Genomic DNA, 57,089 nt, shown 5'->3' with positions numbered 1-57,089 from the left:
TGTATTACCATCAAGGCGATATTGCCCAACCGGAATGCTATAGCAGTTTGGCGGACACGCTGAATGGCAGCGGCAACTTCCCAAAAAACATGGCTTTTTACCTGTCCATCAGCCCGTCTGATTTTGGCGCGGTGATGGGTTTTTTAAGCGCCAACCAATTGTTCGCCGAAGAATACGGCTGGCGGCGGGTGATTATTGAAAAACCGTTCGGCTACGATTTGGACAGCGCAAAAGCTTTGCAGAAACGCATCAGCCAATATTTGTCTGAAGAGCAGATTTACCGTATTGACCATTACCTAGGCAAAGGCATGGTGCAAAACGTGCTGGTGTTCCGGTTTGCCAATGTCATGCTCGAACCGATTTGGAACCGCAACTACATCGACCACATCCAGATCACCCATTCGGAAAGCATCGGCATCGACAGCCGTGGCGATTATTACAACAGCGCCGGTGCGTTGCGCGATATGTTGCAAAGCCATTTGCTGCAATTGTTGACGCTGGTGGCGATGGAGCCGCCGGTGTCGATGGAAGCCGAAGCCTTGCGCGATGAAAAGGTCAAAGTCTTAAAATCCATCCGCCCCATTCCTAAAGAAGCAGTCCACGCCCACGCTTTTCGTGGGCAATACAGCAAAGGCCATGTCAATGGCGAAAAAGTACCCGGCTATTTGGACGAGGCCAACATCCCCCCGAACAGCACCACCGAAACCTATGCCTCGATGAAGCTGTATTTGGACAATTGGCGTTGGCGCGGTGTACCGTTTTATATGCGTACCGGCAAACGCATGGCGAAAGCACAATCGACCATTTCCATCTGCTTCCGCCACCCGCCGTTGCAATTCTTTCGTGATACTAACGTGCAATGCATGAATCCCAACTGGGTGCTGATGGGCATCCAACCGGAAGAATGCATCCGCATTGAAATGACGGTGAAAGAACCGGGCTTGGAAATGAAGACGCGCACGTGCAGCCTGGATGCCAGTTTCCGCAACCAAGACGAAAAAGCCATTGATGCCTACGAAGACTTATTGCTCGACGTACTCAAAGGCGACCGCTCGCTATTCCTGCGTTTTGACGAAGTGGAATATGCTTGGCGTATCGTTGACCCCATCTTACAAACTTGGGCGATAGAGCGCGATTTTATTGGCACCTATCCCGCTGGCTCTTGGGGGCCAGAAGACAGCCGCTTATTTGATAAAGAAAGCCAATTTTGGCGCAGTTCCTTAACTCCGGAGTGTAAATAAATGCAACAAACCGTAAACTGGCACGAATTTGCCAATGCTGATGATGTCGCCACCGCTGCCAGCCAGCAAATTTTGGCGGCAGCCGAACAAGCCATTGCCGATCATGGACAATTTAAACTGGTACTGGCAGGCGGCACCACGCCAGAAAAAGTCTACCGTTTGTTGGCAGCCGCCGAAGCCGATTGGGGCAATTGGATCATGTACTACGGTGACGAGCGTTGCTTGCCGCTGGACCATCCCGACCGCAACAGCTATCTTGCGGTTGATGCGCTGCTGGATAAGGTCGCCATTCCTGCCAGCCAAATTTACACCATCCCCGCCGAATTGGGCCCTGAACAAGGCGCGGCCTTGTATCGCCCTATTGTTGCCGAAGCCCTGCCGTTTGATATGGTGCTGCTCGGTTTGGGTGAAGACGGTCATACCGCCAGCTTGTTCCCTGGCCACGTCCATCCTGCCGACGAGCTTGCCCATCCGGTTTATAACTCGCCCAAACCACCACCAGAGCGCGTCAGCGTTAGCTCCAAAGCCCTTAGCACGACCAGCCAAGTGATTTTTCTGGTCACCGGCAAAAACAAACAGCTGATGGTCAAAGCTTGGCGCGCCGGTGAAGCCTTGCCGATGACGACGATTGCAATGGAAAAGCCAGTTGATGTTTATATCGATGCGGATGCTAACGCGGCGTAAGCCTTAACCATGCACATCTTTGCTGTTTTGGCGGCTGGCTTTTCAATAGGCGCAGCCGCTTTGCTAATGCTGGGCAATAGTTTACAGCCACAAGCCGCACCGCAATGCCTTCGCCAAAAAGCCGCCGGATTTTTATTGCTGTTTGGCTTGGCGGTTTTTTTGCAATAGCCATCGGTGTCGCCTTGCTGGGGTTTTTCGCCGTTGCTTTAACTTTGCTACTGCAAAATAACGCAATACGCCTTGTTACAATTTCAGCATGAGTGACTTCAAATCCACCAAAATTTTTTTCTGCGTTATCTGCCTATTATCAAACCAGTCATTGCTCCAAATACGAATAATCCGCCAACCTTTGTTTTCTAAAATCTTTTGCCGCCAAATGTCATTGAGCCTAGCCGTCCAGCTACTATGGTATTGCCTGCCATCACATTCGATACCACATATATATAAGCGATCATTAGCATTATTTTTAACACCTAAGTCGATTCGGAAACCGCTTTCACCAATTTGATAATCAACATGAAAACCATGCTCCCGTAAAAATTCGGCAACATCTTCCTCAAAATAAGAATCAGGCTCGCTATCCGTTGTCGATTGTTTAAACTTTGCGTTTAGACTTTGCAAAACCAATTCAGCCGCTTTTTTGTCACCCGAGCTGATTGCTCGTGCATAGCACATGTATTTCCAAAACCAATAATTTTCACTGACACCATCACGCTGACTTTCATTAGATATTGCATCAATGTTTAACGATGAATAAATAATCATGCCCAATTTTGCACGGGTAATGGCTACATTTAAACGTTTCCGACCTTTTTCTTTTTTAGTGATCGCGCCAAAATTCTTTCTTACCCCGTCATAAACGGTTGACAGGATGATAATGTCTCGTTCATCGCCTTGAACATGCTCAACACTACGCACAAAAAATCCAATATCGTCCCCATCTTTCGTTTTGTTGCGCTCTGCTTCTAAGCGATTGGCAAATTCCCGATTTAATTGGGTTTCTTCAAACAACAAATCATCTATGATGTCTTTTTGTTTGACATTGAGAGTGATGACTCCTAATGATAAGTTGTCTTGTTGTCGCCAAATTGATTTTATTCTCTCAACAACAGCTAAAGCTTCCGTGTAATTAGCGCCTGATTTGGCTTGTGCGTTTTCAACTGGGTTTAATTCAATAGCGGCTTTGATACTATCCGGCAACTTTTTATTGCTAGTTGCAGCGATTAACTTACCTTCATAAAAAGCATGATTGGAAAAGTCTATAAGTTCTTTAAATTCAGAACGATAATGCACCAATAACATGGCATGATTTGGATTACCCTTTTGTACTGAATACTCAGCTGCTTCCAATAAACAGTACTCACCTTCGGCGGCAATCAAACGGTTTTTATCAGTGACTGATTCATCTTCAGTTTCCTGTTCGCCATCATCAGTATTTATGTCATCGCCTAATGACATAAAAAAATCAGAGGGCGGCATTTGTTGCGTATCTCCAGAAATAAACACCGCTTTAGAGCGATATAAAAGCGGAAAGGCATCAGCCATAAACATTTGTGAGGCTTCATCAATAATCACTAAATCGTACAAATTCGCTTTTAAATCTAAAATCGAGCTGACCGTTTCAGGGTTAGTCAATAATACGGGATAGATTTCATGAAGCTCTTCAAAACCTGTTGTATACAATTTTCGTAAAGAAGTTTTTGTTGCTTTAGCTGATTTCCTAAGACGCAACAAGTCTCTGTTTTGCAATTGATTTCTTGAAGACACCCTATTACTGAACTTCGACAAAATATGTTGAATATCCTTGTTGCGCTTTTGCTCAACAACAGTCGCTAATTTGCTTTTTTGTTGCTCAAAAGAAATTTTTGAAACCGTATGCAGGGAAATTAAATCGTCAAACCACGCTTGCAGGGCAAAACACTCTATTATTTCAGCCCAAGCAATAACTTGATCGGCTGAATTCTTAAGCAGTAAATCGAATAGGCCAACTTGTTTCAGTTTTTCTTGAATATGTACGACTTGCTCAATATAAGCACTAAATTCTTGTAATTTTTGGTAATAATCTACGACATTACCAGCGCGGACAGAAGCTAGAACACTATCAACATAGTGGGGTGCTAACCAATTTGTTAGTTTTTGGGTATCCACTGAAAGTTGTTTGAAACTTTTGTAGGGTTGCTGGTAGCCACTTGATAAAAAACTGGGATAACAAGCATCTACCAAGCTATGCTCTGTAAGCCATGCCAAATTTGCAGAATAAAAATACCCGTTTTTGTTTTCTAAATTGCGTGACAGGGATACCAGACGATTCAGTAATATATTGATTTCGGCAATATTAGTGGGGGGATTTTGCAGATGTATCCAAGGGTTTTCATGATAATGACAGGCTTGATAGTTTTCGATAAATTGCGTTGCTTCGTTAATTAATTCCCTAAGACCATTTTTGTTGCCTGGCAATAGGTTATTTTCTCGGCAATCTTGATAAAGCGATTGCAACTCTTCATAAGCGTTGATACCTTTTTGGTTTAGCTGGTGCAATTTGGCTTTTAAATTGCCATATGCCAAACGCTGGCCTTGCTGTGTTTCTGTCAGAAATTGATTGGAAATATCTAAAAAATCTTCGCAGTTTTTTAAAATCTCACCTGTTGTGCGACGCTCCACATCAATCTGCGAAAAGCCTTTGTTAGCCAAAGAATTAATTTCTATATCGCGTATAGATTTAATAATCCGCATCCGATCTTTATGTGCATCATCAATAAGTTGCAAAAGCTCACCTAAGCCATTAGCAGTTAGGCGTTTTTTCAAAACCTCCAACGCTGCTTTTTTTTGGCAAACTACCAAGACCTTCTTTTGTTTGGCAAGTGCGTCAGCAATTAAGTTAACAATTACTTGCGATTTGCCTGTGCCTGGCGGACCTTGTAAAACCATTAAATCAAACTTGCGGGTATTCCATAACACCGATTCTTGGCTGTGGTCAGAATCGGTGATTAGCCATTTATCATTTTCGGATGGATGAGGGGATGGGCGTTTTTTACTTAATTGGCGTGGGCTTAGAAAATAGTCCAAAACATGGCTATCATTTGAATTAGCGTTAAATAATTCCTCTAATTTATCCAAATCATCTAATAAGGCTTGGCCTTTTATCGGAATATAGCCAATCATGGCACTCGATATAACCTTAGGCTTTATAAGTACCTTCAACTCATCTTTGTAGGGAATAGGATTGATTTCGCTGTGATCTAAGCCGCTAACACATTTTGTCCAAGCCGCTAATGCCGATTGAGTTTCAGCTGAAACAGTCGCCCAAGTTAATTCCTCTGCATTTTCCCAATGCAAATGAATGTTTTTTTCGTGCGCTAACCAAACTTGTAAAATCCGGTTTAATTGCGGCTCTAAAACCTGATTTTCTTCATCCCTGACCCGATCAAAAATAATCGAACTGGCAGTAACTTTACACGATACTGCCCACAAAAATAATGGTGCTAAATAATATCTGTTTGATTCTAAAGGAATAGCAATAAATGGATAACCTAAATAAAAACTAAGCTGCCCAGTGGTATGAAAATAATCATCTGCTTCGTTTTTTATCTTAGTGCATTTCGCCAAATTCTTTTTATGTGCATTGAAGATTTCAACTTTTTTAGGAACTGTCGCCAGCAAATTCTGCAAAACCTCCAGCGGTGAGGTAGTTTTTATATCCTTATCAAATTCCAAACCTATTTTGACCAATTCCGTTAAATCTTCCCGATACGAATTTTGGGTACATTTTAATAATGGATTGCGGGTAAGTAAGCGTTTGATAAAGTGCTGGCGATGATCTTTTAAAATATCGACTGCCGTCATAAGGGTCTCATCACGATAAAAGCCAAGGCAGATAGCGTTACCAGCTGAAAAATTGCAAAGACGACAAATCCCGTAAATATTTTCTTTTCTGTTTTCAACTGGATAGTTTTTATTTCTTCAATTTTTTGGTTAATCATCGAAATTTTATTTTCAATCAGTTCATCGGTTTTTTCTTGTGCGGTTTTGCTATTTACCTGTATTGACTCAGTAATTTTTTTAAATTCTTCGTGATAAATTTGTTCAAATTTTGTAGCAGATTCTTGGTTTTTGCTTACTATGAAATTAGCTGCCTTACCAAGCTGCTCCCCATATATTTTTCTAATTTCTTGATTATTTTCAATAATTCTGTTGGTTGCCGCTTCAAGTTCTTCAGTATGCTTAACGGCAAGTTCTTTTAATAGCTTTTCTGATCCTTTGCTTTTTTCCAATAACATCCACAATAAGGCGGGGAAAAAATCATGCTCGGTCGCTTGTTGTTTTTCCAAGTTTTGCACAGAAGGCAATAATTTATCTTCAAGTTCTTGCAAGATTTTCTCTTTTTCCATTTGAACGCCTAAATAATTAATCGAACGGGATAGGCGTTAGATGTTACACAAACTTGGCTGTTCTGTTAATGATACTTAATACATTAAGTTTGGTAGGGTACGCAGTGCGTACCTTTTCAAAACTTGCGAATACGACGACTACCCAAAAGGTACGCACTGCGTACCCTACAAAAATAGCTAACCGCCTAAAGGGAAAAACAAAAAGCCAAAAATGGCAAAGGTTATTGGTATTAGTCCTTGGCGAGACGGAATCCAATAAATTCGCTATGGACTGTTGGCTTGTTTTTGCCTCGCACACGCGGGTCACGGCAGGATGTGTTTTTAGTTAATTTGGCTGAACCATTAATATCCTGATCCATCTTTATGGCTAAACACCCACCGTCCATCAACCAACAGGGCTTGAAGGTCTTCATCGGGGTAGCTGGCTTCATCGTTTGGGGTGCGGTCGCCGATTTCAAGATAGAGTACTTCTTCTTCGGTTTGGTTGATTAACCGGTGTCCGTTGCCTGTGCCGGCTTTAAACCCCGCACACATGCCGGGGCTGAGTTGGGTGTGGCCTTCGTCGGTGTGCAGTGTGGGATGGCCTTGCAGGATGTAGATGAATTCGTCTTGTTTACTGTGGGCGTGGCGCAATGCCGATACGGCGTTGGGGGCTAGGCGGGTCAGGTTAACGCCAAAGTTGCTAAGGCCGAACAGGTCGCCGAGTTGGCGTTTTTCGCGGCCTTGCATTTGGGTGGCGAAAGGCTCTGGGTAGACCGATGGTTTTTGGCGTGGCGGTACGTCGGCGGCCAGTAGGGCGACGGGGTAGGGTTGTTCCGGCATAAAAATCTCTTGGCAGATGAACAGCTTAATCGCTGTGGTGGCTTATTGTGGTGTTAGCCTGCCTTAAAAACAACTGCCATAATCCAGCATGGCTTCCGAGCAATCAAAAAACAGCCGGGCGTGGTTGAAGCGGATGTAGAACTTGAGCGCGTATTCAAAAAACACGCTCAGTGTGAGCAGGCGGTACAGGCCTGTCCAGATGCGGTTGGGGCTGAACGGTGAACAACGCCAGACGCTGCTGGTCCACCAGATAATGGGGAAGAGTAAGGTAAAGTGCGCTTCATCCCAGCTGGAAACGGTGAAGTTGCCGGTTTTTGCTAAGGTGTCGAAGCCGTAAAGCAGGACGTTTATCAGTAAAAAGCAAGGCCAAAACGCCCAGCTGAGCGATGCTTGCCCTAGCCAAGCCGAGAACAGGTAGTTGTTGATGTTGATTTTAGGGAAAGGTTTTTCAGTGGCGGGTGCGGTAAAAATCAGCACGCCAAACAATGCGCTAATAATTATCAGCAGTTCCAAAGGCGATGCGAATGTGGTCGCACCAAAAAATATCGGTAAAGTGTAGAAGAACATGGCGGTTATGTCGTTTAGGTGAACAGGTGCTTTTACAATACCCGAAAATGGGCGATTGGCTAAAAGTTACTTGCTTATTGTCCGGCGTCAATTAATGGCAATTATTTGACAACCACTACCGATTTTTTTTATGGTGGTATTGGACATGATTTTTTTGCCGACAATAACCTATGGATTCAAACTAACCGGAGCAAAGATTATGAAAGTAAAAACAGGCCTTAAGGCGGGTAAACGGGGGAGAGTTGTTAGGCGCAATGTTGTTCTTCGCAAATAACGTGCAACCAGACGCTTGGTTAAAATTGTCGAAGCCCGGTTTAATGCCGGGCTTTTTTTTGTCTGGGTGCGTGATGGCTTGCACGGACGTTGGCCTGCAACTTAGCCGAGCCATTTTATGATAAGCTGCAGGTTTTATTTACCCGCAACTCGCCATGTCCGAAGACTACACCTATGAGCGCGATTATGCGCTGGATTCGCTAAAAGTTCCGCCCAATTCCATCCAAGCCGAACAATCGGTATTAGGCGGGCTGATGCTCGACAACCAAACTTGGGATGCGGTGGCTGATATTGTGGCGGAAGTTGATTTTTACCGCCGTAGCCATCAGTTGATTTTCCGCACCATTGCCAATCTGGCCAGCAAGCAAACGCCGTTTGATGTCATCACCATTTCCGAACACCTCAAAGCCATCGGCGAATTGGAAAACGCCGGTGGTTTGGCGTATTTGGCGGTGATGGCAAAAGACACGCCCAGTGCCGCCAACATTGTCACTTATGCCACCATCGTCCGCGACCGTTCGGTGCTGCGCCAGCTGATCCACATCGGCACCGACATTTCCGACTCGGCCTTTAACCGCGAAGGCCGCGAAACTGCCGAGCTGATCGAAAACGCCGAGCGGCAAGTGTTCCAAATTGCCGAACAATTGCAGCGTGGTGAATCGGCAGGTTTTAAACCCATTAAAAGCTTGTTGGCGAAAGCAGTCGATAAAATCGAGCTGATGTTCGAGCAAGGCGACGCCATCACGGGTGCCAGCACCGGTTTTACCGATTTCGACAAACTGACTTCCGGTTTGCAACCCTCTGATCTGATTATCGTCGCCGGTAGGCCGTCAATGGGCAAAACCACGATTGCCATGAACATGGCGGAAAACGTCGCCATCAAAAGCGGCAAGCCGGTGGCGGTGTTCAGTATGGAGATGCCCGGCGATTCGCTGGCAATGCGGATGATGTCGTCGCTAGGGCGTATCGACCAACATAAAATCCGTACCGGTCGCTTGGACGATGACGATTGGCCTCGGTTGACTTCAGCAATGAGCTTGCTGGCGGAAACCAAAATGTTCATCGACGACACGCCGGCGCTAACGCCTACCGAAGTGCGCTCCAGGGCGCGGCGGCTGATGCGCGACCACGGGCAATTGGGTTTGATTGTGCTGGACTATTTGCAGCTGATGCAATCGCCTAGCAGCGGCGAAAACCGTGTGCAGCAGATTTCTGATATTTCCCGTGGCCTCAAGGCCTTGGCGAAAGAGCTGAATGTGCCGGTGGTAGCCTTGTCGCAGCTGAACCGGAATTTGGAACAACGCCCCAACAAACGTCCGGTGATGTCCGATTTGCGTGAATCGGGCGCGATTGAGCAGGACGCGGACTTAATCATTTTCGTTTACCGTGACGAGGTTTACAACGAAGACAGCCCCGACAAAGGCATCGCCGAAGTCATCATTGGCAAGCAACGGAACGGCCCTTTAGGTACGGTGCGTTTGTCGTTCTTGGGACAATACACCCGTTTTGAGAATTATGCGGGCAGCCCTTACGATAGCGGGGATTACGAATGATCCCGGCAGCTTACGCGGTGCTGGATGTGGCGGCGGCGGCGCATAATTTGGCACAAGTGCGGCGTTTTGCGCCCAACGCCAAAATTATGGCGGTGATTAAGGCCAACGGTTACGGGCATGGCATGTTGCGCATCGCCACGGCGTTGCAGGCAGCTGATGCTTTTGCGGTGGCGCGGGTTGATGAAGGTGTGCGTTTGCGCAAGGCTGGTTTTTTGCAGCGCATTGCCGTTTTGGAAGGTTTTACCTGCGCCGAAGAATTGGATGATATGTTGCAGCACCAGCTCGACGCGGTGGTGCATGACCCCAGCCAGCTGGACATTTTTGCCGCCCATACCGCCCAAGGTCAGATTGCCGTTTGGCTAAAGCAAGATACAGGCATGAACCGACTGGGTTTTAAGGCCGATGCCATTGCCGATGCTTACCAGCGTTTGGCCGCTTGCCCGATGATCCGCCAGCCGATCAATCTGATGACACATTTCGCCAATGCCGATGAACCCAGCGATGCCATGACCGCGCGGCAAATTGCTTGTTTCCAAGCAACAGTCGCAGGTTTGGCGGGTGAGCGGAGCATGGCGAATTCGGCGGGCATTTTGGCTTGGCCTGCGGCGCTGACCGATTGGGTTCGTCCAGGCGTGATGCTGTATGGCATTTCGCCCTTGCCGGACAGCACCGGCGAGTCGTTAGGCTTAAAGCCGGTGATGAGCTTGCGCTCGCGGCTGATTGCCGTTAAAACCGTGGCGGCAGGTGAAACGGTCGGTTATGGGGCTAGCTGGCAATGTCCTGCCGACACCCGCTTGGGTGTGGTGGCAATAGGCTACGGTGACGGTTATCCACGCTATGCCAAAGCCGGTACGCCGGTCTTGGTCAACGGCGAACGCGTGCCGCTGGTCGGAAGGGTGTCGATGGATATGGTTACCGTCGATTTAGGTGCAGACACTACCGCCAAACCCGGCGATGCGGTGACGCTGTGGGGTGACGGCCTGCCGGTTGAAGAAATCGCCCAATGGGCGCAGACCATTCCTTATACCTTGGTGTGCGGGATTACGCCACGGGTACAAATTAGGGAAGAGCGGTAAACGTTCCGCTTTGGTTTGTTATTAATTGATGTTGCGCAGACATTTTCTGAGAATTGGAAATAAATAATAATGTGTCGCTATTGCGACAAATAAATAATCGGGTTCTCGCACCCGAAGGCGAGCTACTTTCTTTTGCGCCGCAAGCCACAAGGATGTGGTGAATGCCGAAAATGCAGGAGCATTTTTCGGCCAAAAGAAAGTAGCCAAAGAAAAGGCGGCCCTGTTGCCGCTGATGTCTTGCGCTCCTCGCATTTGTCGGGGGGGGGGGCGGCAAAAGGGGCTTCCTGCCCCTTTGCCGCCGTGCGGCATCCCTGCCGCACCCTTTATGCCCTGGGGTACTTCGGGCTGTTCCCGACAAATACTCCGGTGCTCGACGCGGCAAACGGGAGAAAAATACATTACTGTGTAACAGCAGTTATCAAGTGCTTAATCCCACCATTAACGGCAGCTGAAAACTGCCGACATCAGGCTGGTCTGCTTGAATGCCAACGCCCATCACCAAGCGGTTGATGCAATTGACGGTTGCGCACAAGCACACCACATCCAAAAAAGCCGCCTCATCCCAACCGGCGGTAAATACCGCTTGGGCATCGGCGGCGGTGATTTTTTGCGGGGTTAAGGTCAGTTTTTTCACGTAAAACAACAGGGGTTTTAAGCGGGCATCAATGTCTGCCTTATTGAAATTGCGTTGCAATTGCTTAAAAACGCGGACATCCACCCCCAATGCCTCGGCGGTTTGTTGATAGTTGGCGGTGCAATAATCGCAGTGGTTTAACGTGGAAATAAACCCGCCCAGCACCGCCCGCGTCTGAGGGCTTAACGGAGACATGCCGTTTTTGACATCATCAAACAGCTTGAACATCAACAACCCTCGGCGTGGATATTTTGCCAATAAAGCGGTCATGTTGTTTAAGTCTGGATTTGACGGCAAATAAGACATGCTGGCTCCGTTAAAGGATGGTTAAAAGTCGAAGCTCTCCACTTCTGACAATAAAAATACCGGTGCGCCGCCGCTGGAAATTTCCACCGCATGGGCGGCGGTTTCTTGTCCGCCAGCGGAGTTCAAACAATCCAGCAATGCTTGCATGGAGGGGAAATACACTTCGGCAATGCGGTGGTAAGGCGATGCCGCCGGGCTGGCGCTAGCGGTAATCAACGATGCCACAAAGCGGGTTTTGCCAGCAAGCTTTTCAACCGCCATGGGTACATGCTCTTCAGCATAGCGTTTTTCAAAGACTTCAACATCGGTTGGGTTGGGGTACATTACAATCAATTTTGCTGTTTTCATAGTTTCCTCAAAGGGTTGTGTGGTAACGGGTGCTATCTTAGCGGGCGGGGGCGTTGCCTGTATAATACCGGCTTTCTATGGAATAATAGGTTTTTCCTATGCTTTACGAGGAGGTCGCTGATGGAAATGCAGCAAATACGCTATTTTTTGGCGGTGTGCGATCACGGCAATTTTACCCGCGCAGCGCAGTTTACTTATGTTTCACAGCCGTCATTAACGCAAGCCATCAAAAAACTGGAAGATGAATTGGGCGGCGAATTGTTCATCCGCGACCGCGCCGGTTGCCAGTTGACGCCACTTGGACGCATGGTCGAGCCGAATCTGCGCAAAATCTTTAAAGACACGCAAACCACCAAAGCCGAAGCCATCCGTTTCAACCGCCTGAACACCATTCCCCTGCAAATCGGTCTGATGACCACCATTGGCGCGCAGCGCTTGGGGCCGGTGTTAGCCACTTATCAGCAAGAATATCCGCACATTGAATTGGAATTGCAGGTGGATTGCGAAGCGGTGTTGCTCAACCGGCTGGAATCGGGTTTGCTGGATTTGGTGATTAGCGCGCCCATACAACTGCTGGGCGAGCCGTATCATGCCGTGCCGTTGTATCAGGAACGTTATGTGGTGGCCTTCCATCCGCAGCACCGGTTCAGCCGCTTCGATAACATCGCCTTGAAGGACATCCAGGCCGAACCGTATTTGGATAGGCTGAATTGCGAGCTGCGCGAAAGCTTAAAAGTGATTTGTCAGGACAGGGAAATCAATCTCTACGCGGCTTACCGCAGCAACAGCGAAGAGTGGATTGTCAATATGGTTAGGGCGGGGATTGGCGTGGCCTTAATGCCGGAGTTCACGTTACCCAAACAGGCGGCTGACATCCAATGCAGGTATTTGTCCGACCCTGAAATTAACCGCCAGCTGTATGCCATCCATAGCCAGCAATCCATTAAGAAAGCCGAAGTGAAAGCCTTGGTGGCAAGCTTGCGCTATGTTTAGGCTTGGTTGGATCGAATAAAACAGGCGTCCAAAAACGGTTTTTTGGACGCCTCAATCCATCACCAGTGGCTAAAGGATAACATCAGTGCTGGATAAGCTACTGATACCCGAAAGCTTGATGGCGAATTCAGCCGCAGCATCGCTATCGGTGTTGCCATAGAGGATGTGCGCTGTGCCATCAAAGTAAAGGTCGCCCGGATTGGCAAATACCCCGGAGAATGTGCCGCCGGACACGGGGCTCGAGAAGGTTTGCTTGCCTGTTGCTTGCTCATTGGCATCGATTTCTGAAAGGTCGATTTTATCCAAGCCGATTTCAAAGCCGATGATGGTGTCCGGTGACGCGGCGGGTGATGATGAACTGGTTTGAAAGACAAACTTGTCGCTGCCTGTTCCGCCGATGAGCGTATCCACCCCGGTGCCTCCCACTAACGTATCGTCACCCGCACCGCCGTTCAACCGGTCGTTTCCGTCGCCGCCAACCAGTCTGTTGTTGGCGGCATTACCGGTTAGGTTGTTGTTGAGTGCATTGCCGGTGCCGTTAATGGCATTGGTGCCGGTCAGGATCAGGTTTTCCACAAAAAGCCCCAACTTGAAACTGACGCTTGATTTGACCAAATCTATACCGCCTGCGTTAAGGTTGCTGGTTGTGGTGGTGGTTTCGTAGACTTTGTCACCTAGGTTGTCCACGATATAGGTGTCGCTGCCTGATCCGCCCAGCAAAATGTCCGCGCCTATGCCGCCATCTAACCTGTCGTTGCCGGCGAGGCCAGACAGGGTGTTGGCGTTGCTGTCGCCCACAAGGTTGTCTTTGCCGGGTGTGCCGATTGGCTGCGTGAGGGGCGTGAAGTTGGGTGATGTGGTATCGTTGCTGAACGCCGTGCCGGGGTTGATGTCGGCTAGCATGACGGTACCTGCTGCGGTGCCGTCGGTGATCCAGACTTCTCGGCCATGACTGCCATCGCCCGCACGGAATAGTGCCTTGCCATCGCCAATCGCGGTAAATGCACCGGGTAGTGATGCGCCGCCGACATAGATGTCTTTGACTAATAGAGTGCCTGCACTGGTGCCGTCGGTTATCCAAAGCTCTGTGCCATTGATGCCATCAGTGGCGGCGAACAAGGCCTTGCCGTTGCCGAGTGCGGTGATGTTGGTAATGTCTGCAGAGGATCTGCCAACGTAGATGTCTTTAACGCGGTTAGTGCCGGCGGTGGTGCCATCGGTAATCCAAAGCTCTTCACCGTATGTGGCATCATAGGCGCGGAATAATATCTTGCCATTACCGAGCGAGGTGATAACAGAGGGGCTGCTGCCAGAGCTGCCACTGACAATTTCTTTTAGCATGACCGTACCGGCTTCAGTGCCATCAGTGACCCAAAGCTCATAACCGGTGGTGGAAGACTGGGAGGCACGGAATACTGCTTTGCCGTTGCCTAGCGCAACCATTTCATAAGGATCAGAACCACTGCTGCCTGGTTCAATGTCTTTTACCCTAAACGTGCCAGCGGCGGTACCATCGGATACCCATAGTTCATCTCCGCTTATGCCCTCATTAGCACTGAAAACCGCTTTGCCATTGCCAAGTGCGGTGATGCCAAAAATGCTTGAGCCGCGCAGTCCAGGGTAAATATCTTTAACCAGGACGGTACCGGCTTCGGTGCCATCGCTTATCCAGAGTTCATGGCCTGTCAGCGAGTTTTGGTAGGCGGTAAACAACACTTTTCCGTCGCTTAATGCTCCCATGTTATAAGGATAGCTGCCTTTAGTGCCTGAGTTGATGTCTTTAACGCGAAACGTGCCTGCGTCAGTGCCATCGGTGGTCCAAAGTTCGTAATCGTTACTTGCGTTGCGGCTACTAAAAAGAGCCGTACCGTTGCCTAAAGCAATGAAGTCGCTAGGGTCAGAGCCGCTGTCATAAGTGGCGTAAATATCGAGTATCTCAGTACCGGCTGCGGTGCCATCAGTTACCCAAAGCTCCATTCCGTTAATACCGTCATCGGCACTAAAGACCACTTTGCCATTGCCAAGATCAGTCAGGTTTCTTGGGCCGCTACCCAATGCACCCACGCGAATATCTTTAAGAAGCGATGTGCCAGCGGCGGTGCCGTTGGTTATCCACAGTTCGTCACCATGAGTGTTATCACTGGCGGCAAACAGCCATTGTGTTGCGGGCATAGGTGTTCTCCATTGTTTAAGCGAAAGCAGTTGTTGGGTCAGGCAATAAAAAACCCACTAGAACAGAAGCATTCCGGTATGTTATTGCGCTTTTTAGCATGTCAAACAAAGTCTCCAAGGTCGTTGGCAAGACTTTGGGCAGGGCTTGGAAATTTACTGAGATTGGCTATTTTTGTCAATCAGTTCACTTGCTTGGCTTGGTTTCTGAGTGCGATGTTCAATAATCGTAAATAAGGTAATCAATAACTAATACTGATTAGCCTACCTTAAAATAAACGGATGAATCTTATCGGGTCATTATGAACCGTCGCTGCCTTCTGCAAACACTTGCCGCTTTGGGTTTTTCACCTTGGCTGATGTCGCCTGTCAAACCGCGCCATCAAGATTCATTTGGCAACGCGACCTTGCTGCATTTTACCGACAGTCACGCCCAACTGGAGCCAGTTTACTACCGAGAACAGGCGTTGAATTTAGGCACAGGTGCGGGCAAATATTTACCGCCGTATCTGACTGGAAAAGTGTTTTTAGATTTTTCGGCATTGCCGGTTTGCTGGTGCGTCACAGCGAAGAGTGGATTGTCAATAGAGTGAAGGCGGGGATTAAAGCCGGATTTACATTGCCCGAACAGGCGTCCAAAAACGGTTTTTTGGACGCCTCAACTCAACGCCAGGGGCTAAAGGATAACGTCGGTACTGGATAAGCTACTGATACCCGAAAGCTTGATGGCGAATTCAGCCGCAGCATCGCTATCGGTGTTGCCATAGAGGATGTGTGCTACGCCATCAAAGTAAAGGTCGCCCGGATTGGCAAATACCCCGGAGAATGTGCCACCTGACACGAGTGCCGAGAAGGTCTGCTTGCCTGTTGCTTGGTCATTGGCATCCATTTCTGAAAGGTCGATTTTATCCAAGCCGATTTCAAAGCCATTGATGATGTCCGGTGACGCAGCGGGTGATGATGAACTGGTTTGAAAGACAAATTTATCGTTACCTGTTCCGCCGATGAGCGTGTCTACCCCGATGCCTCCTACTAAAGTATCGTCACCCGCACCGCCGTTCAGCCGGTCGTTTCCGCCGCCACTGACCAGTCTGTTGGCGGAGGTATTGCCTATTATGGTGTTGTTGAGCGCATTGCCGGTGCCGTTAATCGCATTGGTACCGGTCAGCGTCAAGTTTTCTATAAAAAGGCCTAGCCTAAAACTCACGCTGGATTCTACTAGGTCTATGCCGCCCGCGTTAAGGTTGCTGGTTGTGGTGGTGGTTTCGAAGACTTTATCTCCTTTATTGTCGACGATATAGGTGTCGTTGCCTGAGCCGCCGAGCAGCAAAATATCTGCTCCTTCACCACCATCAAGGTTATCGGAGCCGCTACCACCAATCAGTGTGTCATTCCCGGTGCCACCAGTAAGAATATCGTTACCGGAGCCACCGTTTAACACGTCGATACCGCTGCCGCCATCCAATTGGTCATTACCGGTGCCGCCCGTTAATATATCGTTTCCTAAGCCACCGGAGAGAAAGCCGTCAACGCCATCGGGAGCAACCAAGTTGTCATCCAAGTTAGTGCCAAGGCCGGGGATGACTCCGCCGCGTACCCCGAATACCCAAACCCCGGGAGTCTCTTGAGTACCTACCGTTTGCTGTCCAACGGTTTGCTCCAGTGCCAGCACATCGTCTTGAATCCCTGAGCCTGGTAACTCAAAATAGTTTATACCGTCACCTTTGTTAAATCCTGCCCTGGCAATTATGCCGCCAAGACCATTGAAGCCGCCACTGAAACTACCCGTTGTCCAGTTGATGTCCTCATACCGGAACACGATGTCAAAGTCACCATTGCCGCGATTAATGAGTTGCAATTGGAAAGCGTTGAGTTTGTCGGTCTGCGCGGAGAAGTAGCCAACATCATCCCAAGTGATGGTCAGTACACCTTTGACAGTGTCGAGATCGTACCAAGTTAAATTGGAACCTGTTGAATTGCCGCCCGCAGTAGGTGTGGGTGCATTGTCTGTTGTGTCAACATCAGCCCAAAAAGGGGCAATGACTGGAATGGCCTGGTCTGCACCAATCGCTGTAGGCGTAAAAGCAGACAATTTACTGGTGAAGCTAATGTTGCCATTATTATTGATGAAAATGTTTGTGTAGGTGGTGCCAAAGAAATTGATGCCGTTCGCCCCAAAAATAGAGGTAATGTTGATTTTGGCGGAAGAGCCGTCATCGGTGCGGTCAATAAATGCTTCACCGAAGCCGGAGGTTCCGCCGAGATTGTTGACGAGGCTATTGCTTTGGGTAACAGGGGTATTGGTTGCAGGTGCTGGCATAATAGATTCCCTACGGTAATAGTTAAATAATCAATTAGTTTTTGAAAACAAAGGATTGTTAAATTGAATTACCCCGTAAGTTAAGTATAAGTACCATGAAAAGTAAAGTATTTTTAATCCCGTATGAGTGAACAAAAATACAGCCATTTTAGGTAGGCTACGTAAAATTCGCGCTTAAATTCCGATAGCCATTTTTAGCCTTGAAGGTTGGAGATGCCATAGGCTTTTGAGAAACAGAAAACACCGCTTGTATAGGCGAACTGCCAAGATTAAGCCCTCATGAACCGTCGCCGCCTTCTGCAAACACTTGCCGCTTTGGGCTTTTCGCCTTGGCTGCTGTCGCCTGTCAAACCGCGCCACCAATATCCATTTGGCAATGCGACGTTGCTGCATTTTACCGACAGCCACGCCCAACTGGAGCCGCTTTACTATCGCGAACCGGCGTTGAATTTAGGCACAGGTGCGGGCAAACATTTGCCGCCTTACTTAACCGGAAAAGCGTTTTTAGATTTTTTCGGCATTGCCGCGCATTCTAGGCTTGCCCATGCGTGTACCCCTTTGGATTTTTCCGAAGCGGCGCAGGTCTTCGGAAAAATGGGTGGCTTTGCGCATTTGGCGACCTTGGTAAAACAAATCCGCGCCCAGCGGGGTGCCGAAAACACCTTGCTGCTGGATGGCGGCGACACCTGGCAAGGTTCGGCAACCGCGTTGTGGACGCAAGGCCACGATATGATTGCCGCCAGTAATTTGTTGGGCGTGGATTTTATGACTGGTCATTGGGAATTCACCTACGGCAGCCAGCAGGTGCTGGATAATCTCAAACGGTTTAACGGCGAATTGCTGGCGCACAACATCAGCCTCAGCGAAGAAGCCCAGTTTGCCAGCGGCTCGGAAACTGCGGCGGTGTTTGCGCCGTACCGCATCAAAACCCTCAATAAAGTCCGCATCGCCATTATTGGACAAGCCTATCCGTACACGCCCATTGCCAATCCCAAACGCTTTACGCCCGATTGGCAATTTGGCATTCAAGAGCAAAACCTGCAAATACTCATCCGGCAAATCCGCCAGCAAAAAGCCGCCGATGTTATTGTTTTGCTGTCGCATAACGGCATGGCGGTGGATTTAAAACTGGCGTCGCGGGTGAGTGGTTTGGACATCATTTTGGGCGGTCATACCCACGATGCGATTCCGCGCCCCATGGTGGTTGACAATCCAGAAGGCAAGACGTGGGTGACGAATGCAGGCAGCCACGGCAAGTTTTTGGCGGTGGTGGATTTGTACGTGAACAACGGGCGTTTGCAGAATTTACGTTATCAGTTGCTGCCGGTATTTGCCCATTTGCTGCCTGCCGATCAGGCCATGCAGCAGCTGATAGACAGCATCCGCCAGCCGTATCTCGCGCAATTGCAACAGCCTTTGGCGGTCGCCGACCAATTGCTGTACCGGCGCGATACTTACAAGGGCAGTTTCGACCCGCTGATCTTAAACGCCTTGCGCCAAGTGAATGGTGCAGACGTTGCGCTCTCGCCCGGTTTCCGCTGGGGCGGTACGCTGCTGCCGGGGCAAACCATCAACTTTGAAGCGGTCATGAACCACACGGCCGTCACCTATCCACAAACCTACACGCGTGAAATGTCTGGCGCGCAGTTGAAAGCCATTTTGGAAGATGTTGCTGATAATTTGTTTAACCCCGACCCGTATTATCAACAAGGCGGCGATATGGTGAGGGTGGGCGGCATGACTTACCGCTGCGATCCTGAAGCGGCTTTTGGCAATCGCATCAGCGAGTTGCGCCTAGATAATGGCGAACTTTTGGCGGCAGGCAAGCGTTATCAAGTGGCTGGCTGGGCGGGGGTAGGGGAGGAACTTTCGGGTAAGCCCGTTTGGGAATTGTTGGTTGAATATCTTAAGGTCAACACTTAAAAAAACGCGCCAATCACAGAAGTTGTTATTCTGGACTGACGCGTTTTTAGCTAAGTTAAGTAGAAGTCTTAGCTGCGTTTTCTTCTGTACGATACCAAACGTACCAAACCAATGCCGAACAGGGCGGCAACACCCGGGATTGGCGTGGGTGTTGTTTTGGTTTCTTCAAGGCTTACCCCGTCAATCAACGCAAAAGGCGGTACACCACTTGGTGTGCCGATCGCTAAGAACGACAGCAATTGGCTTGAGCTGGAAGCTGTAAAGTTCATCGTGTTTAGCACCCAGCCTGAAAAACCATGGCTTGGCAAGTTTACCAACGTTGAGTATTGCGTATCACTGCCAAAGTCAACTTTCCATATATCGGTAGTATCGCCAGTATATCCTTGTTGTTGGGCGGCAGCCGACCAAAAGTTAAGGGTGTAAGCTTTGCCAACAGTCAGGCCATTGATGGTTTGTGAAATCGGTCCGCTTTGATAAGCTCCGTCATTAGCTACAAAGTTGCCGCCATCAGGACTAGAGGCTGTTAGACCATTATTCGAACCATTATTTGGACCCCAGAGTTCCAGATAACCGTGCTGTCCGGTTACCCCTGTGGTGTCTGCTGAACCAGAGGGGAATAGGAAGTTATAACCAGTAGCGTTCCAACCACTAGCATTCATGTTGTAGCCTAGCTGACCTTCATCTCCGGTTTTGCCGGTTAATTGCTCAAAGCCACCATTAACGACTAAGCTGGCTGAATTGGCAGAAAAGCTAATCATCAGCATAGCAAGGGTTTTGCACGCTACTTTAGTGATTTTATGATCCATATTTTTCTCGTCTGTGTTGATATTGGGCTGCTTTAGGGGTGACAGCCAATAGTGAGTGCTTATTAGGCGGTTTGAATAAATCGAGTTTTAAGATTAGCCATGTTTCTTAAAAATGCGAGAAAAGTGAGGTTGTTCACAAAAAATATGGGCTGCCAGAATTTAAAACTGGTTCGTTTGGCATAGATTAGGTTTCTGAAAATTTTCTTTAGTGATTGTTTTAAAATAAAAAATAATCCACTGTGTTTTTTTTGTGTAAACAGATTATCTTTTTTTGAGAAACAAAAAAGGTTGCAACAATTGTTTCAACAGATTGGCAGAAATGGCTTCATCAATGCCGTACTTAACAGGCCATTGTTTGCTGGGCAGGTAGAACGTGCCAAACAAATAATCGATCCACGGAAACATGGCGGCGTAGTTTTTGTTGATGACTTGGTGGTTGTCGTTGGTGTGGTGCCAATGATGAAAGGCGGGTGTACTAATTAGCCATTCTAACGAGCCAAAGCGCCAGCGTAGATTGGCGTGGATGAAAAAACCCCACACGGTACCGATCATAATGATGAATAGCGGCACCATATCGGTGGTGTTTCGTGATAATTGCGTAAATCCAAAAACATACATGGGGATAAAACCGCACAAGCGGGTGAAGATAATGTCCATCGGATGGGCGCGGGTGTTGACCAACCAATCCAATTGTTCCGCGCTGTGGTGGATGGCGTGGAAACGCCATAACCAAGGCCATTCGTGCATCCAGCGGTGTCCCCAGTAAGAACCGATTTCACCCACCACCATCGCCGCCAACAGGCGTTCACCTAACGGCAATCCTGCCGTCCATTGCTGCAGTTCGCTGGGTACAATGGCATGCAAGCCCCAAGCTAAAGCGGTCATGGGTACGATCAACACCCGTACCGGCAACAGCGAGCTAATAAAGTAGTAAACCAAATCGGTGAAAAAGCCTTTGCGGAAAACTTTTTTGGATTGCTGTTTAAACAGAAATTCCAGCGGCACAAAAATGATGATGAGCAATATGAGCCAAATAAACAGCCGGATGATGTCCACCGCGAAGGTCGGCAGGTTTTGTTGCAATTGTTGTAGGATTTCCATGGGAGACGTTTGGCGGATAGAAAGTTTTTGATGTGAAAAAATCAGGGGCTTTTTAGTGGTTTTACCGAAGCTTGTTTTGTAGATAGAAGTGGTATTTATAAAAAATTGTTCAATTACCCCGCAAAAACCACCGCAAAGCGCCCAATAAAAACGCCGACGTCCGCCCTAGGCACTAAGGTCGTCGGCAAAATTAAATCATCCGCTTGCAGGCCGCGCTCGTTGAGTGATTCGGCTTCTGCATAAATGTCTTGGACATCATACAGTTCCAGAGCTTTAAAAATGGCGGCGGTGTCTTTTAATCCGGCCTTTTCGGGGTTTTGTTGGGTTTTAAGTTGCCAAACGCCGTCATCTAACAAGAGCAGGCTGACTGCTTGGTCGAAGGCTGCGGCGGTTAAGATGATGTCTAGGGTTTCTTGGGCATAGGCACCGCTGTGTGCGGGGTTGCGGAGGATGAACAGGAAGTTTTTCATGCCGTTAACCAAAAATAATAAAGCGGTCGGCTTCTAGCGTGGCTTCCAGCAATTGCCCCAAACCGGAAATTCTAAAGCCGTCAGCCAAGTCGTTGTCTTGCTTGCCTTGGCGCTGGGCTTCGTCGCTGCATAATAGCCCGCGCCGTTGTGCGGCGGATATGCAGACGACCAAATCGATCTGGTATTGCGCCGCCAAGGCTTGCCAGTTGGCGGTCAGATGGGTTTCGTCGTCGGGTGGTGTGTTGTGGCGCAGGGCGTGGTAGATGCCGTCATGATAGAAAAATACCCGATAAATTTGGTGGCCTTGCGCCAAGGCGGCAACGGCAAATTGATAGGCGGCAAGCCCACTATTGTTATGGTAGGGGCTGCTGTTGATTTGGATGGCAAAATGCATGATGGCGGCTTGGTATTTTTGTTGTCCGGTCTGCTTTATAATCAAGGCCGCTATTCTATTATGAAGTGCAGGCGAATGTTTAAAGAAGCTTTGAACAAATAGCTCCGGCATTTGCTCCAACAATGCGTTTTGGGAGGTCAACGGTGGCGGTTTTAGCAACAGCCTTGGTTACGCCCATTAATATTTGTTGATGGCTTTGTCTATTTTGCCTGTCTTCATTCTGCTATTGAAAACTTACTTGCGCCATTATTATCCCGCCCGCTATGAATTGTAAATTTTCCGCTATTGCTTTGGCCTTAAGTCTTGCCTTGTTTGCGCCGCTGCCGCAAGCCGAGGATAACGCTAAAATTGATTTGCCCGATTTGGGCGATTCTTCCGGTACGCTGTTAACTCCCGCCGAAGAAAATGAGTTAGGCGAGGCTTTTTTCCGCAGTTTGCATTCGCAAATTCAAATCAACCAAGATGCCGAAATCCAGCAGTATATTCAAACGGTCGGCGAAAAGTTGGTCGCCAATAGCGATGCACCGAGCCAGCCGTTCCATTTTTTTGTGGTGATGGAGAATGACATCAACGCGTTTGCAGGGCCAGGCGGTTATATTGGTGTCAATTCGGGGCTGATTTTAATCACCGAAGAAGAGAGCGAGCTGGCTTCGGTCATGGGCCACGAGATTGCCCACGTCACCCAACGGCATTTGTACCGTGCGGCGGAAGCGGCGGGGCGCTTGTCGATCCCCACTATGGCGGGCATGTTGGCTGCCATTTTGTTGGGAACGCAATCGGCGGCAGCGGGGCAGGCGGCAATTATGGCGATCCAAGCCGGAAGTGTGCAGTTCCAGATTGACTTTACCCGCGAAAACGAAGAGGAAGCCGACCGTGTGGGTATGCAAACGTTGGCGGCTTCGCATTTTGATCCTCGCTGTATGCCAACGTTTTTTGAACGTTTGCAGCAATCCAGCCGTTATTACGGGCAGAACATCCCTGAGTTTTTACGTACCCACCCTGTAACTACATCGCGTATTTCTGACAGCCGTGGTCGCGCCGAAACCTATCCTTATAAGCAATACCCCGATTCGTTGGCGTACCAGCTGACAAAAGCGAAAATTCGGGTGTTGTCATCAACCAATATCGCGGAAACGGCGGGCTATTTCCAAAGCCGCCTAAACCAAGGGACCGACGAGCAGCGTACCGTCACCCGCTACGGCTTGGCCTTAACCGCTATCGCGCAACAAAAATACAAAGATGCGGAAAATATGTTGCAGGCTTTGGTCAAGCAGTTCCCCAACCAGCCGCATTATGCATCGGCTTTGGCGCGCAATGCCCAGGAAGCCAAAGATTTTCCTACCGCACTCAAGCGTTATCAGCAGTTAATGGTGCAATATCCTGAAAATCCAGCCATCAAATTGGAATATATCGTGGTGTTATTGAAGGTTGGGCAAGTTGAATCTGCCAAAGACCAGTTGTTGGCTTTAAGCGTGAAAACCAAGACCACGCCTGCATTCTGGTCGCTGTTGGCTGAGGTGTACGGCAAGCTGAATCAGCCCGCTGAGTCACACCGTTATTTGGCAGAATACTACTATGCCTCCGGACAAATGCGCGATGCCATTTTGCAGATCCGATTGGCGCAAAAATCGAAGGGTTTAACCTTTCATTTGGCTTCAATTTTGGAAGACAGGCTGCATTTTTTCTTGGCGCAGGAAGAGGAAGCGCGTCGCAACCGTTAAATTAATCGTTCGGTCAGTCACAATTAACCTGAACCTAAGCTTAACAAACAGCAGCGCTTGCCGAGATAATATTGTTGAGTCGAAATATTACAAGCTGTAACAATATATATTTGTTGACTTTTTTTTTAGGGTCTTTTTTTTTATCAAAAAATTTTTTTTATTGTTAGACAGATTTAAATTTTTGGATATAGAATACGCCACCTTTTAGAGAGTATGGTCAGTTTAACAACTGGTCAGTAAGGGGGAGGAAGGGCCTTAAGTGGCTCATATAACAATAATAAATAAGTAATTTTGCTTGAGTTGGGTAGTACACACCGTAGTACACTAATAACAATAATAATAAGACTCAACACGCCCGCTTTATGCGGGCTTTTTATTGCCCGCAAGAAAGTCATGGCGATTGCTAAGCCCAAAAAACGTTCTTAGATTAGCCTACCAAAGAAACATTAAGTTTCATCTTTGCACGGATGCCCCCATCCATATCGTTCGATAAAAGCCGTTGAGAGGGTTTTATGAATTTGAGAGATTTAAGCTACTTGGTTGCTGTCGCAGATTTGCGCAGTTTTATCCAAGCGTCCGAACAGTGCTTTATCAGCCAGCCCACCTTAAGCACGCAAATCAAACGCATGGAAGAAACATTGGGCGTACAAATTTTTGAGCGCACCAACAAAAAAGTCATTACCACGGAAACTGGCGAGCAAATTGTGGCGGTGGCGCGGCGGATTTTACTGGAGCTTGACCAAATCAAAAGCATTGCTGCCATCGCCCAAGACCCGTTGGCGGGCAACTTCCGCTTAGGCGCATTCCCTACCTTGTCACCGTATATTTTTCCTGCTTTAGTGCCGCTGGTCAGACCGACATTACCGCGTCTCAGGCTGATTTTGGTTGAAGAAAAAACCCAACAGCTCATCGATCAGCTGAAATTAGGCCAGCTGGATGCGGCTTTGTTGGCATTGCCCGTCAACGAAGATTTCTTGGATAGCCAGCCCTTATTTGATGATGAATTTAAACTGGCAGTTGCCAGCGACAATCCTTTAGCCGAAAAAACCTCCATCAGCCCCGCCGATTTGCAACAACAAGCCCTGCTGCTATTGGACGAAGGCCATTGTCTGCGCGGGCAAGCCCTGCAAGTCTGCCAACTAAACGACATTAACGAGCAGCAAGACCTGCGTGCCACCAGTTTGGAAACCTTAAGGCAAATGGTGCGTGCTGGTACAGGCATTACTTTTATGCCCACTATCGCTATCCACGAACCCGAACAAGGCATAAATTACCTGCCATTTACCGCGCCTGCACCGAAGCGCAGCATTGCTTTAGTGTGGCGCAAAACTTCCGCCCGTAGCTTGCTGATGGCAACAATCGCCGACTTGCTGGTTGCCGCACACCAACACATTGACCATCGCTAGACTTTGCACTTAACCGCTATTGAGGAGAACGCTTGTGACAACCCTTTATCACCAAAGCCATCGTGACTTACAAGACCAATTTGACTCGCGCCGTTTGGCAGATCGGGTCAGCGAATTAATCGTCCATCAAGACATCAGCCCTGAAGAACGCGCTTTCATTGAAGGCCGTGACATGTTCTTTATCAGCACCGTCGATAGCTTGGGGAGACCAACCGTTTCTTATAAAGGTGGGCCAGTCGGTTTTGTACGCGTGTTGGATGAAAAAACCATCGCCTTTCCGGGTTATGACGGCAATGGCATGTTTTTGACCGCCGGTAATATAGCCGCCAACCACGAAGTAGGTTTGCTATTTATTGATTTTGAAAATCCGCAGCGTTTGCGGGTACACGGCACTGCCAGCGTGACGGTGACTGATCCGCTGCTGGAAAGTTTTGTGGGGGCAACCTATATTGTCCGCATCAATGTCCGCGATGTGTTCATTAATTGCCCGCGCTATATCCACCCTTACAATAAAGCCGGGCAGTCCGAATATACGCCACAAGCTGGTTGTGAAGCCCCCGTGCCGGATTGGAAAAAGCTGGATGTGGTGCAGGATGTGTTGCCGAAGCAGCAATAACGCAAAAATAAGCAGGGGGAAAAAACGGAGCCATCAGGCTCCGTTTTTGTTTTCAGGGTGCTGCCGTTGATACACCGGAGACATTAACAATACGGCAATACGTACCAGAATTAACTTTCAGGATTGACGGTTATCCAGTAGTAAGCGCTTGCCAATAAAAGAGCTTTAATAGCGATGACGATACCGCTAAATCAAGTACAATCGTGGGCATCTATTTTGTGTTGTTAAGCCGTTTAATTCACAAAATTAACATGTATATTTTATACAGTAGCCCGTTTTACCAAGCTTGGCGCGTTGTGGTTCCCATAACGGATAACGCTAAGATTGACGACCAACGACATAGGGAATAGCAGATGAGCAAACCAAAATTATCATTACAAGAACAATTGCTGAAATCGGGATTGGTGAGTGCCGCCAAGGCTAAAAGTGTCAAAACCGAAAAAAGCAAACAGGCCAAGCAGCAGCGCCACAATAATTTGCAGGTGGTGGATGAGGCTAAAGAATTGGCATTAAAAGCACAGGCCGAAAAAGTTGAACGGGATAGGCTGTTAAACCAACAGCGTCAGCAAAAAGAAGAGCAAAAAACCAAAGCGGCACAAATCAAACAGCTCATCGAACAAAACCGTTTGCCACAAGATGCTGATGGCGTGGCTTACCGCTTTAACGATAACAACAAAATTAAGACCTTGTACGTATCAGAAGACATGCGTACGGCAATTATCGGCGGTAAATATGCCGTTGTCAGGTTCGCGCAGTTTTATGACGTGGTGGCGGCTGACGTGGCGGATAAAATTGCCTTGCGTGATGCAGGCTGGGTGGTGGTCGATAACCGTACGTCAGCGGCACAGACGGCGGTTGAAGATGACCCGTACGCGGCTTATCAGATTCCTGATGATTTGATTTGGTAAACGCGGGGTTGGCAGGGAGGCTGGCTAAATTGGAGTGAAAAACCTGCTTTTCACTCCAAATTTCAATGCGGTAGCTAAGCGTAAATGGAAATGCTTAGGCGCTATTTTTTCTCGCTTTCTTGCTTGATAAGCTGGTCGGCGATTTCCAACATTTTTTCATGTGAACCCGCTAACGGGCCGTTGGTGACATACTTGCCATTGATGATTAACGCCGGTACGCCGGTGATGCCATAACGGGCGGCAATGGCTGGTGCTTGGCGCATTTTTGAATCCACGGCGAAGGAGCTGTAGGCTTCTTTAAAGGCCGCTTCGGTTACGCCATGTTCAACAAAGAATTTTTGCTGTTCAGCTTCAGTATCCATTTTGCCGCTGGCATCATGGCTTTGTAAGGCTGCCTGCACTTGGTTAAAGAAATCGGTGTGGATTTTTTCAACGACACCTAAAGATTCTGCCGTGAAGTAAGCCCGGGCATGTTTGCCCCACAATTCGCTAAAGACCGCTGGTTGGCGGATAAACTCAACATTGGCGGGCAGGTTTTTTACCCATTTTTGCAGTAAAGGCTCCAAGTCGTAGCAGTGTGGGCAGCCGTACCAAAAAAATTCGATCACCTCGACTTTATTGGTATGTTGGGTGGGTTGTGCGGGCGATAAGGTCTGGTAACCCGAGCCTTCGGCTTGGGCGAATGACGTGAACGCAATGGAGAAGATCAGCAAGCTTGCTTGGGTCAGTTTTTTTAACATGTCGTTAAGGCTCCAATGGGGCGGGTCTGTTTAGGATAAAAATCATTTCATCATCGAGATGCGGTAAGCGACGGCTTTAATCTCTTCATCAGTCATTTTTTTGGCGATCATGCGCATAATGTTGTCGGGGTTGGTGGCACGCGCACCGGATTTATAATCGTTAAGTGTTTTTATCAGGTATTCGGGATGTTGTGACTTCAACATGGGGAATGCCGCCGGTTGGTTGCCGTCGCCAGCAGGGCCGTGGCAGGCGATACAAGCGGAAACTTCCCGAGCCAAATCACCGTTGCGGTACAGGTCAGCACCTTGTGCCATCAACTCCGGCATGGTTTTGGGCTTGGCGGCATCGGCAGCGGGTTGTTCGTCTTCGTCATCATCGTCGTCTTTGCTTAATACCGGTTCGGCATTGGCGGAGATTTTTTGTTCGGCGTAATATTCGGCAATATCCGCCATGTCATCATCGCTTAAGCCCATCGCCATGCCCGACATCATCGGGTCTTTACGGGTGCCGTTTTTAAAGGCAGCCAATTGTTTGACCAAGTAAGACGCGTGTTGTTGTGCAAGCTTTGGAAAAGTACCCATCATGCTATTGCCTGCCGGTCCGTGACAGCTGGCACAGGCGGCGGCTTTGGCTTCGCCTTGTTCAGCATCGGCCTCTGCATAGAGCACAGTAGAGGTGCTGGCTAATGCCAAGGTGAGTGAAACGGTTAGCAATAGTTTGTTCATTCAGGCTCTCCCTTCGGAATAGTTATTCATTTTATGCTAGTCTGTCACGCTGACAGGCTGCTTTGCGTGGTCGAATTCTACCTTAATTAGTAAGCTTTAGCGAGGCGACTATGAACCCAATCTACCACCGCGCGGCGTTTCTGAAAAGCGCGCCCAGCCTTGAAACGACACCGACAGACCAAGGTTTGGAGGTGGCTTTTGCAGGCCGCTCTAATGCCGGAAAATCCAGTGCCATCAACAGTTTAACGCGGCAAAACCAGCTGGCTAAAATCAGTAAGACGCCAGGCCGTACACAAATGCTCAACTTTTTTGAGTTTGGTACCGACCTGCGTTTTGTCGATTTGCCGGGCTATGGTTATGCCAAGGTGCCGGAAGACGTCAAGCTGCAATGGTATCGTTTAATGGAGTCCTATCTGAATAAACGCCAGTCTTTATGTGCGATTGTTTTGGTGATGGATGTCCGCCATCCCATGACCGATTTCGATTGGCAAATGGTGGAATGGTGCGAACACGCCCAGTTGCCCATGCATATTTTGCTGACCAAGTCCGACAAGCTGACCTATGGCGCGGGGAAAAACACATTGCTGAAAGTGCAGCGGGAATTGTCAAAATTTACCATTCCACTGAGCTTGCAGTTGTTTTCGTCGTTGAAAAAAACCGGCATTGATGAGGTGCATGCGGCATTGGACAGCTTATTTTCAATGGGCGGTCAACAAGCGGAAGACGAAGTTGGCGAAGATACCGCCAGCTAAAAGAAAAGCCCCAAAGCTTGACAAAACCTTGGGGCCTTAGAGGTAACCAGCCGAAAACAAGGGGGAATACGGCTGATTGCCGCCCCGTTGCAGATGCGGCAAAGATAAGACTTATTGCCGTTTAAAAAGTTTCCGCGTCGTTTTGATTTTTTAAGTTTAAGAAGCGGTTCAATTGCCACTTCTTCTTTTCAAGTCCGTAACGTTAAGCTTCAAGCTTACGCACACGGCAGTTCAGCAAAAGCGTTATTTTCTTCCACCGCTGCAGCAGTCCGGCGGATTAGCTCGCGATTGCTGTCCAAATCCATCATTCCCCCCACCGCTAAGGTCACCACCATCGCTTCAAACGCGTAGGCCAAATGGGCGCGGTAACGCTGCCTTAATATTTTTTCAGTGGCTGCGCCAATGCCTTGTTTGCCAAGCGATTGTGCATAGAGATCAAGCAAGTCAAACTCATGCGTTCGGCGGTTTTCTGGGCTGAGCGAGGTTGCCAAAAAATAGGCGACATCGCTGACACCTTCGCCCGTGCGCACCATTTGCCAATCCAAAAAACCAGGCTTGCCGTTTTGCCAATACAAATTGCCGGGATGGCAGTCGTGATGCACAAGGGTTTGCGTTTCTGTATTTAAATAAGCCATCACTTGCCGGCGATTCTTGGCATAACTCAGGGCCGCTTGCTGCAAGGGTTCGGATACTAATGGGCCGGCACGCCTTAGGCCGCTTTGCATAAGCGGAACCGCTAAAGCGGTGCCGAGCTGGTCTTCCAGGCGACGAATCGAGCCGTCTAGCCAATACAAATGCTGTTGCAACCGTTGTTTGCCCCAAAACTTGCTATGCAAGGCTGCCAGTTCTTCGATGACCAAAGCCGCTTGCTCAACCGTTAAGGCGTCGCCAGGGTGTCCGGCTTGGGCTTGAATTTCAGTGACATCCGCCAGCACCAAGGTTGATGACCGCCCTATCTGGCTTTCTGCCGCCAAACAAAAGGGGATGGCAAGCGGAATGTCGGGCGTTACTTCTTGGTAGAAACGCACTTCAGTGGTCAACAGGCGGGGCAGGGCGGTAATCAGGCGCGCCCGCCAAGACAGCGAAGGCAATTTGACAAACCAGCGGCTAGGCAAACTATCGGGGCCGTTATGGCTGATGCGCAGTTTGACGCGGGTGGTGGTGCCGGTATCGACGGACAGCACCTTAACGTGGCTGACTTCGGTATTGGCGTGGTGTCGGTTAACAATGCGCTGCGCCCAAGCGCGGTTTAGGTCACTGGGGCGGCGGCTCAAAATACGGGCTTTCATGATGGGATAGCTGGGGTTAACGCGTATTTCCAGAAAGGTTACAGACGATACAGTGGCTCCAAAGCGCTGTCTTCTTGTTCCGCTAACTTAGCACGGGCTTTGTTTTCGGAAAAGGTTTGGAACAGTTTCTTGCCTTGCCATTGACCGTTGTCTTTGCTGTATAAAGTTTGGTTGAGCAGCAAAATTTCATCGCGTAGACGGGCTTCACAGTGCGGTGCCAACGCGCCCAAACTGGAGCAGCCGAACAATTGTTGCCCCCAAGCCAATAACGCGGTTTTCGCGGCTTGGGCGTCGTTCGTTGCGCACGCTTGTTTTAAGGCTTTGACACTGTCTTGCAAGCGCAATTGTTTAGGGATGGGGGCTGTTTCGGGTTTGGGTGCTGCGCGTTTGCTGACGAAATAGACGATCGTCAACAACCAACCTGTCGCCAAAAAGCCGCAAAGCCAAGGCCAGTAAGTTGCTGTTGCGGGTGTGGCATTGACTGCTACGGGGGCGGCTTGATTGATGGGCGCGGGTGTTACGCCACTTGCCACAGGCGGGGCAATGTTGGCGGATTGCGGGGGCGTAACCGCTGCAACCGCGCCGCTGGCGGTTAGGGTAACTTCCGGTAATTTGGCGGTTTCCAGTTGTTGCGTGTCGGTGTTAAACCAAGCGATTTCTACAGCGGGTAGATGGTAATCGCCCGCTTTGGAAGGGATGAGGGCGATTTTTTCTTCCCTGACCGCCAACAAACCATCGGGCAGTTTTTGTTCGCTTAAAACCGGTTGGTCGGAATAGGCTTTTAAGTCGTTGTTGCTGACGATTGAATTTAGTTCCGGCAATTGCCCAACCGTTGTGCCTTTGGCAAGTAACGTCAACGTGCGGGTTAAAGGTTCGCCTGCTTTCATTTTGCTGACATCACCCGACCACTGTTGCTTTAATTCCAACTGTTGTGCCGATAGCCAATGCTTGCCGGTAAATGCGGCAGGTGCGGGTTTGACTTCCAAGTCGATGGCTTGCGATTGTACGCGCTTGGTTTGTGTCATTTGCGAGTTGAAAAAGCTGTTGATGCTGCGTTGGCTTTCGGCAAGCACTTCGGCGGTCAAGACAACAGGTTTAATGGATATTTTGCCGCTTTTTTGCGGAAAAATAGCGTAGCGGCGTTCAGTGACCGAATAATCGACACCATTGATTTGTTTGTTGTAATTCGCGTCTTCGCCCAATTTTTCTATCACGGCATCGGGCAATTCCGGTTCTTGCAATTGCGCCCTGGCAATCTCCACACGCGTCAGCACGCGCAAGGTATACAGCACTTGCGATTGCACATAGGGGGCGTGAGTGTTGGTTTCCACTTCTATGAACAAATCTTCGTTACTGCCGCCGGATGAATTGCTGCTGGTGACGGTCACCGAAATGGCGTTGCTGCGGTCGCGACCAAAAGCAATCGCCGGAATGTTAAGTTCGCCAGATTGTTTAGCTATCACATCCACTTGCCATTGCACGGTTTTGCTGGCTTTGCCATTGATCCACGAAGCGCTGCTGGTGTGGTTGCGGTGCAAAATGGTGAAATTTTCTTCCAGAGGGCTAAAGTCCGGCGCGCCATCGGGGTTGTCGTTGGCGGTAAAGACAATTTGGAAAGATTCATCCAAGGCAACGGGATTGCGGCTGAGCGATGCGGCAATTTCTGCACCATAAGCAGCGGGCAACAAGGCCTGCGCCGTCATCAACAAAACCAGCAAACAAAACTTAACGGCTATTTTTTTCATGCGGAATATTACGGAATCAATGGGGTTAAAGCTTAGGCCAGTTGCCAAGCATCAATAAAGGGCTGATAAAAATCGGCATCTTGAACGGTAGCGCCGCGCTTGCCGACCAAGGCCGAGGCAAAGTCTTGCGCACGCTGCAAAGTTAACGGCAATAGCCATTGCCGCTGTATGCCCAAAAGCAAAACAGCGGCAAAAGCATCGCCCGCACCCACGGTATCGACGACCAGTAAATTGGCTGCGGGGGCGATGTGTTGGCATTCGCCCGCTGCCGTCAATGCCCAAGCACCTTGGCTGCCACAGGTGACTACCAAGGTGTCCAGTTGGTAATCTGCCAGCAGCTGTTGCATGGCGGTTGGCAAATCCAGTTTTGGCGTACCCAACAAACGCAGCTCTTCTTCATTCAGTTTTGCCCAATTTGCCTGCCGCAAAGACTGTTGGATCAGCGCAGGGTTCCACCACGGCGACCTGAGGTTGACATCAACAAAGACAATGCCGTTGTGTTGCGCCAAAAGATTTTCCCAAGTCTGCCGAGAAACCGAATTACGCAACGCCAAACTACCATGATAAAGCACGGAGTAGTCGGTCGTGGCTGCATTCCATTCGATAAAGTCATACGCTTGTTGGTCGAGGATGGCGTAGCTCGGCTCGCCTTCGTTAAAACTGACCGCGACCGCACCGGTGGGGTGGTGTTCGTCGCATTGCAACTGATCCGTCGGCATTCCCCACGCCCGCATGGTTTGGCGGATGCGTTCGCCTTGGGCATCATCACCCACTTTGCTGATAAAACGGGGTTGTGCGCCAAAGGCTTGCAAGTGCCACGCGACATTAAACGGCGCGCCGCCCAAGACCTGTTCGCCATCAGGAAATTGGTCAAACAATACCTCCCCAAAGATGCCAATGCCTTGTCCGCTTTTGTAATTCATTTTTTCTGCAATCATGTTATAACAAGAAGTAAGCCTAATTTAGCCAGACCCGTATTGATGTCTATTTCCCATGTCTTTGACACGTATGCAAAAACTGCCAATGGCAGGATTATACACTTTAACGTTGTCGTCGATGAAGGCGACCCGCAGCAGGCTGTGTGCTGCGCCAAAGCGTGGTTGGATAGCATCGGTTTGGCAGATGCGACGGTGACACCGGAAAACTGTTATTTGTACCACAGTTTGGAAGCACCGGAAGCCATCAGGGCGCAAATAAACCGGCGCGGCTATGGCATTTATAAAATGGAAGGCTGTCTGAAGGAATGGCTTTAGGCTTTTATACCCCTTATTTCAAAGGTACGTTCTGCGTGGCTTGCCAGCAAAGGAAAAACGATGAATTTCACGGTTGAAAAAATCAATAACGACACCTTAATCATCCTTAATGAAGAGCGTGTCGATGCCCATAATTCTGCAAAGCTTAAAGAAGTTTTATTGCAGCAATTGGAGCAAGGCAATCACCTCTTGATTGTCCAGTTGGCGAATGTACGATTTATCGACAGCTCAGGCTTGGGTGCGTTGTTGTCAGGCCATAAAAATGCCACCATCAAGTCGGGCCGTCTGCTATTGGCGGGCCTGCAACCGCAAGTGCTGGCGATGTTTGAACTCACCCGACTTAACCGCGTATTTGAAATCTACGCCGATGTCGACGAAGCCCTCGCTGCGGAGCAATAGCCGTGTCCGCCGCGCTAATCCAAGTGGACGTGATAATCCCCACACAAACCAAATACTTGGATTTGATCGGCAGCATCGGCGAGCAATTGGCGAAAAAGCTCGAAGGCTACAATGGTGATAAAGACGCCTTGGCTTACCACCTTAATTTGGTGTTGACCGAAGCCACCGCCAACGCCATCAAACACAGCGCAGACCCCCATCATGGCAACGATACCGTCAGGATTTTAATCACCATCGACGATACCCTGCTTAACATCAAAGTTTTCGACCACGGACAAGGCTTTGATTTGGAAACGGTACCTTTGCCTGACTTCGAGCATCCTCAGGAAGGCGGTATGGGTTTGTTTTTAATAAAAAACTTAATGGATTCGGTTAGTTATACCAAAGGCGAAACACAAAACGTGTTGGAGATTGGTAAGTGCTTGACTCAGCCTTGATGGCTTCTCCGTTCCTTGCGGGCTAGCCGAGGCTCAAACGGTTTTATGTAGGATGGGTTGAACGAAGGGAAGCCCATCTTTTTCGTAGCTCATGATGGGCTTCCCTTTGCTCAGCCCATCCTACAAATTTAGAGGTCTTGGGTGAATAAAGAACGATCAACAAAAAAAACAGCCGTTTGGCAAACCCAGCTAGAAAATCTAGCCAACCGATATTTAGGCGCAAATTCCGCCCAGGCGTTGCTAGGCTATTACCAAGCTTTACTAAGCCCCGAATACCAAAGCTTGCTGACACCGCGCTATGCCTTGCAAGACTTGCTGCATCTTCAGCAAATCACCACGTCGCATTGCCAGCGCGTCAGCCTGATCCGCCCTTGTGCCGGTATTAACCATTACCGTCTGCATTTTTACAGCCAGCAGGAACGCTTTTTGGATGAATACATTCCGCTGCTCGGCAATCTGGGTTTGCGGGTGATGGATCAAGTGCAATTCCGCGTGGCGTTCGGAGCAGATACGTTATATATCAAAAGCTTTACCATTCAAGCCGCGAAAGGCCAATGCGCTGAATTGGCCTTGCTGCGCACCCGTCTGCTGGCGTGCATCCAGGCGGTGATGGATAGCCGTGCCGACAACGACAGCCTCAACAAATTGTGCCTGTTGACGGGCATGGACTGGCAAGCCATCGACGTGCTGCGCACTTACCGCAATTACTTTTTGCAGCTAGGCCACCGCAGTACCCCGCGCAGCGTCCACCATGCCCTTATTAATAATGCTTGCGTCGCCTTGGGTCTGTTCAATTATTTCGATGCCCGCTTTAACCCCAACCCTGCCTGGCAAGACCCGATGGCGCGCGAAGAACAAGCCCTGTTTCCGTTGCGTTTAAACATTTTGAAATCGTTGGCGGATGTTGCCGATATTAACGACGACCGCATTTTGCGGACGCTGTTTAATCTGATCGACGCCACCATGCGCAGCAATTTCCATTACCGGAAAAACCACGCCGATTACTTTATCGCCATCAAAATCAACAGCATGGGCGTGTTGGAAATGCCCAGCCCCAAGCCGCAAAACGAGATTTACGTACACGCCGCCCACATGGAAGGCATCCATCTGCGTGCCGGTAAAATTGCCCGTGGCGGTATTCGTTGGTCAGACCGGCCTGACGATTTCCGCACCGAAATTTTAGGGTTGATGCAAACCCAAACCAGCAAAAACGCGCTGATTATCCCCACCGGTGCCAAAGGCGGTTTTGTGGTCAAAAAGAACGGTGCCGGTGTGGATATGGACATGAAAGCCGCCGGCAAACAAGCCTATCTGACCTTAATGCACGGCTTGCTGGATTTGACCGACAACTACCACGACGGCAAAGTCTGCAAAACCGCGTTGAGTATTTGCCATGACAACCCCGACCCTTATTTGGTCGTCGCTGCCGACAAAGGCACGGCGAGTTTTTCAGACATTGCCAATGGTGTTGCCGCCGAATACGATTTTTGGCTGCACGATGCCTTTGCCAGCGGCGGCTCGCGCGGTTACGACCACAAAGCCTTGGGCATTACCGCCCGTGGCGCGTGGGAATGCGTCAAACGCCATTTTCGTGAACGGGGCAAAGACATCCAAACCACGCCTTTTACCGTGGTCGGCATTGGCAGCATGGATGGCGATGTGTTCGGCAATGGCATGTTGCTGTCGCCGCATATCCGCTTATTGGCAGCGTTTAGCGGGCAACATATTTTTCTTGACCCCAACCCCGCCGACTTGTCTGCCGCTTTTAACGAACGCCAACGCTTGTTCAACTTGCCGGGTTCCAGCTGGCTTGACTACAACCGCAGCCTGATTTCCACCGGCGGTGGCGTTTATTACCGTGCCGACAAAGACATTCCCTTGTCGCCGGAAGTCAAACAGTGGTTGGGCTTGCGTTACCCGTCGTTGGATGGCGAATCGCTGATCCGCCATTTGCTGACCGCGCCGGTGGAATTGCTCTGGCTGGGCGGCATTGGCACCTATGTAAAAGCCAGCAGCGAAAAAACCGAAGCCGTTGGCGACCATGCCAACGACAACGTGCGCGTTGATGCCCGCGAGCTGCGCGCGCAAGTGGTCGGCGAAGGCGCCAACCTGGGCTTTACCCAAAAAGCCCGAATCGAATACGCACTGAATGGCGGAAGCATCAACACCGATGCGGTCGATAATTCCGCCGGTGTCGATACCTCCGACCACGAAGTCAACCTAAAAATACTGCTGACCGGTTTGCACAAACAAAACCGTATTGCCGATTACCAACCCTTGTTTATCGCGCTGACTGACGAAGTGTGCCAACAAGTGCTGGGCAATAATATTGCCCAAAGCCTGTGTTTGTCTTTAGAACAGCGGCGCAGTGCCGACCGCATCGACACTTATTTGGAATGGGCGGAACGCCTGCAAAGCGCGGGCTTTTTGGACAAGGCGGTGGAGTCTTTCCCCAGCGACAAAGAAGTCTTGGCAAGGCCAGAACAAAACTTGACCCGCCCCGAATGGGCGGTATTGATGGCGGCCAGCAAAATGTACTTGACTGCCGAGCTGCAAACCTCGGCGCAGGCCTTGGCGGATGAATGCTATCTCGCGTATTTGCACAACTATTTCCCCCGCGACATTGTCGGGCAATTTGCCGGTTACTTGGCGCAACATCCGTTGGCGGGCGAAATCAAGGCCACTCTTATCAGCAACAAACTCATCAACCAAGCCGGTTGCGGATTTTTAAATGTTGTCGGTGACGATTTGCTGGCTTATGTCGGCAGCTATTTAAGCTTTGACCAAATCCTACAAGCCGATGCCTTGCGCCAAGCCATTGCCGCGTTGGATAACCTACTGGCGAGCGAGCAACAATATCAGGCCTTATTGGTGTTGGAAGCCCGCTTGGCAGAATTTAGCCACTGGACGTTGCAACAAGGCAAGCCTTTGCAACCCAACCATCCAACCGTGGACACGTATCGCCAGTTTTTCGGCATTTTTGCCGATGACCTGCAACAACAGCCGAACCCCGCTTTTGCCGCCAGGCTTGGCGATTATCTGCAAAAGGGCTTCCCCGAAACCTTGGCGCAACGCTTGGCTTGCTTGGAACAAGCGCAAGATTTTCCGCACCTGGTCGCCTTAAGCCAAGCTTCGGGCGCGGCCTTGCCCGTTGTGCTGCGGCTTTATCAAACAATAGACGCTTATCTGGGTTTGTCGGCGGTGGCAACGCCATTGGCAAACCTGACCTGCCACGACACGTGGGAAAGCCAAGTGCGGGCGGACTTGCAAGCGTCGATCAAACACGCCAGCGGCAAGCTGCTGCAAAACCTGCTGAGCAGCCCAACCGACGACTGCGCAGCCTATTTTGAAACGGCAGGCAAGCAACCCCAGCTCAACCACTACCGGCAAATCTGCCAACAAATGGACAATAGCAGCAATGCCGGTTTGATGCCGTATTGCGTATGGGAGAAGGCGTTTACGATATTAGTAGCATAAAATATTGATGTTAAAAGAAAGTTTATTTTGATAGTAATTTTGACAAAGTCGTTTCTTGTTACATAATAGAGACGCTAGTTAGTGTTCTAACTAGGTTTACAAGATGCCCTAATCATTTCAATTCCAAAATATTGATAGTGGTCAGAGTGTTTAATTTTTATATTCTGTATTGTTGCTAATTTTGAGGTAATATGAATATGTTTGAAAAGTTGATATTTGATCCCGATTGGAAATAATAAATATACTAGGATAGAAACGACCCTTTTTTACTAAAAAAGGGTCGGGGTTTCTAATTTATGAATCATTTAAATTGGCTGATAGAGCTACAAGAGTTACAGTATGATCTTTCCAGCATTGTTTTAGTAGTCTGTTTTGTGAAGATATTTTTGAGTAAAGTTGCTTCATAAATTTATTGGCGATCGCTATTAGTTCTTCATATTTTTTTGTGTTTCCTTCATGTAACTCCTGTGCAGACCAGCTGGTATAGAAATACATAAGAGTGTCACATTTCTCGGGTGTTAATTCTATATCAAAGTCTTCGCATATTTTTAAAGCGGCATCGCTTTTATCATTTAGTAATTCATATTCTGCAATAAGGTCGTATGTTGGGCTGGTCTCCAAAAGCGCTAGCTTATAATAAATAAAATTTATATATCCTCTGACCAAAGCCTTGGGTTGTTTTGTGGAAGTAATCTCCTTTTCCGAAAAAAACACTGCATAATCAAATCGATTTATAGACCAAGAACACATCGCAGCCCCCATGTATAGATCTGCTTGTTGTTCTTGTAGATCCTTTTCTTCTAGGTAATTTTTTAGTGCAGTTAGGTTTTCTAAAGCTTCTTCGTTTTTTAATAGCTTATTACATGTTTCTGCAAGTCTTAAGCAAATCCACCCCTCTTTGTTACCAATCTTTTTTATTTCTTTGTAAATACTATAAGATTTTTCTAGAAATCCACCTTTTAGATACAATTCAGCTAACTCTGATTTTTGAATAAGATTGTCATTTGTGGTTGTGCTTGCCAATAGAATGTTAATTTTCTCTTGGTTTTCTTTTTCTAATTCAATAGTCTCTTTTTGACGAATATCTATAGGAGAATCATTTTCTTCCCATATTTTTATAATATCTTGTATCCTATTTATAAGTTCAAAATCTGATTGGCTTTCAGTGAGTTGGATTTGTCTGGTTGGGGTTACATCAATAGGGATTGAGGCAAGAGAGCTGAGGCAGTCATCACAACTTGTTATAAATACAGCTAGTTGATTAAATTGAGCATCTAAAGGTAGGCTATAATCAGGTCTATTAGATTTGTAAATAACTTTATGTTGTACTTCGCTCCATGCATGCTGCATCAGTGTTCTAAGTTGTAATTCAAACCTATCGAATAAACGTTCTTTAGAGAATTCATAAAATTCGTCGACTGGATTTGGATGAAATACATAATGGATGCCAAAATATCCGTTAAGGTTAGATCTCCTTTCTGACTCTTTTCGTAGTTGGAATGCGTTAATTCGGTGTGGTTGTGTATCTGGATAATGGATAGAAATCAATTTTTCCTTTAATCGACTCATATTCAAAAGGCGATTATGTAGAATTGGTAAACTTCCTGGAACAAGCGTCATTATTCTAACACCTAGAAAATCATCAATTTCTTTGAAAATATTATCAGTGCTTAATTCTGTTTGGTTTTTTTCAAGCTTTGGAATGATTTTTTTGTCTATTTTTTCTAGTAGACTTTCTATGGCTTTGATGCGTATATCAAAGTCATATACATGATCTTCATGTAGGCATAGTTCACTAAAAGTATTTCTTGCCCATAACTCTAATCCGCTTAGCTGAGGGTAAATGTCGGAGTAATACTTCCGTATTTTTAGTTCAAGATCTGGATGCATTTTTTACCTCATTTATTTGGCATTGTTAGAAAAAGTTAAAAAATTTTTATCGTTTTTTTTATTATGACTTAATCTTAACTAAAATAAAATAGGTGCTAGGTTTGTCTTGAATATAAAACGAAGATATTAATAAAGCTCAAATACTATCAGTCTGTAAGTTGGGTTGCATTTTTTGCAACTCAAGTCCATCAATAATCCGTCAGGCTTCTTGTCCCTAGCCTGCAAAAAACATCTCCAACATTACGGTCCATTCCTGACATGGGCGGTAGCCAAATAAATTTAGCAAAGCCAAACACAGCGAGAGCATGGCGGCAATGAATAATGCCGCGACCAGCCCTTCCAAGTTGACGGCAATGAACGATCCTAAAAATAACATGGCGACGACCAAGCAAATCAATAACAGGCTGGTGGTGCATAAGCCGATTGCCCAATGAATCAACCGCCCCCGACGCTTTAGCGAGGTCAGTTCAAGCTGGATATGGGCGTTGCTATCCTCGGAAGCGGCAGCTCTGCTATGTAAAATTCTGGCCCGGTCAATAATCCTGCCCAAGCGGATGGTTAGCACCGACAAGATGGCGGAAACGCCCGTCAATAAAAATACGGGGGCAACAGCAAGCTGGATGGCGTGGACAATGGCACTGACAGGTGGTTCTGGAAGCATAAAACCTCAGATAGTCGTTAATTAGGGATGCCGGGCGTGTTTAACCCAAACATTTAAACACCATCAGCGTAATGTCGTCATTAAAGCGCTCGCGTCCGCAGAATTTTTTTAAGGCTGCCAATATGGCGTCAATGATTTGCCTTGGGTTTTGCTGGGCGTGTTCGGTCAAGATTAGCGTCAGTTGCTGGCGGTCGAAAAATTCGCCGTCCGCATTTTCTGCTTCTATCAAGCCATCGGTGTAGACCAGCAAGACATCGCCTGTTTGCAGCGGCATGGTTTTTTCTTCAAACAAAACCTGTTTCCTTACCCCTAAAACCAAGCCTTCGGCATCTAGCCAAGTGTATTGGTTTTGGCTGGGGCTGAACAATAGTGGCGGTGGATGTCCGGCGTTGGTGTAGTAGAGATGACGGTTGCGGAGGTTGTATTGCAGGTAGAACAGGGTGATGAAGAAGTCGGTGTTGTTAAGGTCGGTGAATAGGAAGTCGTTAAGGATGGTTAAGGTTTCCGACGGTGAACGCGGTATGTTGGCTTGGGTGCGGATGGCGCTGCGGGCTTCGACCATAAACAATGCCGGGCCAATGGCGTGGCCTGAGACATCCGCCACGACCATGTCCAGATGGTCTTTATCGCGGAAAAAATAATCAAAATAATCGCCGCCCACTTTGTCGGCAGGCAGGCATAAGCCGGCAATCTGTAGCTGTTCGCTTTGCAAAGGCGCGGCGGGCAGTAATGAGGATTGGATTTGTTGGGCGATTTTGATTTCGCTTTGACTAATCGCCAAGTCAATTTGCGCTTGGCGGATTTGTTGTTCGGCGGCAATGCGGGTGGTGATGTCGCGGTCTACACCGCGCCATTTTTTCAGTTTGCCGTGGCGGTCCACAATCGGCAGGCCTGTCGATTCGGTAAAGACGGGATGACCGTCTTGGTGGCGGTAGTGGTTGGTCAGGCCGTAAAACGGACGGTGGTTGCTGGCGTAGAAAGCTTGTTTGGCTTTATCTTGGGCAGTCAAGAATTCGGTGTAGTGTTTGCCGACCACTTCGCTGGGGTTTAGGCCCAAGATTTGTTGGACCGCCGCGCTGCTGTAGCTGTAGAAGCCTTGTGGGTCTTGTTCCCAAAGCCATTCACCGGTCATTTCCGCCATTTGCCGGAAACGTTCTTCACTCTCGGCAAGGGCAGATACGATGTCCTTACATTCTTCTGCGGGTTTCATCATTGGCATCGCGGTATTCTGTTAGGGGTTATAAGTGTTATCGCCCAAAATATAAAATTGTCTAGTAATGCGTTCAATTTTGGCGATGCCGGTATAAAATGGAAGGGCAGTATTTTGTGTTATCCAACACGGTGGATGCGTCATGATGAGAAATAAACGATGTTTTTTATGGGTCTGTTTAGTGGTTGTCAGCAGTGGCTTGTTAGGTTTTAAAAAGCCAGTGGATACTACGTCGAAGGCGTCGGTTGCTAAGCCGCAAGACAATAAGGTCGATAAACGGAAAAGCAATAATGATGTACAACGCTTATTGGATTTGTCTTTGCCCGATACGCCGCAAGCTTTTGCCGACCCTACTCCCGATCAGCAAGACCCTTTAGCCGGTCCAGAGGACAATCTATTCGCCAAGCCAGCAAAGAAACCCGCAAGCCCCTTGCAATTAAAAGGCGGTTGGTTGATGTCGCAAGAACCGGAGGCTGAAAAACGCAAATCAGTCGATGGTGCCGGTATTTCCATTAATTTAAAACCTTAATGGTTTAGTTGAGTCCGTCGATAACATAATCTTCCGGATCATCATCCGCTTCGGCGGTCATGGCAAAGCCGCTAACCGACATGCCAGCTGTTGCGGTGCTGTCGCTTTTGCCAGTCACTAACGGATGCCAGTCGGGCAAGTCTTTGCCCTCGCTTAATAAACGATAGGCACAGGTGCTGGGCAGCCAATGGAATTCGCGGAAGCCTGGTTTTTGCAAATCGAGGCAGTCCGGTATCAATGCGGTGCGTTCGCTGTAGCGGGTGCAGCGGCAGCTAGCCAAATCCAACAGTTCACACGCCAAACTGGTGAAGGCTATTTTGCCGGTGTCTTCGTCTTCCAATTTATGCAAACAGCATTTGCCGCAGTTGTCGCACAGCGATTCCCATTCGGTGGTTGACATTTCGCCGAGGGTTTTTGTTTTCCAGAAACTCATAGCATCGGGGTGAGGGCAAAAAGCGTGTAGTTTAAGCGCAAACACCGATGGCGGGCATAAAAAAAGCCGATGCTTGACGCGATCGGCTTTGCGGCTGGAATAGGGCGGCGTTATTTTGCCGCTAGACGTTGTTGTCTGTGCTGGGTTGCTAAATGGTCAAGGATGCGCCGGAAGTGGTCGTAGCTTTCGATGTTCAGCACACCAATTTCATCCAATACCGTTTCGTAGTGACCGGCAGCCCGTCCGCCAACAATGAGTGCGACGTCATGACCAATCAGTTTTTTCAGACGGCGCAATTCTTTGGGGATGAGATGGTCGTCAGTGCTGAAACTGATGCTGATAGTCACTGCGCTGGCGCCGGTAAATTTGACGGCGGCGGCAATTTCTTCAGCCGGTAAGTTGGCGCCCAAATAAGTGACTTCCCAGCCTTTCAGTTCCGCCATAATGGCTGCCAGCAACGCGCCCAGTTCGTGCAACTGGCCTATCGGTGTGCTGACGATCATACGCGGCGCACCTTCGGGGCAAGGGTTGTTGTTACGTAAAATGTAGGTCAGCGAACGGATAATGGACGAGGCCATGTGTTCGTGTACGGGGCGCAGTTCGCCGGTGCGCCAACGTTCGCCGATGATGGTCAGCAAAGGCGTCAGCAGGGTTTCGATAAAGGCTTCTGTACCCAGTTCGACAATGGCATTTTCAAAATGCGCTTCTAAGGCGCGGGCATCAAATGCCAAGACAGCGGCGTAACATTTTTCGATGTAATCTTCGGCAATAAAGGCTTTGTCGCTGTTGTTCAAACCCAAGTTGAGGCTGATGTTTTCGCCTTCGCCGTTGACTAATTTTTTCAGTTCTTCCAGCGTAAGCTGGGCAATTTGGCTGATGCTGTGCCCGTTGTTGGTGGCTTGGTTAAGTAGTTTTAAGCGGGCGATGTCTTGGTCGGTATAAACACGGTGTCCGCCCGTGGTGCGCGTTGGCGTGACAGCTTGATAGCGACGCTCCCACGCTCTGACCAGATCCGATTTAACACCCGATCTTTTCGATACCGTGCTGATTAAATACTGTGCTGAATCGTCATTGTTGGCCATGGTTGCTTCTATGCATCAAATTAAAGAATATATGGTAACATACCTATACAAAACCTTGACAACAATTGTACGAGGATTTTTAGTATTTCCAAATTTATTGCTAGGTTTTTTGAAAATCTATTTGTAATACTGCTAAGTTAATGTTTAGGCGATACTTTTTTGATGGTGGTAATTTGATTTTGGATAGCTTTATTAGCCGCTTAAAACCTGTACAAGGTCGTTTTTGTTTAACGGGCTAATGCGGTTGTTAACAGGTTTTCCTTAGGCAAAAACAGGGTTGGGATAGTTTCGGGGAGTACAAATTGACGTTTGTACTCCCATCCACTCGGCTTGTGTGGTGTGTAAACCTTATTCGTTAATCCCACCTTGGGTTAAATGTGCAGGCTCTAAGAGTTTTGTCAATTCTTCAAGGCTTAAATCCGTCATTTCCGCTGCCACTTCAATAATCGGGCGGCCTTGTTTGTAAGCGGCTTTAGCCACTTCCGCCGCTTTCGTGTAGCCGATGATTGGGTTGAGCGCGGTCACTAAAATGGGATTTTTTGCCAAGGCATTCTGCAAGTTATCTTGCCGTACGCCAAAACCGGCAATGGCTTTGTCCGCCAAAGCCACGCTGACATTGCTTAAAATCTCCAAGCTTTGCAAGATGTTATAAGCAATCACCGGCAGCATCACATTCAATTGGAAGGAACCCGATTGCCCGGCAATGGTAATGGTGGCATCGTTGCCGATCACTTGCGCAGCGACCATAGCTGTGGCTTCAGGAATCACCGGATTGACCTTGCCCGGCATAATGCTGCTGCCCGGTTGCAAGGCGGGCAATTCAATTTCACCTAAACCGGCTAATGGGCCGGAATTCATCCAGCGCAAATCATTGGCGATTTTCATCAAGCTGACAGCAATCACTTTCAGCTGGCCTGACAATTCCACCATCGCGTCTTGGCTGCTTAAGCTTTCAAAAAACGAACGGTTGGGCGCAAACGGCAAGCCGGTTTCGGCGCTTAAGTTATCGGCAAAGAGCTTGGCGAAATCAGGATGCGCGTTAATGCCGGTTCCTACCGCCGTGCCGCCTTGCGCCAGTTGGTAAACGCGCGGCAAACTGGCGTTGATGCGGTCTATGCCGTTGCGGATTTGCAGCGCCCAACCGCCCAGTTCTTGGCTCATGCGCACCGGCATGGCATCCATCAGATGGGTGCGTCCGGTTTTGGTGACGTGATCCAAGCTGGCGGCTTTTTGCTCGATGGTTTCGGCAAGATGCGCCAGTGCAGGCAATAATTTGCTATGGCATTCGATGGCGGCGCTTACATGGATGGCGGTAGGGATGACATCGTTGCTGCTTTGCCCCATATTCACATCATCGTTGGCGCTAACCGGTTTGCCGGCAATTTGGCTAGCCAGGCTTGCCAACACCTCGTTGACGTTCATATTGGTGCTGGTTCCCGAACCGGTTTGGAAAACATCAATCGGGAATTGCTCGGCATGTTCTCCGGCGATGACTTGTCCGGCGGCGGCGATAATCGCTTGGCCTTTGTCGGCATCCAACTCGCCTAAGCCGATATTGACCGAAGCCGCCGCTTTTTTAATCAACGCCACGGTTTTGATAAAGCTGGCAGGCATCACCAAGCCGCTGATCGGGAAATTATCAATGGCGCGTTGGGTTTGCGCGGCGTACAGCGCAGAGCAGGGGACTTGCAATTCGCCCATGCTGTCTTTTTCAATTCGGTAGTCAGTCATCTGTTAAAGCCTTTAAAAATGCGTGGACTTGGGCGTGGTCAAAAGGCCAGCCGAGTTCTTGTTGGGTGGATGGGTGGAGCAAAACCGGAATACGGATGGCATATTGTGGTTGCCATTGGGGGTGTTCGGCAATGTCTATTTTGTCGAGTTGCAGAGCCGCCCCGTTCACGGTCAAATCCTGCAGGATGACCTCGGCCTGTTCGCACAAATGGCAGGCGGAGGTGCCAAAAAGGATGAGTTGTATCATTAATGTTTCGTCAGTTTTTCCAAAACACCCATCAACACCGCCGAGGCCACGAAAGTCAGGTGGAAAACCACGTACCAAGCCAGCTTGTCATTGGGCGTGTCGGCGATGTTCATAAATGTTTTCAGCAAATGGATGGAAGAAATCGCCACAATGGACGACGCCACTTTTATCTTTACCGCGCCATAATCGTGCGTACCCAACCATTCCAGCTTTTCCGTGCCTTCGCTGATGTCCATGTTAGAGACAAAATTCTCATAACCGCTGAACATCACCATCACAATCAGGCTGCCGACCAAGCTTAAATCAATCAGCGTCAGGATGCTGAGCATCAAATCCGCCTCGCCGATTTCCAAAATATGCGGCAACACATGGTACAGCTCTTGAAAAAACTTAATGCCCAACGCCAGCAACGCCAAGCTTAAACCGGCAAAAACCGGCGCCAACAACCAGCGGCTGGCGTACATCAAACGTTCGGTAGCGTGTTCTAGGGTTTTATTTAGGGACATAGGGCGAGTGGGCGTTGTGACAAAAATAGCTATGAATAGGCTTACGATGAAAAAGGGGTAAAGATAATTTTATCGCTTAAAACATATAAAAAAGGTCGGTGTTCTATTAGCGTGCATTCGGAGCAATATACCGTAAATCAAATTAAATCAATGCGGCTTTGGGTTTGGGCAATGGATCACTTCCGCCCTTTGTCGATTTGCCGGCGTACAGCTTTTCCCAAATACCCTTTGAAAGCAATCTTAATATAGAAAATAAAAAAAATTGGTTTTTGTTCGATAAGTTTATGATTGATATGGCATGATAATTTTTAAGTTGGGCGCAATCAAAAGTCAGGCCAAGCCAACATCATTTATAAAGGCACGGTGTTGCGCCAACTCAAGCCCTTTGGCGTACACGTATTACGTACCCTTTAAAGCCTCGTTTCATAGCTAATGGATTTTTATGATTTCAATCTCTGCCGCCCAAAAACCAAGGCTTTTGCTTACAAGCCTATGCGCCGTATTTATGCTATGCCCGACAGCGGCGATGGCTTCGATTCATGCCGACATTGGCCCAATGTTTGTGTTGGTACTGATTTGGCAAGGCATTGCTGAACTCGGTAGCCTTGCGCTGCTGATTGCCGCCTATATTTTCTGGAAAAAACAACAATTCGGCTGGCTTTTTGCCTGTGTGGCATTGGCAACCCTGCCGGGCATGCTGATGCGTCTTACCGCTTTTGCGCGCCTGTATGATGCAGTGGCAACACCTGTTGAATTCATAACAGCCTTATCACTAGCGGGATCTATCCTTTATTGGATTATTTTACTGGTCGCAATTTTTATAAACCGTAAGGCTCGGTAGGGTAGGCATTGCGTACCTTTTTGAGCTAAAGCTTGACTTTCGTATCCTTTAGGAAACAATGGAGCCATGAAATACGAACTTCAAAGCACAACAACCTTTAATCATTGGTTTGCTAAGCTAAAAGACAAAACGGTCAAAAACCAATTGCTGTCCAGATTGGCTAGGATTGAAAACGGAAACTTTGGCGATACCAAAGCCTTATCAGCTAATTTGTTCGAATTACGTTGTTTCTTTGGCGGCGGCATTAGGCTGTATTACACCATCCGCAACCAGCGAATTGTCTTGTTATTGGTCGGAGGCGAAAAATCTAGCCAAGACAAGGCTATTGAAAAAGCCAAATCTATTTTGAACACATTGAAGGATTAGACAATGAGCAATCCAAAAACCAGCGAAGCAGAAATCATAAGCACTTTTGATATAGCCGAACACTTAGAAACCGACAGCGATATACAAGATTTTCTGCGTGAAACCGCGCAAACAGGTAGCCCATCCGATTTTATCCATGCCCTTAACATCGCCGCCCGCGCCAAAGGCATGACCGAAGTTGCCAAGCAAGCAGGTGTTACCAGAGCCAGCCTTTACAAATCACTCGCAGAAGACGGAAATCCTCGTTTTGAAACGATTGCTAAGATTGTTGAGGCTTTGGGGTGTAAATTGGTTGTTGTTTAATTAATTAAACCCGTAAGAAAGTTTTATGACAGTAAACTGTCAGTTTTCAACGAACAGAGAATTGTTTTTTCATTAAAAATTGAAAAAAACCGTATTTTTCCAGCATTTGTTTTCTGTTTTTATTACTCAAAATAAGAAAAATTGATTTTCTATCTCCATCATTTATGGCTTTTGCTAGTTGAATAAATATTTCATAGTGGGCTGTCAATACGTCCAATCTTAAGCTTTTTGTTTTATCATTTGGATGAATATCTTCATTAAAATAGCCTAAACCAAATAGCTTTATCATTTCTTCGCATCTTAAATAATCATAAGAATCTTCCAAAATAGTTTTATTTTTCTTAAGTTCCAAAATATTTCCAACTTCTGTTTGCACAAATGCTAATTCAAAAAAATATAAAGGATCTTCTTCGGCAGGATTAAATAACAAAGGCTCTTCTTCTTTCGTATCTTCTAAGTTTATAGCTCCTGTAGCTCGTTTCGACTCATCAACCAAGGGAAATTTAGCTTTTTTATAACGATTATTACAAAGGCTACACATTAAGATATAATTTTTAGGCTCACATTTTAAATGTGGGTACATACCCGCTGCTTTGGGTCTAAAATGGTCGATCGTAGCAGAATAATCATGGTTTTGAATTTCGACTAATTCCACTTCGCATACTGGGCATTTATTATTTGAAACTCTTTTATGCAAATGTTGAAATATACTCCACCTACAAGCTGAGTTTTTAAATTCATTTAGTGTATCTTCATAATCTGGATGAGAAAATATTCCACGCATATCAATCATCAAAAAGCTCCTTGAATTCACCTAACAGCTCATCAATTTTCTCTTCTGATATTTCAGTCAATTTATCAAAGTCTATATAATAATTCTCTTTAATAAATTTTAAAAAATGTAAATAATGCCTATCGTAAACAAAATTAGTTGCTAATGTACTGCCTAATTCTTTTTCCAAAATATCCAGCTTATTTCTATCTTCGTTAGATAATTTTTCTTGAGTTTTTAAAATAAATAAGTTATGAAGCTTTGTTTTCATTTCTGTTCCCACTAAAGAACTTAAATGAAAATAGTTTAATAGCGTTGCGGAAACATCTAGGTATTTTGTCCCTAACCCTTCTGTTTTTACAATATCGCTATCAATATCTATGCAGCCTATCTCGTTGGGGTTTCTATTCAGAACAAGCAAGGGATTGTGTGTTGCAATAATAATTTGGATATTATCATTAAGTTGTTTCAGGCTATCTAATAATATTGATTGCCATTCAACATGCAATGAAGATTCTGGCTCATCCATTAATAAAATAAATGCTTTTTCTCCTTGCAATACAACAGTTAAAAATATGATTAAAAGCTGCTTTTCACCGGATGATAACTTATTAGTATCTATGTTTGTAATGCCATCATTACTATTCATCTTAACTTCTAGTGGCATTTCTTTATCAACTTCAATAAATTTGTTAGTGTCCTTATAAAAACTATTAATTTCTTTATTGAAGATTGTTAATTTCTTAAATTTTTCTTCCTTTATTTTATCAATTTCAGTTTTCAAACTTTTAAATCGAGTTAAATCTTTATCGGTAGCAGAGGAAATATTGTTAATAATGCCATCGATTTCAATTGCCAAATTTTTAGTTTCATTATCTAAATTACTCTTTAAAACTCTTATATGTTCGCCAAATATTTTTATTAAGTTATCTAAGTTTGCATCTAGCTCTGTTCCAACTGATTTGATTGATAAAGTTGAGTCAAACGTATTAACCATTTGAGCATCAATATTAGAAGAAAAATTACTATTTGTAATTGTAAAATCTCTTGCTTTTTCATCTTCATACTTTTTTTCAATAACTAACGTGACATAAGGATTTTCAAAATAGTCAAAAATCGCCTTGTTATTTGTAATGCAAGCATATATAAGCTTTAATATAGTTGATTTTCCGCTACCATTTTTACCTAAAAGTATATTAATATCCTCATCGAGTTCCCATGAGAAATTTTTATGACCATATATTCCTTCAATTTTGACTTCTTTTATTATTATTTTTTTGGCTGAAGCTAAAATTTCAGCACCAGAATTTAATAATAAGTCTCTGATGTTTTTCTTAAAAGAGTCAAACCTTTGGTTATTTTCTTTCTCTGGTAAAAAGTCTTTTAGTATATTGTCAAAAATAAATTGTTTTCTTTCTTTGCTTGAGCCAATTCCTTTTTTTTCAAACGCCTGCTGCCATAAATGATGTTTTCTAATCATAAGTTCTTGTCTTATGAAAGCCAGAAGCTGTTTTGAAAATTGTTGCTGAATAATGTTCTTTGAATTGTAAACTTCAGCTTTTGTTTGATCATCTCTTTTTAAAAAGCAATCTATATCTTTCATAATGAAGGCTAAAATAAAAGCAATTAGTTTTATATGCTTATATTCACCCTCTTGATTGTACATTCTTTTTGAAAAAGCTTTAACAACAGTCCAGTGTTCGCCATCCAAATTATTTTGGAACTCCTTAATGAATTGTGTTGTATTAAGATTTAAGAAAAGAGTAGAAAAATCATATTCTAAAGGAATAAAACTACCGCCCTCAGACTCATTTATATCCTTTAATAATTTTTTTATTTGCTTTTGACTATATTCTGATGTTTTGCTTGTATTAAGGTTATCTAACCTATAGCTATCTTTGTTTTCAATGTCAAATGATATTTTTTTGAGTTTTAATGCGGCTTTTAAGTTCTCTATTCTTTTTCTTAAAAAAATATTTTTTTCATTTTCTATTTTATCTATTTTTGAAAATACTAACTTAAACTTATTCTTATAACCATTTAACAAAATAGCCTCTATGGCTGCTTGACCTCCTGATATAAATGGGTCATCTCCTTTTTCAACTAAAAGAATTTGATCACAAAAATCAAAATAATCATAGTGCCTTGTTGATAATGTATCTCTTTTTTCTTGAAGTGAATGGGCTATTCCTTCACCATCAATAAGAACAAACTCTAAATTATTATTTAACCAATCAGCTAATAAATTGCCTTCTATTCTTACATATTCTACCAATAAAGAAATGGAGCCAAATTCATTTTTTAAAAGTTCTTTATTTTTTTGTATAAATCTATTTTTATCAGGTATGTTTTGGATGTAATAAAGTTCATCACTAAAAAGCGTGTAGTTATCAGTACAGACCTTAGAAAAATTAACTTCAATTTCTTTTAAAATGCTATTTATTAGTTGCTTTATCTTTGGTTCTACATCACTACTTGAAAATAAAGTTTCATCTTCTAAACTTTTTCCTTCTAATAATGGAATAATATTCTCTGATATGTTGGTAGCGTGACTTTTTAGCGAAGTATCATTAACCATATATCTTAGTCTAAATCGTTCATCTGATGATTCTTGTAGTTTTTCTGCTATATAATCAATGTCCTTTAAACGTTTATTTTCTAATGCTTTTTGTATAGTATCTTGAATTAGCTCTTCAATAGCGTCTAAAACATCCGTTTTTTGCTTCAAAATAATTGTCGTTTTAAACGGTAAATCGCGTTTAATGACATATTCCGTTGTTGCAAGCGTTGTTCTTGTTTGAGTTGTTGTCGGAAAATTAAGCGCAGATGTCCCTATAATATGTTTAACAATTGAGGTTTTACCGGCTCCTGTACTACCTAGTAAATAAATTCTTTTAACGTCTGGTAGAGGAGGAAGTGTGTCTTCTATTTGTTGAAATGATTTCACTTTGCTAGTTTTCCTAACTGATAATAAGGTTATTTCTTCTCTTGAAGTTTAAAAAATTTTCGATTGTATGCACTTTAACAGCAAGTAGGTATGGTTTCTTGTCACTAACTGCATCACTAAAGATAAAAATCAGCGTTAGCTTTTCGACTGACGTACTCTGTAACCCAAGATAATCTAACTGAAATTACGCATCAATCCAACCTAGAAACCTCTTTAGTCTCTTTCATCCCCAAAGACACCACCAAAGCCAAAGCCGCACAGCCGCTCACATAATAAGCAAACCACTCAGGATGTCCGCTGCTTTTCAGCCATAAAGCCAGATATTCGGCGGTGCCGCCGAACAGCGCGACGGTTAGCGCATACGGCAAGCCGACACCTAAGGCGCGGATATGCACGGGGAAGAGTTCGGCTTTGACGATGGCGTTGACGGAGGAATAGCCGGAGATAATCAACAAAGCGCAGATGTACCAGATTAACGCGGAAGCCATGCTTTGCGGTTGCGACAGTTGCGTCAGAATCGGCACGGTAAACACCGTTGCCCCCGCACCAAAGGCAATTAGCATAAACCGCCGCCCGACAAAATCCGACAGCAAGCCGTACAGCGGTTGGATGACCATAAATACCAGCAGGGCGAGGGCGGAAATGGTGGTGGCGTCGTCTTTGCTGAATCCGGTGGTGTTGACCAGGAATTTTTGCATGTACACGGTGAAAGTGTAGTAAGACACCGTGCCGCCTGCGGTGAGCGCGACGACGGTGAGCAATTCTTTCGGGTATTTCAGCAGTTCGCGCAGATGGGCATTGCGGCTGGAAAAGGTGTGTTGTTCGACAAACGCGGTGGTTTCCGCCATGTTGCCGCGTAAACCCATGGCAATCACCGCCAACAAACCGCCGATGATAAACGGGATGCGCCAGCCCCATTGGTGCAGTTCTTCGCTGGTCAACAGCCATTTTTGCAAGACCATCAACAACACCAAGGCCAGTAATTGCCCCAAAACGATAGTGACGTACTGGAAGCTGGAATAATAGCCGCGCCGTTTGTGGTGCGCCATTTCGCTTAAATACGTTGCCGAACTGCCGTATTCACCACCAATGCTGAAACCTTGCAACATCCGCGCAAACAGTAACAACGCTGGCGCCCAGCCGCCGATGACGGCATAACCGGGTGTGCAAGCGATAATCAGCGAACCCAAACACATCAAACTAACCGACAGCAGCAACGCGCTCTTGCGGCCTTTGCGGTCTGCCATGCTGCCCAGCAACCAACCGCCTAAAGGTCGGAAGACAAAACCCACAGCAAACACGGCGGCGTTGTTCATCAATTGCGCGGTTTGGTCGCCTTCGGGGAAAAATTCAGGCGCAAAATACAGTGCGAACGCGGCGTAAATCGCCCAGTCGAAATATTCCACCAAATTGCCGATTGAGCCGCTAAAGATGTTGAGCAGGCGGGTTTTGTGGGTGAGCGGTTGCGGTTGTGGGTTCACGGTAAAGGCTCCAAAGAGTGTCGCGTGTCTGGAAAGGCTTGTGCTGACTATAGCAATTTTTAAGCGGACTTTAACGTTTATCTTTGCTGCTGATTTGTTGGCGTAACAAGGCTATTATGCTGACTCAATGCGGTGTTTCGTTGCTTGAGGAAAGAAATGATGATTGATAAAACCTTTGCCGCACAATTTGCGGCGGATTGGATCGGGGCGTGGAACCAGCACGATCTTGAACGGATTTTGGCGCATTATGCCGAGGATTTTGAAATGGCTTCGCCTGTTATTATTAAACTTGCCGACGAGCCGTCGGGGGTTCTAAAGGGCAAACCGGCAGTGGCTAGGTATTGGTCGCAAGCCTTGGCCTTGTTTCCGGATTTGTATTTTGAATTGACCGCCACGCTGGTGGGGGTAAACAGCATTACGCTTTGTTATCAAGGCGTGAGCGGTGCGGCTGCCGAGGTTTTGCATTTTAACGCGGAAGGGAAAGTGGCCCGGGCTTTTGCGCATTATCTTTGATGAAAGCTTGATGGCTTAGCGGCTTGCCCAAGTGTCAGCTAAACTAGCCATCAAGCCTCGCTTTTTTTGCTTTGCCGCTCCGCCCATTTTTTAAAGACATGCCGTGTCCACAAGTAGTTGATGCCAAAATAGCCAGCAGCGGAGCTGCAGATTCCCAAAATAAAACAGCCCAGCAAAAAAGGTTCCCAAGCATTGCCAAGGCCATCCATAACACCTTCCAATGAAAAGCGGAAGCTGTCGGTGGGGGCGGGGCGGCCTAAAAACCACAAGCCCGTTTTATAAGCAAAGTAGAAAAGTGGCGGGATGGTGATGGGGTTGGTGAACCACACCAAGGTGACGGCGACCGGCAGATTGGCGCGGTAATATAAGGCCGCCACGGCGGCAATCACCATTTGCATCGGCAGGGGAATCCAGGCGCAAATCAGGCCAACGGCAAAGGCCATAGATATGGAGCGGCGATTTAAATGCCATAAATTCGGGTCGTTGAGGCGATTGCCCAAAAAACGCAAGTGTTTGTGTTGGATCAGCACATTGCGGTCGGGAATGTATTTATTAATTAGTTTGGCTAGGATTTGCTTTGGCATGGTTATACACTCACAGTTAGTTTTTCAATGTTGGCTTAGTGCCTTTCCTCTGTTCGCATTCTAATGGTTGGCGCGGCTTTATTGTTCTTGGCGGCATTGTTGTTGGTGCAGCAGTTGCCGTCATTGCCGTCGCCAATTTTCTGGGTTTATGGCGGTTTTTTGGCTGCCATTATGGCAGGCTTACGTTACTGGCGCGGTTTGGTTTTTGTCCTGGCGGTGCTGTACGGCCTGCTTTTTGCCCATTATCGCCTAACCGACCCATTGCAGTCTTCACTTGAGGGCATTGATATTGCCGTTAAAGGTATCATCACCGATTTACCGGAACATGACGAAAAACACCTGCGCTTTAATTTTAAGGTGACAGAAAGCCCGCAGCCACTGCCGCAAAAAATCCGCCTGAGCTGGTATTACCCCGACCAAACCGTTAAAACAGGTCAGCTTTGGGCGTTTACCGTCAAGTTGAAACGTCCGCACGGCAGTTTAAACCCCAGTGGTTTTGATTTCGAAGGCTGGCTGTTTAGCCACGGCATGGGTGCCACCGGTTACATCCGACCGTATCCCAAACCCCACTGTTTGGCAGAAGATGCCGTTGCCAATCCTCTAGCGTCATTACGGCAGACAGTTGCTGACCGCCTAACCGCTGCTTTGTCGGGTAAGCCTTATGCAGGTCTGATAAAAGCTTTGGCTATTGGCGATGGCAGCGGTATCAGCCAGGCGCAGTGGGAAGTGTTCCGCAAAACCGGTACGGTGCATTTGGTGGTGATTTCCGGTTCGCATATCGCCTTCATTGCCGGTTGGGTTTATGTGTTGGTGCGAATTTTATGGGCCAGGACGGGGATATTATCGTGGTCGCCACAAACCATTGCCGCACTGGCTGCCATTTTCGCGGGCATCGTTTACGCAGGCTTGGCGGGCTTTACCATTCCCACGCAACGTGCCGCCATTATGTTGACGGTTGTCATGCTGGTCAGAATCTGGCAACGGCATTTACAGGCGGCAAACTTATTGGCTATCGCATTATTGGCGGTGCTGGTTGTTGATCCTCTGGCGGTTCTGGATAGGGGGTTTTGGTTGTCGTTCCTGTCCGTCGCGCTGATGGTTTACTGCTTGGCAGGGCGTTTGGGAAATGCCGGTTATTGGTCGATGATGCTGAAAATCAACTGGGTGACGGCGCTGGGTTTGGCGCCGTTGCTGTTGGTGTTTTTTCAACAAGTGTCGTTGGTTTCGCCACTAGCCAATGCCGTGGCGGTGCCGCTGATTAGCTTGGTGTTTGTGCCAATCGCCTTGTTGGCGACCTTGCTGCTGTGGATTTCCCTCGATTGGGCGATGTTGCTGTTTGCGCTGCTCGATTTCAGTTTGCAGGGCTTGTACAGCGGATTGCAGCAGCTGGCGGAATGGCCTTACGCCACGCTGAATTATCCAAAGCCGCCTGTGTGGACGTTGGCTTTTGCCTTGCCCGGCATGGTTTGGCTGTTGGCCCCGCGTGGCATTCCGGCGCGTTGGTTGGGCGGTGTTATGCTGATGCCGTTGCTGTTTCCTGCAACCACCAAACCTGCCAACGGTGAAATGACTGTCACCTTGCTCGATGTCGGGCAAGGCTTGGCAGTTGCCGTGCAAACCGCACAACACTGCTTGGTGTATGACGCCGGTGCAAAGTTTTCACCCGACAGCGACAGTGGTCGCAATGTGCTGGTGCCGTTTTTGCGCTCGCAAGGTGTGGCGCGCTTGGATGGTTTGGTGATTAGTCATGGCGACAACGACCACATTGGCGGTGCCGCCTCGTTATTGGCAGAAATTCCAACTGCCCGTTTGTTGACCAGCGTGCCGGAACGCTTGGCGGCCTTTCATCCGCAACGCTGCCAAGCAGGCCAACGCTGGCAGTGGGATGGGGTGGAGTTTACGATACTCTCGCCAGCCGATAACAGCCGTTTCGCCAGCGAAAATGATAATTCTTGTGTACTAAAAATCCGCTCGGAATACGGTTCGGTGTTGCTGACCGGCGACATTCAAGCCGACGCAGAACAATGGTTGGTCAAAAATGCCGCAAACCTTCAGGCCGATATTCTGGTCGCCCCGCACCATGGCAGCAAAAGCTCGTCAACGGCGGATTTTCTGGCTGCCGTGCAAGCCAAAACGGTTTTGATTCCGGCAGGTTACCGCAATCCGTTTGGGCATCCGCACCCCGATGTGCTGGCGCGTTACCGGCGTTATCAGGCCGATTGGCTCAACACTGCCGACAGCGGCGCGATTACGGTGCAAATTAAGCAAGGCAACGTTATCATAAACGCTTACCGCGCTACCGATGGTAATTATTGGCATAGCCAACCACCCAACTTAACCGATTGATTAAAAATAGGTAACCCACAATGGCACAATTCACCGTAACCGGCGACGTAGACCCTTTCTTGCATGTGAGCCTTAACCAAGGCGAAAAGATCTATTGCGAATCCAACGCGATGGTCATGATGGAACACAATCTGGAGCTAAAAGGCAAAATGACCGGCGGTTTGGGCAGTGCCTTGATGCGCCGTTTTGCCAATGGCGAGTCGTTTTTCCAGCAACACATCGAAGCGGTGCGCGGCAATGGCGATTGCCTGTTATCGCCCACCTTGCCAGGTGCCATAGAGCTGCTTGACGTGGGTGTCACCAGCTACATGATGACTGATGGCGCGTTTGTTGCCGCCGAAAGCGGCGTGGCGCTGACCGTACGCGCCCAAAATATCGGCTCGGCCTTGTTTGGGCAGAGCGGCGGATTTTTTATCTGCGAAGCCACCGGTAGGGGCAAGTTGGCGGTATCAGGATTTGGTTCTTGTTTTGCTTTGGATGTCGTATTCGGCAAAGACATCGTCATCGACAACGCCCATGTGGTCGCTTGGGATAGCCGTTTGCGCCACGAAATTTCCGTTGCCACACAAAGCAGCGGATTATTGGGTCAGCTGGTCAACAGCATGACCAGCGGCGAAGGCATGGTGATGAAGTTTTCCGGTGAAGGAAAAGTGGTGGTTTGCTCCCGCAACCGCAGCACCTTTGCGGCTTGGTTGGCAAAGCTAATACCGAATGGCAGTTGAGGTTAAAACGGCTGCGCCGTCGTTTTTGTGGTGGTAAAAATTAAGTGATTACATGGAAGAGGAGTCAAAAAACATGTTTTTTGATGACATCTTTGAAAAACAACATCACGTTGATTTTTACCATCAACGTTGTGTGTTGGGTTGCCAAAAGAGCAACCCAACCAATGGCAGGGCATCCAAAACCTATTCTGGATACCCTAAGGGAACTACACGATCAGGCAACCCAAACCGCGCCCACCCCCAAACCGGTGGTGTTGACGCTGGTGGCGTTCACACCCAGCAGTTGCACCAGCATGTCGGTGCTGCCGTCATCCTGGAACACATAGGCATCCGCGCCGACGTTGAAAGCTACATTTGCTCCGCCGGTGATGTTGGCCTGCAGGTAGCC

The 57,089-nt window shown here is 47.5% G+C and carries 53 protein-coding genes (1 of these 53 running past the window's edge); 24 read left to right on the top strand and 29 right to left on the bottom strand.

Annotation, left to right across the window (positions count from 1 at the left end):
• The 3 genes in view from zwf to ACYQ1O_RS00255 are tightly spaced (at most 9 nt apart) and all read left to right on the top strand, a layout consistent with a single transcriptional unit that may run on beyond the window.
• Positions 1–1,241, top strand: the 3' portion of a protein-coding gene (gene zwf, locus ACYQ1O_RS00265) for a glucose-6-phosphate dehydrogenase (protein ID WP_459989457.1). Its footprint begins 244 nt before the window's first position; 1,241 of the gene's 1,485 nt are visible here — the last part of the coding sequence; its start codon lies off the left edge, out of view; the stop codon is at positions 1,239–1,241.
• The gene (gene pgl / locus ACYQ1O_RS00260; RefSeq protein ID WP_459989455.1) at positions 1,242–1,925 is read left to right on the top strand and encodes a 6-phosphogluconolactonase; all 684 of its coding nucleotides are present in this window, start codon (positions 1,242–1,244) and stop codon (positions 1,923–1,925) included.
• Positions 1,926–1,934: 9 nt separating this feature from the next.
• Entirely contained in the window at positions 1,935–2,093 is a 159-nt protein-coding gene (locus tag ACYQ1O_RS00255; protein ID WP_459989454.1) for a hypothetical protein, read from the top strand.
• 75 nt (positions 2,094–2,168) lie between these two features.
• Here ACYQ1O_RS00255 and ACYQ1O_RS00250 read toward each other — a convergent pair whose 3' ends face one another.
• From ACYQ1O_RS00250 to ACYQ1O_RS00235, 4 genes are all read right to left on the bottom strand, one after another.
• Positions 2,169–5,768 carry an AAA domain-containing protein gene (locus tag ACYQ1O_RS00250; RefSeq protein ID WP_459989452.1) on the bottom strand — a complete coding sequence of 1,200 codons (3,600 nt, stop codon included), beginning with the start codon at positions 5,766–5,768 and terminating at the stop codon, positions 2,169–2,171.
• The gene (locus ACYQ1O_RS00245) at positions 5,765–6,313 is read right to left on the bottom strand and encodes a hypothetical protein (RefSeq protein ID WP_459989450.1); all 549 of its coding nucleotides are present in this window, start codon (positions 6,311–6,313) and stop codon (positions 5,765–5,767) included. Before ACYQ1O_RS00245 ends, ACYQ1O_RS00250 begins: the two co-directional genes overlap by 4 nt.
• Before the next feature lie 342 nt (positions 6,314–6,655).
• Complete coding sequence (locus tag ACYQ1O_RS00240) at positions 6,656–7,135, bottom strand: cupin domain-containing protein (protein WP_459989449.1); 480 nt, start codon at positions 7,133–7,135, stop codon at positions 6,656–6,658.
• A 63-nt stretch (positions 7,136–7,198) separates the two neighbouring features.
• The gene (locus ACYQ1O_RS00235; protein WP_459989448.1) at positions 7,199–7,702 is read right to left on the bottom strand and encodes a hypothetical protein; all 504 of its coding nucleotides are present in this window, start codon (positions 7,700–7,702) and stop codon (positions 7,199–7,201) included.
• Positions 7,703–8,130: 428 nt separating this feature from the next.
• Between ACYQ1O_RS00235 and dnaB the strand changes: the two genes are divergently transcribed.
• Together dnaB and alr are read left to right on the top strand one after the other, a co-directional pair.
• The gene (gene dnaB, locus ACYQ1O_RS00230) at positions 8,131–9,528 is read left to right on the top strand and encodes a replicative DNA helicase (RefSeq protein WP_459989447.1); all 1,398 of its coding nucleotides are present in this window, start codon (positions 8,131–8,133) and stop codon (positions 9,526–9,528) included.
• A complete protein-coding gene (gene alr, locus ACYQ1O_RS00225) occupies positions 9,525–10,604 on the top strand; it encodes an alanine racemase (protein WP_459989446.1) in 1,080 nt (359 codons plus the stop codon). The genes dnaB and alr overlap by 4 nt, the downstream gene beginning before the upstream one ends.
• Before the next feature lie 418 nt (positions 10,605–11,022).
• Here alr and ACYQ1O_RS00220 read toward each other — a convergent pair whose 3' ends face one another.
• Both ACYQ1O_RS00220 and ACYQ1O_RS00215 read right to left on the bottom strand, forming a co-directional pair.
• Positions 11,023–11,544, bottom strand: coding sequence for a carboxymuconolactone decarboxylase family protein (locus ACYQ1O_RS00220; protein WP_459989445.1), 522 nt, complete (start codon positions 11,542–11,544; stop codon positions 11,023–11,025).
• A gap of 21 nt (positions 11,545–11,565) precedes the next feature.
• Entirely contained in the window at positions 11,566–11,892 is a 327-nt protein-coding gene (locus tag ACYQ1O_RS00215) for an EthD family reductase (protein ID WP_459989444.1), read from the bottom strand.
• Between the two features lie 120 nt (positions 11,893–12,012).
• Here ACYQ1O_RS00215 and ACYQ1O_RS00210 point away from each other — a divergent pair, with 120 nt between their 5' ends.
• Positions 12,013–12,885, top strand: a complete 873-nt coding sequence (locus tag ACYQ1O_RS00210; RefSeq protein ID WP_459989443.1) for a LysR family transcriptional regulator — start codon at positions 12,013–12,015, stop codon at positions 12,883–12,885.
• Positions 12,886–12,954: 69 nt separating this feature from the next.
• On the opposite strand, the gene ACYQ1O_RS00205 is transcribed toward ACYQ1O_RS00210, so the two are convergent.
• Entirely contained in the window at positions 12,955–15,057 is a 2,103-nt protein-coding gene (locus ACYQ1O_RS00205) for an ELWxxDGT repeat protein (RefSeq protein WP_459989442.1), read from the bottom strand.
• A 299-nt stretch (positions 15,058–15,356) separates the two neighbouring features.
• Here ACYQ1O_RS00205 and ACYQ1O_RS00200 point away from each other — a divergent pair, with 299 nt between their 5' ends.
• Positions 15,357–15,647: a hypothetical protein gene (locus ACYQ1O_RS00200; RefSeq protein ID WP_459989441.1), complete on the top strand. Its 291-nt coding sequence runs from the start codon at positions 15,357–15,359 to the stop codon at positions 15,645–15,647.
• A gap of 83 nt (positions 15,648–15,730) precedes the next feature.
• Here the strand turns inward: ACYQ1O_RS00200 and ACYQ1O_RS00195 are convergent, their stop codons facing one another.
• The gene (locus ACYQ1O_RS00195; RefSeq protein ID WP_459989440.1) at positions 15,731–17,374 is read right to left on the bottom strand and encodes a nidogen-like domain-containing protein; all 1,644 of its coding nucleotides are present in this window, start codon (positions 17,372–17,374) and stop codon (positions 15,731–15,733) included.
• 279 nt (positions 17,375–17,653) lie between these two features.
• On the opposite strand from ACYQ1O_RS00195, the gene soxB reads away from it, so the two are divergent.
• Positions 17,654–19,297, top strand: coding sequence for a thiosulfohydrolase SoxB (soxB, locus tag ACYQ1O_RS00190; RefSeq protein WP_459989439.1), 1,644 nt, complete (start codon positions 17,654–17,656; stop codon positions 19,295–19,297).
• Positions 19,298–19,365: 68 nt separating this feature from the next.
• Here the strand turns inward: soxB and ACYQ1O_RS00185 are convergent, their stop codons facing one another.
• The 4 genes from ACYQ1O_RS00185 to tusD form a co-directional block, all read right to left on the bottom strand.
• Complete coding sequence (locus ACYQ1O_RS00185) at positions 19,366–20,103, bottom strand: carbohydrate binding domain-containing protein (protein ID WP_459989438.1); 738 nt, start codon at positions 20,101–20,103, stop codon at positions 19,366–19,368.
• Positions 20,104–20,364: 261 nt separating this feature from the next.
• Positions 20,365–21,204, bottom strand: coding sequence for a sterol desaturase family protein (locus ACYQ1O_RS00180; protein WP_459989437.1), 840 nt, complete (start codon positions 21,202–21,204; stop codon positions 20,365–20,367).
• Positions 21,205–21,317: 113 nt separating this feature from the next.
• Entirely contained in the window at positions 21,318–21,674 is a 357-nt protein-coding gene (gene tusC, locus ACYQ1O_RS00175) for a sulfurtransferase complex subunit TusC (protein WP_459989436.1), read from the bottom strand.
• A 4-nt stretch (positions 21,675–21,678) separates the two neighbouring features.
• Positions 21,679–22,068 (bottom strand): sulfurtransferase complex subunit TusD, encoded by a 390-nt coding sequence (gene tusD / locus ACYQ1O_RS00170; protein WP_459990616.1) that lies wholly within the window; start codon positions 22,066–22,068, stop codon positions 21,679–21,681.
• A gap of 263 nt (positions 22,069–22,331) precedes the next feature.
• On the opposite strand from tusD, the gene ACYQ1O_RS00165 reads away from it, so the two are divergent.
• The 4 genes from ACYQ1O_RS00165 to ACYQ1O_RS00150 all read left to right on the top strand — a co-directional run bounded on the left by ACYQ1O_RS00165 (position 22,332) and on the right by ACYQ1O_RS00150 (position 26,719).
• Positions 22,332–23,789 carry a beta-barrel assembly-enhancing protease gene (locus ACYQ1O_RS00165; protein ID WP_459989435.1) on the top strand — a complete coding sequence of 486 codons (1,458 nt, stop codon included), beginning with the start codon at positions 22,332–22,334 and terminating at the stop codon, positions 23,787–23,789.
• Between the two features lie 512 nt (positions 23,790–24,301).
• Positions 24,302–25,195: a LysR substrate-binding domain-containing protein gene (locus tag ACYQ1O_RS00160; protein WP_459989434.1), complete on the top strand. Its 894-nt coding sequence runs from the start codon at positions 24,302–24,304 to the stop codon at positions 25,193–25,195.
• A 34-nt stretch (positions 25,196–25,229) separates the two neighbouring features.
• Complete coding sequence (locus ACYQ1O_RS00155; protein WP_459989433.1) at positions 25,230–25,811, top strand: pyridoxamine 5'-phosphate oxidase family protein; 582 nt, start codon at positions 25,230–25,232, stop codon at positions 25,809–25,811.
• 353 nt (positions 25,812–26,164) lie between these two features.
• A complete protein-coding gene (locus ACYQ1O_RS00150; protein WP_459989432.1) occupies positions 26,165–26,719 on the top strand; it encodes a DUF2058 domain-containing protein in 555 nt (184 codons plus the stop codon).
• A gap of 101 nt (positions 26,720–26,820) precedes the next feature.
• Here the strand turns inward: ACYQ1O_RS00150 and ACYQ1O_RS00145 are convergent, their stop codons facing one another.
• Positions 26,821–27,459, bottom strand: a complete 639-nt coding sequence (locus tag ACYQ1O_RS00145; protein ID WP_459989431.1) for a thiol:disulfide interchange protein DsbA/DsbL — start codon at positions 27,457–27,459, stop codon at positions 26,821–26,823.
• Between the two features lie 42 nt (positions 27,460–27,501).
• Positions 27,502–28,185, bottom strand: a complete 684-nt coding sequence (locus tag ACYQ1O_RS00140; RefSeq protein ID WP_459989430.1) for a c-type cytochrome — start codon at positions 28,183–28,185, stop codon at positions 27,502–27,504.
• 110 nt (positions 28,186–28,295) lie between these two features.
• On the opposite strand from ACYQ1O_RS00140, the gene yihA reads away from it, so the two are divergent.
• Positions 28,296–28,937: a ribosome biogenesis GTP-binding protein YihA/YsxC gene (gene yihA / locus ACYQ1O_RS00135; protein WP_459989429.1), complete on the top strand. Its 642-nt coding sequence runs from the start codon at positions 28,296–28,298 to the stop codon at positions 28,935–28,937.
• Between the two features lie 215 nt (positions 28,938–29,152).
• Here yihA and ACYQ1O_RS00130 read toward each other — a convergent pair whose 3' ends face one another.
• From ACYQ1O_RS00130 to ACYQ1O_RS00120, 3 genes are read right to left on the bottom strand one after another with little or no spacing between them, the layout of a single operon-like run.
• Complete coding sequence (locus ACYQ1O_RS00130) at positions 29,153–30,226, bottom strand: phosphotransferase (RefSeq protein WP_459989428.1); 1,074 nt, start codon at positions 30,224–30,226, stop codon at positions 29,153–29,155.
• A gap of 38 nt (positions 30,227–30,264) precedes the next feature.
• Positions 30,265–31,971, bottom strand: a complete 1,707-nt coding sequence (locus ACYQ1O_RS00125) for a BatD family protein (protein WP_459989427.1) — start codon at positions 31,969–31,971, stop codon at positions 30,265–30,267.
• A gap of 32 nt (positions 31,972–32,003) precedes the next feature.
• Positions 32,004–32,894, bottom strand: a complete 891-nt coding sequence (locus ACYQ1O_RS00120; RefSeq protein ID WP_459989426.1) for a carbohydrate kinase family protein — start codon at positions 32,892–32,894, stop codon at positions 32,004–32,006.
• Positions 32,895–32,951: 57 nt separating this feature from the next.
• Between ACYQ1O_RS00120 and ACYQ1O_RS00115 the strand changes: the two genes are divergently transcribed.
• The 4 genes from ACYQ1O_RS00115 to ACYQ1O_RS00100 all read left to right on the top strand — a co-directional run bounded on the left by ACYQ1O_RS00115 (position 32,952) and on the right by ACYQ1O_RS00100 (position 37,537).
• The gene (locus ACYQ1O_RS00115) at positions 32,952–33,224 is read left to right on the top strand and encodes a DUF2024 family protein (protein WP_459989425.1); all 273 of its coding nucleotides are present in this window, start codon (positions 32,952–32,954) and stop codon (positions 33,222–33,224) included.
• A gap of 60 nt (positions 33,225–33,284) precedes the next feature.
• Positions 33,285–33,623, top strand: a complete 339-nt coding sequence (locus ACYQ1O_RS00110) for an STAS domain-containing protein (protein ID WP_459989424.1) — start codon at positions 33,285–33,287, stop codon at positions 33,621–33,623.
• Positions 33,624–33,625: 2 nt separating this feature from the next.
• Positions 33,626–34,060 carry an ATP-binding protein gene (locus ACYQ1O_RS00105; RefSeq protein WP_459989423.1) on the top strand — a complete coding sequence of 145 codons (435 nt, stop codon included), beginning with the start codon at positions 33,626–33,628 and terminating at the stop codon, positions 34,058–34,060.
• Between the two features lie 141 nt (positions 34,061–34,201).
• Positions 34,202–37,537, top strand: coding sequence for an NAD-glutamate dehydrogenase domain-containing protein (locus ACYQ1O_RS00100; protein WP_459989422.1), 3,336 nt, complete (start codon positions 34,202–34,204; stop codon positions 37,535–37,537).
• Positions 37,538–37,831: 294 nt separating this feature from the next.
• On the opposite strand, the gene ACYQ1O_RS00095 is transcribed toward ACYQ1O_RS00100, so the two are convergent.
• From ACYQ1O_RS00095 to ACYQ1O_RS00085, 3 genes are all read right to left on the bottom strand, one after another.
• Positions 37,832–39,427, bottom strand: a complete 1,596-nt coding sequence (locus ACYQ1O_RS00095) for a hypothetical protein (RefSeq protein ID WP_459989421.1) — start codon at positions 39,425–39,427, stop codon at positions 37,832–37,834.
• Positions 39,428–39,641: 214 nt separating this feature from the next.
• On the bottom strand, positions 39,642–40,088 hold the full coding sequence (locus ACYQ1O_RS00090) for a DUF2721 domain-containing protein (protein WP_459989420.1): 447 nt from the start codon (positions 40,086–40,088) through the stop codon (positions 39,642–39,644).
• A gap of 40 nt (positions 40,089–40,128) precedes the next feature.
• Positions 40,129–41,301 (bottom strand): SpoIIE family protein phosphatase, encoded by a 1,173-nt coding sequence (locus ACYQ1O_RS00085; RefSeq protein WP_459989419.1) that lies wholly within the window; start codon positions 41,299–41,301, stop codon positions 40,129–40,131.
• Positions 41,302–41,440: 139 nt separating this feature from the next.
• Between ACYQ1O_RS00085 and ACYQ1O_RS00080 the strand changes: the two genes are divergently transcribed.
• Complete coding sequence (locus ACYQ1O_RS00080) at positions 41,441–41,827, top strand: hypothetical protein (protein WP_459989418.1); 387 nt, start codon at positions 41,441–41,443, stop codon at positions 41,825–41,827.
• Between the two features lie 4 nt (positions 41,828–41,831).
• On the opposite strand, the gene ACYQ1O_RS00075 is transcribed toward ACYQ1O_RS00080, so the two are convergent.
• From ACYQ1O_RS00075 to ACYQ1O_RS00055, 5 genes are all read right to left on the bottom strand, one after another.
• Entirely contained in the window at positions 41,832–42,260 is a 429-nt protein-coding gene (locus tag ACYQ1O_RS00075; protein ID WP_459989417.1) for a YcgN family cysteine cluster protein, read from the bottom strand.
• Between the two features lie 110 nt (positions 42,261–42,370).
• Positions 42,371–43,342 carry a MerR family transcriptional regulator gene (locus tag ACYQ1O_RS00070; RefSeq protein WP_459989416.1) on the bottom strand — a complete coding sequence of 324 codons (972 nt, stop codon included), beginning with the start codon at positions 43,340–43,342 and terminating at the stop codon, positions 42,371–42,373.
• 348 nt (positions 43,343–43,690) lie between these two features.
• Positions 43,691–45,073, bottom strand: a complete 1,383-nt coding sequence (locus ACYQ1O_RS00065; RefSeq protein ID WP_459989415.1) for a class II fumarate hydratase — start codon at positions 45,071–45,073, stop codon at positions 43,691–43,693.
• On the bottom strand, positions 45,066–45,320 hold the full coding sequence (locus tag ACYQ1O_RS00060; RefSeq protein ID WP_459989414.1) for a glutaredoxin family protein: 255 nt from the start codon (positions 45,318–45,320) through the stop codon (positions 45,066–45,068). The genes ACYQ1O_RS00065 and ACYQ1O_RS00060 overlap by 8 nt, the downstream gene beginning before the upstream one ends.
• Positions 45,320–45,826 (bottom strand): TIGR00645 family protein, encoded by a 507-nt coding sequence (locus ACYQ1O_RS00055; RefSeq protein ID WP_459989413.1) that lies wholly within the window; start codon positions 45,824–45,826, stop codon positions 45,320–45,322. The genes ACYQ1O_RS00060 and ACYQ1O_RS00055 overlap by 1 nt, the downstream gene beginning before the upstream one ends.
• Before the next feature lie 556 nt (positions 45,827–46,382).
• Here ACYQ1O_RS00055 and ACYQ1O_RS00050 point away from each other — a divergent pair.
• The 3 genes from ACYQ1O_RS00050 to ACYQ1O_RS00040 all read left to right on the top strand — a co-directional run bounded on the left by ACYQ1O_RS00050 (position 46,383) and on the right by ACYQ1O_RS00040 (position 47,336).
• Entirely contained in the window at positions 46,383–46,667 is a 285-nt protein-coding gene (locus ACYQ1O_RS00050; RefSeq protein ID WP_459989411.1) for a hypothetical protein, read from the top strand.
• 66 nt (positions 46,668–46,733) lie between these two features.
• Complete coding sequence (locus ACYQ1O_RS00045; RefSeq protein ID WP_459989410.1) at positions 46,734–47,033, top strand: type II toxin-antitoxin system RelE/ParE family toxin; 300 nt, start codon at positions 46,734–46,736, stop codon at positions 47,031–47,033.
• 3 nt (positions 47,034–47,036) lie between these two features.
• The gene (locus tag ACYQ1O_RS00040) at positions 47,037–47,336 is read left to right on the top strand and encodes an addiction module antidote protein (RefSeq protein WP_459989408.1); all 300 of its coding nucleotides are present in this window, start codon (positions 47,037–47,039) and stop codon (positions 47,334–47,336) included.
• A 46-nt stretch (positions 47,337–47,382) separates the two neighbouring features.
• On the opposite strand, the gene ACYQ1O_RS00035 is transcribed toward ACYQ1O_RS00040, so the two are convergent.
• From ACYQ1O_RS00035 to ACYQ1O_RS00025, 3 genes are all read right to left on the bottom strand, one after another.
• Positions 47,383–48,129, bottom strand: coding sequence for an HNH endonuclease family protein (locus ACYQ1O_RS00035; protein WP_459989406.1), 747 nt, complete (start codon positions 48,127–48,129; stop codon positions 47,383–47,385).
• Entirely contained in the window at positions 48,122–51,055 is a 2,934-nt protein-coding gene (locus tag ACYQ1O_RS00030) for an AAA family ATPase (RefSeq protein WP_459989405.1), read from the bottom strand. The genes ACYQ1O_RS00035 and ACYQ1O_RS00030 overlap by 8 nt, the downstream gene beginning before the upstream one ends.
• A 191-nt stretch (positions 51,056–51,246) precedes the next feature.
• Complete coding sequence (locus tag ACYQ1O_RS00025) at positions 51,247–52,536, bottom strand: MFS transporter (protein WP_459989404.1); 1,290 nt, start codon at positions 52,534–52,536, stop codon at positions 51,247–51,249.
• A gap of 156 nt (positions 52,537–52,692) precedes the next feature.
• On the opposite strand from ACYQ1O_RS00025, the gene ACYQ1O_RS00020 reads away from it, so the two are divergent.
• Positions 52,693–53,049 carry a nuclear transport factor 2 family protein gene (locus ACYQ1O_RS00020; protein WP_459989402.1) on the top strand — a complete coding sequence of 119 codons (357 nt, stop codon included), beginning with the start codon at positions 52,693–52,695 and terminating at the stop codon, positions 53,047–53,049.
• A 50-nt stretch (positions 53,050–53,099) separates the two neighbouring features.
• On the opposite strand, the gene ACYQ1O_RS00015 is transcribed toward ACYQ1O_RS00020, so the two are convergent.
• Positions 53,100–53,633, bottom strand: coding sequence for a DUF2062 domain-containing protein (locus ACYQ1O_RS00015; protein WP_459989401.1), 534 nt, complete (start codon positions 53,631–53,633; stop codon positions 53,100–53,102).
• Positions 53,634–53,696: 63 nt separating this feature from the next.
• Between ACYQ1O_RS00015 and ACYQ1O_RS00010 the strand changes: the two genes are divergently transcribed.
• Together ACYQ1O_RS00010 and ACYQ1O_RS00005 are read left to right on the top strand one after the other, a co-directional pair.
• Positions 53,697–55,979 (top strand): DNA internalization-related competence protein ComEC/Rec2, encoded by a 2,283-nt coding sequence (locus tag ACYQ1O_RS00010; protein WP_459989400.1) that lies wholly within the window; start codon positions 53,697–53,699, stop codon positions 55,977–55,979.
• A gap of 20 nt (positions 55,980–55,999) precedes the next feature.
• Positions 56,000–56,701 carry a TIGR00266 family protein gene (locus ACYQ1O_RS00005; protein ID WP_459989399.1) on the top strand — a complete coding sequence of 234 codons (702 nt, stop codon included), beginning with the start codon at positions 56,000–56,002 and terminating at the stop codon, positions 56,699–56,701.
• Positions 56,702–57,089: the final 388 nt, after the last annotated feature.

The organism is Methylosoma difficile, from assembly GCF_054657615.1.
Note: the sequence above shows the minus strand (reverse complement) of the source record. Positions and strands in the feature narration are given on the sequence as shown.

Excerpts from the sequence above, each read along its gene's own strand:
- ACYQ1O_RS00010 (WP_459989400.1), top strand. The coding sequence starts at position 53,697 with ATGGTTGGCGCGGCTTTATTGTTCTTGGCGGCATTGTTGTTGGTGCAG.
- pgl (WP_459989455.1), top strand. The coding sequence starts at position 1,242 with ATGCAACAAACCGTAAACTGGCACGAATTTGCCAATGCTGATGATGTC.
- ACYQ1O_RS00245 (WP_459989450.1), bottom strand. The coding sequence starts at position 6,313 with ATGGAAAAAGAGAAAATCTTGCAAGAACTTGAAGATAAATTATTGCCT.
- ACYQ1O_RS00090 (WP_459989420.1), bottom strand. The coding sequence starts at position 40,088 with ATGCTTCCAGAACCACCTGTCAGTGCCATTGTCCACGCCATCCAGCTT.
- dnaB (WP_459989447.1), top strand. The coding sequence starts at position 8,131 with ATGTCCGAAGACTACACCTATGAGCGCGATTATGCGCTGGATTCGCTA.
- ACYQ1O_RS00220 (WP_459989445.1), bottom strand. The coding sequence starts at position 11,544 with ATGTCTTATTTGCCGTCAAATCCAGACTTAAACAACATGACCGCTTTA.
- ACYQ1O_RS00125 (WP_459989427.1), bottom strand. The coding sequence starts at position 31,971 with ATGAAAAAAATAGCCGTTAAGTTTTGTTTGCTGGTTTTGTTGATGACG.
- ACYQ1O_RS00085 (WP_459989419.1), bottom strand. The coding sequence starts at position 41,301 with ATGATGAAACCCGCAGAAGAATGTAAGGACATCGTATCTGCCCTTGCC.
- ACYQ1O_RS00055 (WP_459989413.1), bottom strand. The coding sequence starts at position 45,826 with ATGTCCCTAAATAAAACCCTAGAACACGCTACCGAACGTTTGATGTAC.
- ACYQ1O_RS00005 (WP_459989399.1), top strand. The coding sequence starts at position 56,000 with ATGGCACAATTCACCGTAACCGGCGACGTAGACCCTTTCTTGCATGTG.
- soxB (WP_459989439.1), top strand. The coding sequence starts at position 17,654 with ATGAACCGTCGCCGCCTTCTGCAAACACTTGCCGCTTTGGGCTTTTCG.
- tusD (WP_459990616.1), bottom strand. The coding sequence starts at position 22,068 with ATGCATTTTGCCATCCAAATCAACAGCAGCCCCTACCATAACAATAGT.
- ACYQ1O_RS00145 (WP_459989431.1), bottom strand. The coding sequence starts at position 27,459 with ATGTTAAAAAAACTGACCCAAGCAAGCTTGCTGATCTTCTCCATTGCG.
- ACYQ1O_RS00070 (WP_459989416.1), bottom strand. The coding sequence starts at position 43,342 with ATGGCCAACAATGACGATTCAGCACAGTATTTAATCAGCACGGTATCG.
- ACYQ1O_RS00185 (WP_459989438.1), bottom strand. The coding sequence starts at position 20,103 with ATGGATCATAAAATCACTAAAGTAGCGTGCAAAACCCTTGCTATGCTG.
- ACYQ1O_RS00035 (WP_459989406.1), bottom strand. The coding sequence starts at position 48,129 with ATGATTGATATGCGTGGAATATTTTCTCATCCAGATTATGAAGATACA.
- ACYQ1O_RS00195 (WP_459989440.1), bottom strand. The coding sequence starts at position 17,374 with ATGCCAGCACCTGCAACCAATACCCCTGTTACCCAAAGCAATAGCCTC.
- ACYQ1O_RS00215 (WP_459989444.1), bottom strand. The coding sequence starts at position 11,892 with ATGAAAACAGCAAAATTGATTGTAATGTACCCCAACCCAACCGATGTT.
- alr (WP_459989446.1), top strand. The coding sequence starts at position 9,525 with ATGATCCCGGCAGCTTACGCGGTGCTGGATGTGGCGGCGGCGGCGCAT.
- ACYQ1O_RS00235 (WP_459989448.1), bottom strand. The coding sequence starts at position 7,702 with ATGTTCTTCTACACTTTACCGATATTTTTTGGTGCGACCACATTCGCA.
- yihA (WP_459989429.1), top strand. The coding sequence starts at position 28,296 with ATGAACCCAATCTACCACCGCGCGGCGTTTCTGAAAAGCGCGCCCAGC.
- ACYQ1O_RS00080 (WP_459989418.1), top strand. The coding sequence starts at position 41,441 with ATGATGAGAAATAAACGATGTTTTTTATGGGTCTGTTTAGTGGTTGTC.
- ACYQ1O_RS00060 (WP_459989414.1), bottom strand. The coding sequence starts at position 45,320 with ATGATACAACTCATCCTTTTTGGCACCTCCGCCTGCCATTTGTGCGAA.
- ACYQ1O_RS00065 (WP_459989415.1), bottom strand. The coding sequence starts at position 45,073 with ATGACTGACTACCGAATTGAAAAAGACAGCATGGGCGAATTGCAAGTC.
- ACYQ1O_RS00200 (WP_459989441.1), top strand. The coding sequence starts at position 15,357 with ATGAACCGTCGCTGCCTTCTGCAAACACTTGCCGCTTTGGGTTTTTCA.
- ACYQ1O_RS00095 (WP_459989421.1), bottom strand. The coding sequence starts at position 39,427 with ATGCATCCAGATCTTGAACTAAAAATACGGAAGTATTACTCCGACATT.
- ACYQ1O_RS00120 (WP_459989426.1), bottom strand. The coding sequence starts at position 32,894 with ATGAATTACAAAAGCGGACAAGGCATTGGCATCTTTGGGGAGGTATTG.
- ACYQ1O_RS00045 (WP_459989410.1), top strand. The coding sequence starts at position 46,734 with ATGAAATACGAACTTCAAAGCACAACAACCTTTAATCATTGGTTTGCT.
- ACYQ1O_RS00160 (WP_459989434.1), top strand. The coding sequence starts at position 24,302 with ATGAATTTGAGAGATTTAAGCTACTTGGTTGCTGTCGCAGATTTGCGC.
- ACYQ1O_RS00115 (WP_459989425.1), top strand. The coding sequence starts at position 32,952 with ATGTCTATTTCCCATGTCTTTGACACGTATGCAAAAACTGCCAATGGC.
- ACYQ1O_RS00075 (WP_459989417.1), bottom strand. The coding sequence starts at position 42,260 with ATGAGTTTCTGGAAAACAAAAACCCTCGGCGAAATGTCAACCACCGAA.
- ACYQ1O_RS00140 (WP_459989430.1), bottom strand. The coding sequence starts at position 28,185 with ATGAACAAACTATTGCTAACCGTTTCACTCACCTTGGCATTAGCCAGC.
- ACYQ1O_RS00180 (WP_459989437.1), bottom strand. The coding sequence starts at position 21,204 with ATGGAAATCCTACAACAATTGCAACAAAACCTGCCGACCTTCGCGGTG.
- ACYQ1O_RS00130 (WP_459989428.1), bottom strand. The coding sequence starts at position 30,226 with ATGAAAGCCCGTATTTTGAGCCGCCGCCCCAGTGACCTAAACCGCGCT.
- ACYQ1O_RS00050 (WP_459989411.1), top strand. The coding sequence starts at position 46,383 with ATGTTTGTGTTGGTACTGATTTGGCAAGGCATTGCTGAACTCGGTAGC.
- ACYQ1O_RS00150 (WP_459989432.1), top strand. The coding sequence starts at position 26,165 with ATGAGCAAACCAAAATTATCATTACAAGAACAATTGCTGAAATCGGGA.
- ACYQ1O_RS00205 (WP_459989442.1), bottom strand. The coding sequence starts at position 15,057 with ATGCCCGCAACACAATGGCTGTTTGCCGCCAGTGATAACACTCATGGT.
- ACYQ1O_RS00250 (WP_459989452.1), bottom strand. The coding sequence starts at position 5,768 with ATGACGGCAGTCGATATTTTAAAAGATCATCGCCAGCACTTTATCAAA.
- ACYQ1O_RS00110 (WP_459989424.1), top strand. The coding sequence starts at position 33,285 with ATGAATTTCACGGTTGAAAAAATCAATAACGACACCTTAATCATCCTT.
- ACYQ1O_RS00210 (WP_459989443.1), top strand. The coding sequence starts at position 12,013 with ATGGAAATGCAGCAAATACGCTATTTTTTGGCGGTGTGCGATCACGGC.
- ACYQ1O_RS00040 (WP_459989408.1), top strand. The coding sequence starts at position 47,037 with ATGAGCAATCCAAAAACCAGCGAAGCAGAAATCATAAGCACTTTTGAT.
- ACYQ1O_RS00020 (WP_459989402.1), top strand. The coding sequence starts at position 52,693 with ATGATGATTGATAAAACCTTTGCCGCACAATTTGCGGCGGATTGGATC.
- ACYQ1O_RS00165 (WP_459989435.1), top strand. The coding sequence starts at position 22,332 with ATGAATTGTAAATTTTCCGCTATTGCTTTGGCCTTAAGTCTTGCCTTG.
- ACYQ1O_RS00255 (WP_459989454.1), top strand. The coding sequence starts at position 1,935 with ATGCACATCTTTGCTGTTTTGGCGGCTGGCTTTTCAATAGGCGCAGCC.
- ACYQ1O_RS00015 (WP_459989401.1), bottom strand. The coding sequence starts at position 53,633 with ATGCCAAAGCAAATCCTAGCCAAACTAATTAATAAATACATTCCCGAC.
- ACYQ1O_RS00240 (WP_459989449.1), bottom strand. The coding sequence starts at position 7,135 with ATGCCGGAACAACCCTACCCCGTCGCCCTACTGGCCGCCGACGTACCG.
- tusC (WP_459989436.1), bottom strand. The coding sequence starts at position 21,674 with ATGAAAAACTTCCTGTTCATCCTCCGCAACCCCGCACACAGCGGTGCC.